Below are 54,989 nucleotides of genomic sequence, written 5' to 3' on the forward strand. Positions count from 1 at the left end.
CAGGCGCGGGTCCATCCTGGTCGGCTCGTCGAGGCGCCAGTCGCGCAGGAGCCAGTTCAGCTGCTCGAGGGCGGCCCGGTCGTAGCGCCCGTCACGCTTGAACGTGATCGAGGCACTCTCCTTGGTATGCTCGTGGAAGATCGAGATCGTGCGGGTGTCGCCGTTGGCGACCGCGTCCTGGGTGCCGCTGGTCGAGCCGAGGATCGCCGTCAGGCAGGCGATCAGCGCCAGCGCGCCGCGACGACAGGGGCGGGGTCGGCGGGACTGGGCTTCCAGGGCCGGGTCGACCGCCCCGCTTCCGGCACGCTTGAGCGCTCGCACGATCCCTCATCCTCGCTCGGGCCGCGTGGCCGCCATGGTGAACGCAAGGTTGCCGAAAACCGTCAACAAACGGTTACCGGGTCCTCGCGACAGGATGGGCCGCAGGGCTAAGCCTCAACCGTGGCGAAAATCGGCCCGGTTTCACGATCCCGTGTGCGTGGAGATGGGCCGCGAAGAACCGCCAGGTATGGATGGTACGCGTATCGTCCCGGGAAATGCAGACGGTGACGCGTCCAGTCGATCGTCATGCATGCCACGGGTATCGAGAGGAGAGGTGAGTTTCCAGGGTGGGACGAGTCGCGGTTATTCGGCATCGTACGATATTTTTTGGCATCGCAAAATAAAATTCAGCGGTTTTTTCGCGCTTGCGAGATCGCGCATCGCGTGATCTGGTCCGGCTCATCCCGGGGCGGGCCGATGTTCCGGGCCGGCGAGGCCTATCGAGGGACGGGGACATGGGCGACGTGAGCCAGCAGGCCGAGCGGCTGTCGGGATACGCGGTCGAGGAACGCCGGAACTCGATTTCCGGCCTGTCCTCCGGGGCGTTCATGACGGTCCAGCTGCACCTCGCTCATTCGCGCAAGTTCATCGGTGCCGGCATCATCGCGGGCGGGCCCTATCGTTGCGCCGAGTCGTTCCGGGGCGGGGCGGTGCTGGCGGCCGATGCCTACACGCTGGGGGCGCTCGCCATCGGGATGAATCCGCTCATCCCCGCGATGGCACCGGACGTGGACGACCTCGTCGCGCTGACCCGGAGCACCGAGAGCGCCGGCGGCATCGATCCGCTCGATCGTCTCGCCGGCCAGCGGCTCTACATCTTCAGCGGCCGGTCCGACTGCGTCGTCTATCCCGACGTCGTCCGGCGCACCCGCGACTTCTACGAGGCGATCGGGGTCAGGCCGCAGGACATCCAGTACGACGGCGACGTCGATGCCGGCCACGCGATCATCACCGACAACCTCGAGGATTCGCCGCTTCCGGTGAACCGCCCGCCCTACATCAACAACGGCCGGTTCATGCAGTCGCACCGGATCCTCCGGCACATCTACGGCGATCTAAAGCCGCCGGCGGAGCATCCGACCGGGCGGCTGATCCGTTTCGACCAGAGCGAATTCTTCGATGGCGAGCGGCGCGCGAGCATGAGCGCGTTCGGCTACGCCTACGTGCCCTCCGCGGTCCTCGCGGGTGGGAAGGCCGCCGGGGTCCATATCGCGCTGCATGGCTGCAAGCAGGGCTACAACTACGTCAACTACATCCGCGGCCTGCCCGACCTCGCCAACCAGCCACCCTACGGCAATCGCTACGTCACCACCACGGGCTACAACCACATCGCCGAGAGCAACGATATCATCGTCCTCTACCCGCAAGCCGAGGGCAGCGACGGCGGCGTGATGCAGAACCCCGACGGCTGCTGGGACTGGTGGGGCTACAGCTCCCACGACCCGCACGCGCCCGACTACTATTCGAAGAACGCGATCCAGATCAGGGCCATCGACCGCATGCTCGATCGCCTCACCGGCCAGGACATTTGAGGATTTTCTCGCGATGACGTCTCAGGCCACGCCCCCGGGTTCTTCGTATCCTCCGCCCATCGCCGCCCTGCCGCTCACCGCCTTCGTGCGGACGGCCCTGAACGCGGCCGACCAGCTCCCGGCGAGGGCCGCCGCCGCCGCGCCGCCCGGCGCGGACGCGCCGCTGCGGCGCAGCGCGGCCGTCAGCGGGATCGCGGCGCTCTGCGCCACCAACGCGGTCGGGACGGCGGAACTCCTGTCGGTGCGTCCGACCCCGGACGTCATCGACGACCTGTTCGCGATGCAGGCGGCCTTCGCGCGTCAGCTCTGGAGCATCGACCTGGAATGGCGCACCGGGCTGATGCGCATCGCCGAGGGGACGCTGGCCCTGCGCAGCGCCAACACCGTGTCGAAGATCATGGAGCAGGATCTCAACCTCATCGGCCGGTGCGGCGACCTGATGACGGTCTACGCCACCAAGACCGCCGCGCTGATCGAGAATACGAGCGTCGGCTATTCGTTCTGGCTGAGCAAGAAGGTCAAGGAGATGCAGGCTTCGAAGGTCGCTTCGTAAGGGCTGCTCGTTTTACGCAAATCTTCCAGGGAAACGAATTCCGCGCAGGGCTGTCCGGGGAAGTCAGGGAGCACGTGCCGTTCTCCTTCGGTGCCCGGTCGCGGCCGGTCTTGGGGAGAGCCGAGCTCCGGCCTCGGCCCAGGTCTGGGGCTCGAACAAGCCCTGCCGCGGCAGGTCGAGGAAGCGCAGGATCGGCACCCGCGGACAGGGGCGGCACGGCGTCCTCGCTGCGGCCCAGGAAGCGGCGGATCACCCGCCCGCGCGGCGCGTGAGCGAAGCCGGTTTCCGCATCGCGAAGCGATCGATCGACAACCGTATGAGCCAGCGGAACGGGAATTCGATCTGCCAGCGTGTCTCGTGGAGGGCGGCGATCTCCGTGGCGGGACGGGTCGGATCGCTGGTCAGCAGCGTCAGGCGTGCCCCGCCCTCGTGGCGGCGCAGTCTCATCCGATGGCCCCCGAAGACAGGTCCTGCGCTTCCGGCATCAAGTCCCCGGCCTCGCCCCGCGAAGCCAGGGGCAGCACGTCAGCGTTGTGCCTCGGGGACGATGGTCCAGCCGTCCACGGTCTCGCCCGGGCCGGAGCAACCATCCCCCTGCATGATATCCCCCTCGAACCGGCGCGGGTCGGGCTGCGCCGAACCGTGCCGCTCGGCCCAGGCCCAGTTGCGGATCTCCGGCAGATCGTCGCCGGTCCGGCAGACATGGGCGCGGTGGGCGGCGAGCGCGTCCCGCAGGGCCTGCTCGGCATGGTCGCCCCGGGTCCCGAGGCGCCGCGGGACGGTGCGCAACGCGGCTTGTGCGAGGTGGTAGCGGTCGAGCCGATTCAGTACGCACATGTCGAACGGCGTCGTGGTGGTGCCCTCCTCGATAAAGCCGTGGACGTGGAAGCTGTCGTGGTTGCGGCGCCGGTAGGTCAGCCGGTGGATGAGCCACGGATAGCCGTGATAGGCGAAGATCACCGGCCGGTCGCGGGTGAACAGGCTGTCGAAGGTGGCCTCGTCCAGCCCGTGCGGATGCATCTCGGGAGAGGCCAGCGTCATCAGGTCGACGACGTTGACGACGCGCAGGCGCAGGTCCGGCACGTGCCGGCGCAGCCACTCGACCGCCGCCAGGGTCTCCTGGGTCGGCACGTCGCCGGCGCAGGCCATCACCACGTCGGGCTCGACCTCGCCCTCGTTCGAGGCCCACCCCCAGATGCCGGCACCCGCCGCGCAATGCGCGGCCGCCTCGTCGAGGGTGAGCCATTGCAGGGCGGGCTGCTTGCCGGCCACCACCACGTTGATGCGGTCGTGGGTGCGCAGGCAATGGTCCATGACGCACAGCAGCGTATTGGCGTCCGGCGGCAGGTAGATGCGGGCGGTGTCGCCGCGCTTGTTGGCCAGGAAGTCGATGAAGCCCGGATCCTGATGGCTGAACCCGTTATGGTCCTGGCGCCAGACATGGGACGACAGCAGGATGTTGAGCGAGGGCACCGGCCGCCGCCAGGGCAGGGCGCGGGAGCCCTTGAGCCACTTGGCGTGCTGGTTCACCATCGAATCGACCACGTGGACGAAGGCCTCGTAGGTCGCGAACAGGCCGTGGCGGCCGGTCAGCACGTAGCCCTCGAGCCAGCCCTCGCAGAGATGCTCGCTCAGGACTTCCATCACGCGGCCGTCCGGCCCGAGATGGTCGTCGCCCGGCAGGACCGGGCCCTGCCAGGCGCGGTCCGTCACCGAAAACACCGCGTCGAGGCGGTTCGATGCGGTCTCGTCGGGCCCCATGATGCGGAAGTTGCGGGCCTCCCGGTTCAACACCAGGGTCTCGCGCAGGTAGTGGCCGAGTGCCCGCGTCGCCTCGCCCGTCACGCGGCCCGGCGCCGGCACCGCGACCGCCAGCGGCGCCAGGTCCGGCAGGCGCAGGGGCCGGGAGCCATGCGCATTGGCGTGCGGGTTGGCCGAGAGGCGCCGGGGCCCCTGCGGCGGCAGGGCCGCGAGGGCGGGGACCGGCGCGCCGTCCTCGGTGAACAGCTCCTCCGGGCGGTAAGAGCGCATCCAGCCCTCCAGGATCGCGAGATGCGCCGGGTTCTCGCGCACCGACGCGACCGGGACCTGGTGCGCCCGCCAGGTGCCCTCGACCGGCCGGCCGTCGACGATCCGCGGTCCGGTCCAGCCCTTCGGGCTGCGCAGCACGATCATCGGCCAGCGGGGGCGCCCGGTCGCGCCGCGCCGCGCCCGCTCGCGGATCGCCGCGATGGCGTCGAAGGCCGAATCGAGGGCTGCGGCCATGGCCTGGTGCATCGGGCCGGGCTCATGGCCCTCGACGAAGACCGGGGCGTAGCCGTAGCCGACGAGCAGGCTCTCCAGTTCGTCCCGATCCAGGCGGGCGAGCAGCGTCGGGTTGGCGATCTTGTAGCCGTTGAGGTGCAGGATCGGCAGCACCGTGCCGTCGCGCAGGGGATCGAGGAACTTGTTCGAGTGCCACGAGGCGGCGAGCGGTCCGGTCTCCGCCTCGCCGTCGCCGACCACGCAGGCGACGGTCAGGCCCGGATTGTCGAGGGCGGCGCCGAAGGCGTGGGCGAGCGCGTAGCCGAGTTCCCCGCCCTCGTGGATCGAGCCCGGCAGTTCCGGCGAGGCGTGGCTGGGGATGCCGCCCGGGAACGAGAATTGCCGGAACAGGCGCGCCATCCCGTCGGCGTCGCGCGCCACCTCCGGGTAGATCTCGCCATAGGTCCCTTCGAGCCACGCATTCGCGACGAGGCCGGGGGCGCCGTGGCCCGGCCCCCAGACGGCGATCATGTCGAGGTCGCGCTCCCGAATCGCCCGGTTGAGGTGCGCGTAGACGAAGGTCAGCCCCGGCGTGGTGCCCCAATGCCCGAGGAGGCGCGGCTTGACGTCCTGGGGGGCCAGCGGCCGGCGCAGCAGCGGGTTGTCCATCAGGTAGATCTGCCCGACCGACAGGTAGTTGGCGGCGCGCCAATACGCATCGATCTCGCGCAGGCCCTGCGGCCCGAGCGGTCCGGGCACGAAGGCGGGTCCGGATTCCTGGACAGGTCCGGGCTCGCGGCCGCCCTCGCCAGGCGGCATCGCGCCCGCTGCCGTGCCGGTCTCCCGCATGTCCGTCTCCCGCTGCTGCAAATCCTGAGATTTCAGGCGAGCCTGCCGGCGGAAGGCGACGCCCGCGTTGAGATGCATCAAGGCCCCGGGCGGGGCCGCGTGGGAGGCTGATCCCGGTCGAGCCGTCCTGTCTCGGCACGGGAGACGGTCATGAAGCTCTCCTCCATCCTGGTCTCGGTCGATCTCGGGGCCGCCTGCGCGGACCGGATCCAGCTCGCCGCCGGCCTCGCCGCCCGGTGCGAGGCGCGTCTCGTCGGCGTCGCCGCCTGCCCGGTTCCCCTCGTCGTGCCGGCCCGCGACGGGATGGCGGCCGAACGCCTCGCCGACGCCGAGGAGAAGCGGGCGCACGAGCGGCTGGCCGCCGCCAAGGCACTGTTCGAGCGCGAGGCCGGCGCTGCTGCCAAGCGCGGCTGGCGCTGGAACCTGGCCCCGCCGCTTGCCACCCTCGCCGAGCAGGCCCGCATCGCCGACCTGGTGATCGTCGGCCGGCAAGGCCCCGCCGACGGCGATCCGAGCCCGATGGGCGTCTCGCCGGGACCGCTGCTGATGGAGGTCGGCCGCCCGGTCCTGCTGGTGCCGCCCGGCCTCGAACGGCTCGTACCCCGGCGGGTGGTCGTCGCCTGGAAGGACACCCGAGAGGCCCGCCGCGCCGTCCACGACGCCTTGCCGCTCCTCGTCGGCGCCGAGCGGACTGCCGTCGTGGCCGTCGGGCCGGATGCCCATCACGGCGGCGCCGAGGCGACGGCCCAGTACCTGTCCGGGCACGGCGTCGCGGCGACCACCCACCTGCTGCCGAGCCCGGCCTTGAGCGCCGCGGACGAGGTGCTGCGCTTCTGCGAGCGCGAGGGCGCGGACCTGCTGGTGACCGGCGCCTACGGCCATTCGCGCCTGCGCGAATGGGCATTCGGCGGCGTCACCCGCGACATCCTGCGCACCACGCCCCTCTGCTGCCTGATGAGCCACTGATGCGCGCCCGCCTTCCCCTCGCGGCCGCGGCCGTCGCGCTCGCGCTCCTCTCCGGAACCGCCCGGGCCTGGGACCGGCAGGTCGCGCAGGGCGGGACGCTCGCCCGCGCCCATTGTGCCCGATGCCACGCCGTCGGGCGCTCCGGCGACAGTCCCCTGGCCGCCGCGCCGCCCTTCCGCGACCTCCACACCCGCTACCCGGTCGAGGACCTGGCCGAGTCCCTGGCCGAGGGCATCCGCACCGGCCATCCGAGCATGCCCGAATTCCGGTTCGATCCGGACCAGGCGCAATCCCTCATCGCCTACCTCAAGTCCCTCGAACGCTGAGCGGACGATGCGCTGGCCTGCCACCGCATCGTCCGCTCAGCCCGTCGTTCCGTCGCAGATTTTCTCCGCAAGACCGGCGACCACGTCTGCGACGTCCGTCTAGGAGGATCCTTCCCGATGTTCCTGCGCTGCCTCCTCGTCCCGACCGCGCCCGGCCTCGATCCGACCCGCCGGCTCGATGCCGCCCTGCGCCTCGGCCGGCGCCTCCATGCCCATATCGGCGTCGCCTTCATCGCCCCTGGACCGGAGCTCGTGCTTGCCGAACTGGCCGGGACGGCGCCCGTCAGCAGCGCCACCATCGCGGCGATCAAGGAGGGCATGCGCGCCGCCGCCGCCGAGGGAAGGGCGGCGCTCCAGGCCTGGTGCGCGCGGGAAAGCGTGCCGTTCATGCCCGCGGTGGAACGGTTGGATGCCACCTTCGCCACCTGGACCGAGTTGTCCGGCGACGTCGAGCGCGTCCTGACGCTGGCCGGCCGGGTCAATGATCTCGTCCTCGTCGACCGGCCCGATCCGGCCCGGCCCTTCACCGGCCGCGCCCTCGACACCGCCCTGTTCTCGGTCGGCCGTCCCGCCCTGATGATCGGCGAGACCGTTCCCCACGACCTCCTCGACCACGTGGTGATCGCCTGGAACGGCAGCCTGGAAGTCACGCGCCTCATCGGCCAGTCGATCGCGCTGCTGCACGCGGCGGGACGGGTGACCGTGCTCCAGGCGCGGACGGAGCGCGCCGAGGAGGCAAAGGCCGCGGACCTGTGCGCCTACCTGCGCTGGCACGGCATCGTGGCCGAGGCCCGCACCGTGACTGTCGGGGAGGGAATGTCGGTCGGCGCCGCCATCCTGGACGCGGCCGAGCGATGGGGCGCCTCGCTGCTCGCGCTCGGCGCCTATACCCACAGCCGGGTGCGCGAGTTCCTGCTCGGCGGCGTCACCCGGCACGTGATCGAGACCGCCCGCATGCCGGTGCTGATGGCCCATTGAGGACGGCGGAGATCGCAAGGATCGCTCGCCGGGACCGGTGGTCCCGGCTCATCCGGCGCAGAGGTGCTCCTGGATCTCGCTCACCGTCAGCTTGGTCAGATCCTGGTCGATCTCCGCCATGGCGACGCGCCGGAGCCGCTCGGGCAGGGCGAGGCGCAAGGCGGCGAGGAAGCGCGGCGGCGCGACGACGACCAGGGTCGGGATCGGGTCGGCGACGCGGTCCAGGGCCGCCGCGACCTCCCCGGCGAAACGCTGCTCGGCCTGGTCGTGCCAGTCCGTCTGCGCGATGGCACTGCGGCGTTCCTCGACCCGGACGCGGGGCGGCCGGTCGGTGCCCTGCTCGTGGGTCGGCGGGTTGGGCGGCGCTTCCATCACCTGCCGGATCTGGAGATCCGGGTTGAGGGGATGGCCCGCATTGCGCAGCACCAGGGCCTTGCGGCCGTCGGCGAAGAGGACGCAGCCGTGATGCGGGATCATCAGGGGAGGCTTCGCGGTCATGAGGTCGCTCCCACCTCGAAGGGTCGTCCCGTCCTTGGGATCAATGGCTCAGCAGGCAACAGACCGGGCTGCCGGCGAGCAGGTCCCGGGTGACGCCGCCGAAGGCCCATTCGCGCAGGCGTGAATGGCCGTAGGCGCCGGCGACGACGAGGTCGGCGGCATGCTCGGCGGCGGCGTCTGTGAGCGCCTCGGCGGTCGTGGCGCCGATCGCATCCGGCGTCACGGCCTGCGTCGCGACGCCGTGGGCCCCCAGGAGGCCGACGAGATCCCCCGGATCGGCCGGCCCGATTCCGTCGTCGATCGATGCGACCACGACCCGGGAGGCCCGGGTCAGGAACGGCATCGCGTCCCGCACCGCCCGGCGCGCCTCGCGGGTGTTCTTCCAGCCGATCAGGACGCGATCGGCGTCGAGCCGGTCGATGCCCGGCGGCACGACCAGGACCGGTCCCCCGAGCTGCATCGCGAGATCGCCCGGGTCGATCGCGAACGAGGCCGCATCCTCTCTCCGGCCGACCACCACGAGATCGGCTGCGGCGGCCTGCGCGACCAGGAAGGGCAGCGGCGGGCCGAGATCGGAGCGCCACGATGCGCGCCGGCGGTCGCCTATCCCTTCCGTCTCGGCCTCGAAGATCGCGTGCGCCCGCGCCAGGTCGTTCAGGACCATCTCGCTCGCGGCCGGCAGGGTGTAGGTGCCCCCGAGCGTCGGGCCGACCGGCGGAACCCCGAAGGACGGCTCGTCCGCCGCCACGCCGATCAGGCCGGCGCCGAACCGATCGGCGAGACGACTCCCCAGGCGCAGGCGCTCGCGCGAAGCAGGCCTGAGATCGACCGTCACCAGGATGCTGGCGAATGTCATGAGGGCGGCTCCCGTGTCGGCGCGCGGGACGGGCGGGGCCCGCCCCGCGTCGCGGTTCAGGCGACGGTGAGACGGTCGACGACGGCGCGGACGCCGGGAGCGGACCAGGCCGCGTTCTCGGCCAGCTTGAGCTCGTGCCAGGCATGCACCTTGCCCTCGAGCGTCACCTGCGCGTCCTTGACGGTCACCCGGATCGCGTCCGCCTCGACCTCGGCGCTGCGCTTGAGCGCCGCCTCGATCTTCCTGCGCACGTCGGCCGCATCGGCGCGCGGGGTCACGTCGATCATGTTGACGATACCGGCGACGCCCGTCAGCCGCTTCAGGGCGGCGCGCGCCTCCTCCTTCTGGTATTGCCACTCGACCTCTCCGGTCAGCGTCACCCAGCCGTCCTGCACCTTCACCTGCACGGCGTTCTTCGGCACGGTCACGGCCCAGTCGAGCATCTGCACCGCCCGATGGGCCAGATCCTCGTCGCGCGGCGGCCTGTCGCCGGCGAAGCGGACCTTGATCTCCTCGACGACGCCGCGCACGCCGCGGACCTTCCGGGTGGCCTTCTCGGCGGCGACGCGCTCGGTGTAGCTCGCGACGTGCCCGGTGAGCGTGACGATGCCGTCCTCGACCGCGACGCCGATCCCGGCGGCGTCGATGCTCGGATCGAAATCGAGTTCGTCGATGACGTTCTGGCGGATCGTCCTGTCACTCATGAGTGCCTCCTTGATCTCGCGCCGGATCCGACCGAGGCCCGGTCCGGATCACGACTGAGCTCTGCATCATTCGCCGAGTTGTTCGCCGATCCGGCGGATGAATCGATGCAAAACCGAAATGCCGAGCAAAATTGCACCAGGCAACTCTGCTTAGACCCGGCAGGCGGTCGGACATTGATCCAGCGCAAGGGGGGCGGGGCCCGGGCCGCCTTTCGCCATCGGGCAGGCCCGGGTGCCGCCATGGCCGCCACGGCAGGCGGCCACGGTCCCGATCATCGCACCGGCCTCGAAGAGCCGGTCGAACCGGGGAACGTCCGCGAAGGCGCGCGGGATCGGCGCCGTCCCGGCGATCAGGACGAAGGGGATGCCGCGCCGCCGCAGTGCGCAGGCGAGCGGGAAGCCCGAGCCCCGGTTCAGGTCCGTGCTGACCACGGCACAATCGGGCGGCGCCGCGTCCAGGCTCGCGAGAGCGTCGGCGCAGGTGCCGTAGGGGCCGCTGACCGTGCAGCCGGCATCGGCCAGTACGTCCTCGAGCCACAGGCCCGGCAGGGCCTGCGGCTCGGCCACCAGCACGACCGGCGCGAATGGCGTCGTCTTCATCTCCCGACCCTGCATCTCTTGACCCTGCATCTCTTGACCCTGCATCTCTTGACCCTGCATCTCCTGGCTCCTCCCCGCCCGGCTCGTTTCGAGCGTTTGCACCCGGGCCCTCGCATCGGGGCTCAGGATGGAAGGATGAGGGGGGCCCGCGTTGCGCTGGATCAAGGGCGGCGCGGTTCAAGGCTTCGTCGATGGCGGAAAGGCGGGCTCGCGGCCCGGCGTCGTCTCCGTGCCGCGTCCGAGCCGCGCGCCCTTGCGCCGGAGCGCCGCGGACCGGGGTCGCTTGCCGTGCAGCGGCCAGTAGCGCTCCATCGCCAGGTAGGTGAACGAGGCGGACCAGCCAATCAGCAGAAGGCCGTTCAGCGCCTCGACCCCGGTCAGGAGCCGGGCATGGCCGAGGGGAACGTGGTCGCCGTAGCCGAGCGAGGTATAGGCGACGACGGACACGAACAGGCAATCCTCGAAGCTCTCGACCGGCACGCCCGAGAACGCGCCGAGCCCGAGCCGCAGGACCAGCAGCCAGTAGGCCCCTGCATAGACCCAGACCGCCACCGTGTGCCCGACGAAGGCCGCGAGCACGACGACGATGATCCGGGTGCGGGGCGGCACCGGCAGTTCCGCGAGATGCTCCGAGGTCAGCCGCAGGGTCTCGTAGAGCACCAGGATGGTGACGGCCACGAGGGCGACGCTGGTGGACAGCACGACGAGCATGGTTCGGCCCTGCTGCGGAACGGCGCGCCTCGTCGTCGATGGAGCGGATGCGTCGGCCCGGTGCCGCGCGCCCGGTGTCAGAGAGCGAGCTGGAGCAGTGCCGTCACGACGAGCGATGCGGCGACGGCGGCGGCCAGCGCCGACGCGCTTCCGATCGTCCGGTACCGGGAAATGTCCGCGATGCGCGTCTCGGCACCGCTCGCGGCCATCGGCCTGGCGCCGCCCCCCGGCAAGGTCTTCGTGCGCAGGCCGGCCCCGATCGTGCCGTGCAAGGCCATCGTCATCGTCGTCTCCCCGTGCTGGACACGCCCACGATGACGAGATCCCCGACGGGGGCGTTGATCCAGCGCAAGGCGGACGGCGCGCCGGCCCCGATCCGACATTCGGCCGGGCGGAACGGTAGACGCGGCGATCACGCTGCATCGCGACCGCGACACTCGGCCTTGCCGCGGGAACCGGGTTTTTCATGAAACGATGACTGGACCCGTGGCCGCTGCCGACAGGGTCCCGGGAAGACGCATTCTCCTGCTGAGAAGAATGGTCGGAGTGGCAGGATTTGAACCTGCGACCCCCACGTCCCGAACGTGGTGCGCTACCAGACTGCGCTACACTCCGACGCGCCCGAAGGCACGGGTATCATAGTCTCAAACATCCTGCGGATGCTTGGTTGTCTCGGGAAGACACAGGCTCGGTGAAGAGCGCTGGTCGGAGTGGCAGGATTTGAACCTGCGACCCCCACGTCCCGAACGTGGTGCGCTACCAGACTGCGCTACACTCCGAACGGCCGGCCGTGGCCGACGACCGGGCTTATAGCCAGGGCATCCCGGGTCCGCAAGGCCGTTCATGCGGGATGGCCGAGTTTCTTGAGCCGGCACGGCAGCCGGCCCGATCCGCGCCGCGACGGAGCCCGTCCGGTCCGGGACGCGGGCGGGCCTTGCGCGATCCGCTCGCGCCCCTCATTGTCCCGTGGTCAGGACGATCGACACCGGCGGGGTGGCGTATGGCGAGCCGGGTGGTGGCGTGAGCGACGACGATCAGGCCGGGAGACCGGAGCCGGGAGCCAGCCATTCCGCGGAAGCGCCGTCGCTGGCGCATCTCAAATCCGCGACGATCCGCGAGCCCGGGCTCGACGATCGCGGCAGCGTGTTCTTCGCGGCGATCGAGATGACACGGATGCCGATGATCCTGACCGATCCCCGGCAGCCCGACAACCCGATCGTGTTCGCCAACCGGGCGTTCCAGGATCTCGTCGGCTATCCGCAAGCCGAGCTGGTCGGCCGCAATTGCCGCTTCCTGCAAGGCCCCGAGACCAGCCGCGAGACCGTGGCCGAGCTGCGCCAGGCGGTCGAGGAGCGTCGGGCGATCGCGACCGAGATCCTGAACTATAAGCGCGACGGCTCGCCGTTCTGGAACGGCATCTTCATCGGCCCGGTCTTCGACGAGGCCGGGGAGATCGTGTATTTCTTCGCCTCGCAGCTCGACGTGACCCGTCGGCGCGTCTCGGAGCAGGCCTTCCGCCAGGCCCAGAAGATGGAGGCGATCGGCCAGCTCACCGCCGGCCTCGCCCACGACTTCAACAACCTGCTGCAGGTGGTGACCGGCAACCTCGAACTGGCGCGCAACTCCGTCACCCACGAGCGGGCGCAGCGCCAGCTCGCCAACGCGGCCGGCGCGGCGGAGCGGGGGGCGAAGCTGACGAAGCAGCTCCTGTCCTTCGCCCGCAAGGCGCGGCTGGAGCCGCGCTCGCTCAACCTCAACGCCCTGGTCCTCGCCTTCGCGGAGGTGGCGGAGAGCACGCTCGGCAGCACCGTCTCGGTGCGCCTCGACCTGACGCCGCGGCTGCCGGCGGTCACCCTCGACCGCACCAACCTCGAGATGGCGCTGCTCAACGTGCTCATCAACGCCCGCGACGCGATGCCGAAGGGCGGCACGGTGACGATCTCGACCGGCACGGTCCATCTCAACGGGAACGGCAAGGCCCGCAACCTGCCGCCGGGCGACTACGTGGCGCTCAAGGTGCGCGACGAGGGGGAGGGGATGGCGCCCCACGTCGCCGAGCGGGCGACCGAGCCGTTCTTCTCCACCAAGGGCCCGGGCAAGGGCACCGGCCTCGGCCTCGCCATGGCGCACGGCTTCGTGCAGCAATCCCGCGGCCGGCTGGAGATCGAGAGCCGGCCACAGAGTGACGGCACCGGCGGCGGCACCGTCGTCACGATGCTGTTTCCCTCCGGGAGCGGCGCCGCCGTCGAGGAGGAGCCCGCCGAGCGCAAGGCGGTCTTGCGGCGCGGCGACGAAACGGTGCTGGTGGTCGAGGACAGCGACGACGTGCGGGCGCTCGCCCGCGAATATCTTGAGAGCCTGGGCTACCGGGTGCTCGCCGCCCGCGACGGCGAGGAAGCCTTGGGGATCCTGGAAGGGGAGGAGCGGATCGACCTCCTGTTCTCCGACATCGTGATGCCGGGCGGCGTCAACGGGCTGATCCTGGCCGAGCGGGCCGGGCGGATGCGGCCCGACCTGCCGGTGCTGCTGACCACCGGCTACAACGAGGACCTGGTGGCGGAGGGCCCCGCCACCCCGACCATGGACGTGCTCGGCAAGCCCTACCGCAAGGCCGAGCTCGCCGACCGGATCCGCGCCGCCCTCGACCGCGGCGCGAAGGCCATGCCGGCCCCGGGCGAGCCGCATCACGGCTGAGGATTTCGCAGGGGCGGACCGTGTCGTCACCGCGCCGACATGGATGATGGGTCAGAACGGCCGCGCCCGTTCTCTCGCGAGGATCCCATGCCCCGCATTTCGCTTCTCGCCGTCACGCTCCTGGTGTCGGGCGCGTCCGCCGCCCTGGCGCAGGCCCCGCAAGCCTTCCCGGCCACGCTCGCCGGCCACGCCGTGCTGCCGGCCGACAGCCTCGCGCCGCTGCCGGCGGATGCGCCGAAGGACCTCGCCACGCCGGGCAAGTTCACCACCGGCCGCCGGGTCGAGGCGGTCGGCACGGTCGAGGCACAGTCGATGGGTCGGACCACCAGCATGAAGCTGCCCCTGCGCGGCCAGCCGCTCCAGGGCCATTCCGGCATCAAGCACATGGCGGACGGCACCTACTGGGTGCTGACCGATAACGGCTTCGGCACCAAGGCGAACTCGCCCGACGCGATGCTGTACCTGAACCATTACCGTATCGATTTCGACAAGGGCGGCGTCGAGCGCCTGGAGACGATCTACCTGCGCGATCCGGACAAGAAGGTCCCGTTCCGCATCGCCAACGAGGGAACGGACAGCCGCTACCTCACCGGCAGCGACTTCGACCCCGAGAGCTTCCAGTTCGTCGGCGACCATATCTGGATCGGCGACGAGTTCGGCCCGTTCCTGATCAAGGCCGACCGCAAGGGCCGGATCGAGGCGGTGTTCGACACCCTGGCCGGGGGCAAGCCGGTCCGCTCCCCCGACAACCCGGCGGTGACCACTCCGGCGGCGCCGGGCGGGCCGGTGGTCTTCAACGCCCGCCGCTCCAAGGGCTTCGAGGGCATGGCGGCCTCGCCCGACGGCAGCCGGCTCTACGCGCTCCTCGAAGGCCCGCTCTGGGACGCCGATGCCAAGGCGTTCGAGACGCATGACGGCCGCGCCGTGCTGCGGATCCTCGAATTCGACACCAGGGCCGAGACCTGGACCGGCCGATCCTGGCTCTACCCGCTGGAGCAGGCCGGCAACGCCATCGGCGACTTCAACCTGATCGACGGTACGACCGGATTGATCATCGAGCGCGACGACGGCGAGGGCACTGCCGATAGGGCCTGCCCGGCGGGCCAGAAGGGCCCGGATTGCTTCTCGGTCCCGGCCAAGTTCAAGCGCGTCTACAAGATCGCGATGACCGACACCGACCAGGGCGGCCCGGTGCGCAAGATCGGCTTCATCGACCTGATGCGCATCGCCGATCCGGACAGGAAGGCGCAAAAGCCGCTCACCGACGGCGCGCTCGCCTTCCCGTTCTGGACCATCGAGAACGTCGACAAGGTCGACGACACCCACATCATCGTCGGCAACGACAACAACCTGCCGTTCTCGGCGAGCCGCGATCCGCACAAGGTGGACGACAACGAGTTCGTGCTCTTGGAGGTCGGGGAGTTCCTGAAGGCGAAATAGAGCATTTTCCGACGAAGTGGATGCCGGTTCGTCGCAGACAATGCGGTAAAATCAGAAGCTTCGCGATTGCGGCGCGATCGTGAAGCTTTTTTCGTGATACGAAATCCGGGAAGGATCGTCCGGATCTCGTATCAAAGAAGCGCCCGGGCCGCTTGCGCGACCTTGCGGATCGAGGTGTCGACCTCGCCGGCCGAGCCGGTGATCCGCTCCATGTTCCGGCGCACCGAGGCGACGCTCCGGGCGGCATCCTGCATGTTGGCCGACATGTCGCGCGTCACCGCGGCCTGCTGGGTGATGGCGCTCGATACCCCGACCGAGATCTCGCTGACATGGCCGATCGCCGCGACGATGCCCTCGAGCGCCGCGACCGCCTCCGAGGTCGCGCCCTGCACGGCGTCGATCTGCGTGCCGATCTCCTGCGTCGCCCTCGCCGACTGGCCGGCCAGCGCCTTGACCTCCGCGGCCACCACCGCGAAGCCGCGGCCGGCCGCGCCCGCTCGGGCCGCCTCGATGGTGGCGTTGAGCGCCAGCAGGTTGGTCTGGTCGGCGATCGAGGAGATCAGCGACACCGCCTCGCCGATCCGGTCGGCGGCCTTCGTCAGGCCCGCCACGATGCCGCCGGCATCCTGGGCCTTGCGCACCGCCGCGTCGGAGGCGGAGCGGGCATCCTCGGCGTGACGGCCGAGCTCGGCGATGGAGGCGGCGAACTCCTCGGTCCCGGCGGCCACCGCCTCGACGTTGCCGGAGGTCCGGGCCGTCTGATCGGCGGTGGCCCGGGCCTGGTCCGAGACCTCCGAGACTGCGACCGTGATCGCCGCGATGTCGGCTTCGATCGCCCTTTGGCCGGCGCTCCGGCGCTGGCGATCGACCACCTGCCGGGTGATGTCGGTGGCGAACTTCACCACCGCGCAAGGCCGGCCGTCGAGATCGAGCACCGGGTTGTAGGCGCCGAAGATCCACACCTCCCGGCCGTCCTTGGCGATGCGATGGAACTCGCCGGCCTGGTGGCGGCCGGCGGCGAGCGCCTCCCAGAACGCCGCGTAGGCGGCGCCCGACCGCTCGGCCCCGGCGATGAACAGGCTGTGGTGACGGCCCACCACCTCGTCGCGGGTGTAGCCCATCACGTCGAGGAAGACGGCATTGGCCTCGGTGATCGTCCCGTCGAGGGTGAAGTGGATCACCGCCTGTGAGCGGTCGAGGGCCGCGATCTGGCCGGCCAGGGAGGCGTCGCGCTCCTTGCGAGCGGTGATGTCGGAGGCGAGCTTCACGATCCGCACCACGCGGCCGCGCCGGTCGAGCACCGGGTCGTAGGAGGCCTGGATCCAGATCGAGCGGCCGTCCTTGGCGATGCGGCGGAACTCCCGGGTCTCGAACCGGCCCTCGCGCAGGCCCTGCCAGAACGCGGCGTAGGCCGGGCCCTCCCGCTCGGCCGGCGGCACCAGCAGGCCGTGATGCCGGCCCCGCAACTCGGCCAGGGTGTAGCCGGTCAGGCCGAGAAAGCAGGCATTCGCGTCGAGGATCGTCCCGGAGGGGTCGAACTCGATCCGGCCCTGCGACCGGTCGACGGCCGCGAGCAGCGCCGCATGGCGCGAGTGAAGGAAGGACACGGCGGGAGCCTCTGCGTCTCGTGAGACGGACACTGCGCCGAGGTCGTTACTGAACGATGAAGAAAAAATTCTTCCGGATCATGATTTGCGCAAGAAAATAAGCCTATAACTTGTGGCTTACAAAACGTCGTTAAGGCGAATTTGCGTGTTATACTATAGGATGTTATCCGCCTGATCCGGTAGATTCGCATGGACCGCTGGGGCCGCCTTCGTTGATGGATGGCGCAGCGGGCGGTTCGGTGCAGCGGAGCCGTCCGTCGAGGCGGCGGCTATGCCCGGTGGCGAGTTGCCAGCATTTCCCAGGACGTGGGCCCGCATGGTCGCAGCCGCGACCGATGCAATTCCATTTGGCGCAATATTATCGCGAATAAAATTCCCGCCGGCAGGTTGGAGCGGCGAGGCCGCCATCCGGGCGGCGGCCCGATGCGGGGCAACTGGCTTAAGGCCGGGCGTCGGTCCCAGCCGGATCGCGTCGCGGGAAGGGCTCCCGCCCGATTGCGTCAGCCCTTCGCCTCAGCCCTTGCGCTGGCCCTTCATGTAGCTGGTGATCGCCGCCTGGCAGTCCGGGGACAGCTTGGACTTGTTCTGGCGGAAGCAGGCCTGCACCTCCGGCCCGTCCGGCGAGAGATTGCCGCAATAGGTCAGGTAATCGCCGGTGCAGTGCTGCTTGAGCACCGCGCGGTCGGCCATGAGAGGCTGGGCCAGTGCGGCGCCGGTGGTCAGAACGAGGATCAGGGTGGAGCGCAGGAGCACGACGTCTCTCCGAAGGAGGGATGGGAGGGCGGGTCCGGAGCGGGGAGGCGAGATCCTGCCCGACCCGTCCCGCCACAATGGATGTCCCCGGCCGTGCGCGCTTTTAGCAGCCTGGGGGCCGCGGGCAAGCTTCCGCTGCGGAAACACCGAGATTTGTGGCTGAGCGAGAGCCGCTGCCGATGCCGGAGCACCGGGCCTCGACTGCCGCCCGACCGGATCGACCCGTCCGGAATCGGCACGCCTTTAAGACGAGGCGGCGCCGGGACTGGACGGGTCGATCGTCTTCTTGGGCGAAGACTATTTCCGGAAGATTTCTTCCGGACACGGGCCTTGCGCCGTCACGCGGCGCAGGGCCGTCCGCAGCGGATGATCTCGTCGCGAGGGGTGATCGTTCGCCGCTCAGAGGCGGCTGAGGCGCACGCGGGCGACGCCCGACATGCCGATCGCCCGGGCCGAGGCCTGGGACAGGTCGATCACCCGGCCGCCGACATAGGGGCCGCGGTCGTTGATGCGCACCACGACCGAGCGGCCGTTCGTCGTGTTGGTGACCCGGACCCGGGTGCCGAAGGGGAGGCGGCGGTGAGCCGCCGTGAGGGCGTGCGTGTTGAAACGCTCGCCATTCGCAGTGCGCCGGCCCTGAAATCCGGGGCCGTACCAGGAGGCACGGCCGGACTGGGCTTCGGCGGGCGTGCTGGCTTGTATCGTCACTCCGACGGCGCCCGCTGCTGCGAGGCCGATGATCGCCAGCTTTGCCTTCGAAACCATTTCGCATTCCCGTTCTTGTTGCTTGACGCGGTGCAACATAAAACGGAACGAGGCGACATTATGGAACAGTCAAAATAAAGATATTCTGGCGCATACTCGGGAATGGTGATTGGGTGGATTGTCGCGGTTTACATTGGTTAACTGTTTTCGCAAGGTGCACCCGGAGCGGTCGGGGTCGTGCCCGCGCCACGGTGCGGCCAAGGTTGGCCGGGCGGGGCCTCACAGGGTGCGCGCCGCCTCCCGCAGGGCGATGCGGATCAGGTCGGCGAGGGTGCGGGCGCCGAGCTTGCGCCGCAGCTGCGTGCACGCATTGGCGATGGTCTTGTAGCTCAGGCCCAGTTCCTCGGCGATCGCGCCGTGCGAGCGGCCGGCGCCGAGGCGCGCCAGGATCTGCCGCTCGCGCGGGGTGAGGGGGGGCGCCGTCGGCGTCTCGCGCCGCAGGCGGTCGACCTCGGCGGCGAGCGACGGCGCGACGTAGGTGCCGCCGTCCCGCACCCGCTCGAAGGCGAGGTGCAGCTCCGACGAGGCGGTGTCCTTGAGCACGTAGCCGGCCGCCCCGCTCTCGAGGGCACGAGCGGCGATCTCCGGATCGTCGTGCATGCTGAAGACCAGGATGCGAGTGCCCGGCGCCACTGCCCGGATCCGCCGGATCAGCGCGAGTCCGCTCAAGGAGGCGCCCTGGAAGGTGAGGTCCGCCACCACGAGGTCGGGGCGGTGGCGCCGGAAGCGCCGGTAGCCGGCGGCGATGCCGGTGGCCTCGTGCACCGTCGCGACGCCGGCATCCTCCAGCACCCGGCGGCAGCCCTGCAGCACGATCGGGTGGTCGTCGACGACGAGCACGTCCATGGCGTCCTCACTCCGGTTGGGCCCGCGGCGCCGCCGCGGGCCGTCTTGCCTCAGGGCCGTCTTGCCTCAGGGCCGTCTTGCCTCAGGGCCGTCTTGCCTCGAAGTCGTCTCGTCTTCAGTTGGTCGGCTGTCCGGCCGAGACCTTGGCGGTCCAGTCGTCGAAGGCGACGATCGTCTGGCGCTGCTCGCCCAGGGACTCGATCCCCAAGGAGACGACGTCGCCGGCCTTCAGGAAGCGGGCCGGCTTCATGCCCATGCCGACGCCGGGCGGCGTGCCGGTGGTGATGACGTCGCCGGGTTCGAGCAGCATGAAGTGCGACAGGTAGGAGACGATCTGCCGGCAGTCGAAGATCATCGTGCGGGTCGAGCCGGTCTGCATCCGCTCACCGTTCACATCGAGCCACATCCCGAGATTCTGCACGTCGGCGATCTCGTCCGGGGTGACGAGCCAGGGGCCGAGGGGGCCGAAGGTCGGGCAGCCCTTGCCCTTGGTCCAGGTGCCGCCGCGCTCGAGCTGGAACTCGCGCTCGGACACGTCGTGGCAGACGCAGTAGCCCGCGACGTAGTCGAGCGCCTCGTTGGCGTGGACATAGGAGGCGCGCTTGCCGATCACGATGGCGAGCTCGACCTCCCAGTCGGTCTTGGCCGAGCCCTTGGGCAGGATCACGTCGTCGGTCGGGCCGACGATGCAGGACGGCGCCTTGTTGAACAGGATCGGCTCGGCGGGAATCGGCGAGCCGGTCTCGGCGGCGTGGTCGGCATAGTTGAGGCCGATGGCGATGAAGTTGCGCACGTTGCCGACGCAAGGCCCGAGCCGCGTGCCGGCCGGCACCTCGGGCAGGCTCGCCGGATCGATCGCCCGCAGGTTGGCCAGGGTGTCGGCGGCGAGATGGGGACCGGCGACGTCGCGGATCACGCCCGACAGGTCGCGGATCGTGCCGTTCCGGTCGACGAGGCCCGGCTTCTCCGCCCCGCTCTCGCCCCAGCGCACAAGCTTCATTGGTCGTCTCCGAGAAAGGTCCTTGCGGGCCGGGACATTGGCGCCGGCGCCTTTCCGCCGCAAGCCGGCAGGCACGGCCCGAGGGCTTTGGGCCCGTTGCAGTTTCGTCACATCTGTGGCGAAACCGTGCCGAAGGGGCGTTTGGCAACACTCGAAGCCCGTCTTGCCTATACATCGCCGACGACAGCCTACACTGTTTTGGTTGCTATCTTGCCGGGAGATGGCAGTCATTCCTGGTTCGATAGCAGGTATCGACAAGTCGTGCTGACGGAGCGGCAGCGCCGGTCCGGGATTGCCTGCCGGATGCCTGCCGTATCATCATCCCGCTCAAGCTGTGGGCGTCCGAAGAAGCCGCACGGCACGGAATCTATGGGTGTCGAGGTAACGTCATGACGGGTTCGAGGAGGGCGGCGCTGCTCGCCGGCGCATCGCTGATGCTGCTGGCGGGGGCCAACGGGGCGGCGCAGGCGGCGGCGTTCGGGCTGCGCGAGCAGAGCGCCCAGGCGATGGGGCTCGCCTTCGCGGGTGCGGCCTCCGGCTCCGGCGGCCTGTCGTCGATGTTCTGGAACCCGGCCGTCGTCACGATGAAGCCGGGCTGGAACTCGGACTTCAACGCCACCCTGGTGGCACCCTCGGCCACCATCACGCCGACCACCGGCACCTTCCCGCCACTGATCGGGCTCGGCAGTTCGGGCGATATCGGCCAGGCCGCGGTGCTGCCCGCCACCTACTCGAACTATCAGCTCAACGACCGGCTGTTCATCGGCCTGTCCGGCGCCGCGCCGTTCGGCCTCATCACCAAGCCGAGCCCGGTCTGGGCCGGCCAGACCTACAGCCGGTCCTCGAAGATCTTTTCGCTGAACTTCAACCCGGTGATCGGCTACAAGGTCAACGACTGGCTGTCGGTCGCCGCCGGGCCGGTGCTCGAATACTTCAAGCTGACGCTCCGCCAGGCGACCGGCATCACCCCGAGCGCGAATACGGCGTTCATCAAGGGCGACGACTGGGGTTGGGGCTTCACGGCGGGTGTCGTGGCGCGGCTCTCCGAGGGCACCACGGTCGGTGTCGGCTACCGCTCCTCGATCAACCACCAGCTCGAGGGCTCGGCCTTCGGCATCGGCCGGATCCGCTCCTCGCTGAACACCCCCGAGAAGGTCTCGGTCGGCCTGACCCAGGCGATCACCCAGGACTTCCGCCTGAATTTCGGCTTCGAGTGGGACAACTGGACCCGGCTCGGCTCGCCGGCGATCGTCTCGCTGGCGCTCGGCCGGCCGGTGACGGCCCTGCCGCTGAACTACAAGAACGGCTTCTACTACTCGGTCGGCGCCGAGTACGACTTCACGCCGCAATGGACCGGCCGCCTCGGCTTCGCCTACGAGCAGTCGCCGATCGACCTCTCGAACCGCTCGACCCGCTTGCCCGACGGCGACCGCTACTTTGCCTCGGTCGGCGCCAGCTACCGCTACAGCGAGAAGATCCAGTTCGACGTCTCCTACCAGCACCTGTTCTCGGTCGGCGGCCGCAACCGGATCGCCATCGTGCCGGGAGAGCCGCTCTACACCCCGCCGCTCGCCTTCCTGGCCACCTCGGATGCCAGCGCCGACATCGTTTCGGTCGGCCTGAAGTACCGCTGGGACAACCCGCCGGCCCCGGCGCCGATCCCGGTGCCGCTGGTGAGGAAGTACTGACGGGAGGGCGCCCTTCGAGGGGCAGTGGACGGCCCCTCTCGATGGCGTTTCCACACTGCATGTCATTCCGGGGCCGCGCAACGGAGCCCGGAATGACGTATCGGACGGATTTCCGACTGCTGAGCGGTTCAAGCGCGTCGTCAGAATCCGATGAGAGACCATGACGACTCTCCCGCCGACCCCTATCCCCGACAATCGCAAGCTCGTCATCAACAAAACCGCCAAGCTGTTCGCGAACAATCTCGACCGAGCATCGACGGCGTGTTTCACGGTCGGCGCAGCAACGCCTGTGACCGGCTGGCTCTTCGGAGTGAGTAGACTGAACCAGGTGCCATGGTGGTTTCTGGCAGTCATCGTCTCCTGTTGGCTCGGAGGCTCCGCGCTCCTACATTATCTGGCACGACGCGCTCTCAGAGGGCTCATCCCATGAACGAGTATGCGGTCCTCGCCCTGATCGTCCCCTTCGTCGCGGTCGGCGTCGCCTACGTCGCGGTCCGGGTCCAGGAGCGGCAGATAGCCCGTCTGAGACGGGACCTCGAGGCCGAAGCCGAGCAGGCGCGGCGCGCAGCTCTCGGCTAGGGCCGAAAGCCAGTCGTCCTGATGATGGGATGTTGGTCGCGACGCGATTTAGACGACTCTGTGCCGACATCAACAATCGCGACAGCCATGACCCACGAACTCTACCGCGTGATACGCCTGCTCGAACGGGAGCGCATTCACTACCGTCTTGATCGCCACCGCGACGACAGCATCATGGTTACGGCAACCTTGGTCGGCGAGCGGATCGAGATCGATGTGTTCGAGGACGGGCACATCGAATATTCTCGCTTCCGCGGAAGCGAGGATGTGGAGGATGACGTCGCCTTGCTCGAAGCGCTGGTTCGCGAGGAGGTCAAGGAGTGATGGTCCTTCCGCTTTTTACTCTCGGTGGCCCTTCACGTGGCTGAGGTGATAGACTTCGGACCTTGAGCAACGCTTTAGAAGAGAGCCCCCGGGACCACTCCCCGGGGGCTCTGCGTCATCTCACGCCTTCTCAAGCACGTAGGTCCCGGGCGCCTGGCCCAGGGACGGCAGCACCCCGCCGCCCGGCTGGCGCGCCGGCACCCGCTCGGAATTCTGGTATTCCAGCCACTGCAGCCAGTACGGCCACCACGAGCCCTTGTGCTCGGTCGCGGCCGCGATCCAGTCCTGGAGCGTGCCGTGGGCCGGCCCGCCGGTCCAGTACCCGTATTTGGGCTTGGCCGGCGGGTTGACCACGCCGGCGATGTGGCCCGAACCCGCCAGCACGTAATCGACCGTGCCGCCGAAGGCGCGGCAGCCCTCGAAGACCGAGAGGGCGGGGGCGATGTGGTCCTCCCGCGTCGCGAGGTTGAAGACCGGGATCGTCACCTTGGCCAAGTCGAGGCGCACGTTGCCCAGCACCATCTCGCCGCGCGACAGCTTGTTGTCGAGGTAGCAGTTGCGCAGGTAGAACGAGTGGTTGGCGGCCGGCATCCGGGTCGCGTCGGAATTCCAGTACAAGAGGTCGAAGGGCAGCGGCGCCTTGCCCTTCAGATAGTTGTTGACGACGTAGGGCCAGATCAGGTCGTTCGGCCGTAGCATGTTGAAGGCGTTGGCCATCTTGGCGCCTTCGAGGTAGCCGCGATCCTTCATGCCGGATTCGATCGAGCGGATCTGCGCCTCGTCGACGAAAACCTTGAGGTCGCCGGCATGGGTGAAGTCGACCTGGGTGGTCAGGAAGGTGCTGCTGGCGATGCGGTCGTCGCCCACCGCCGCCATGTAGGCGAGGCTGACCGCCAGCAGCGTGCCGCCGACGCAGTAGCCCACCGCCGAGACCTGGCGCTCGCCGGTCGCCTTCTCGATCGCCTCCAGGGCCGAGAAGATGCCCTCGCGCATGTAGCTCTCGAAGTCCTTCGAGGCGTGGCGCGCATCCGGGTTGACCCACGAGATCACGAACACCGTCAGACCCTGGCTCACCGCCCAGCCGATGTAGCTCTTGTCCTTGTTCAGATCGAGGATGTAGAACTTGTTGATCCAGGGCGGCACGATCAGGAGCGGGCGCTTGAGCACCGTGTCGGTCTGCGGCGCGTACTGGATCAACTCGATCAGGTCGTTGCGAAAAACGACCTCGCCGGGGGTGCTCGCCATGTTGACGCCGACCTTGAACTGGCCCTGGTCGGTCTGGCGCACGCGCAGTTCGCCGCCGCCAGCCTCCACGTCCTCGGCCAGCATCTTCATGCCGCGCACCAGGTTGGCGCCGTTCTCCCGGAAGGTTTCGCGGATCAGTTCCGGGTTGGTCGCCACGAAGTTCGACGGCGACATCGCGCCGGAGATCTGCCGGACGTAGAACTGCGCCTTGGCGCGGGTGTGGGCGTCGAGCCCCTCGGCCTCGTCGACCAGGATCTCGGCCCAGCGGGTGGTGATCAGATAGCCCTGCTTCAGGAAGTCGAAGACCGGGTTCGTCGTCCATTCGGGGGCGGCGAAGCGCTTGTCCTTCGGATCGGGCAGGGCGACGGGGGTGACCGTCTCGCCCTGCATCTTCTGCAGGGTCGAGCCCCACAGGGCCAGGAACTGCCCCCCGATCAGGCTCTGGGCCTCCATCGCCTTCTGAGGATCGGTGAACCATTTCTCGGCCACGGTGCCGAGCGTGCGCACGACCTCGGTCACCGATTCGGCCAGAGCCGTGTTCGGCTTGCCCGCTTCGAGAGGCTTGGCGTAGGCGGCGAGCGCCCGGCTGAACTGCTCGGTCATCAGGCCCGCGTTGCGCGACAGGGCCTCCACATCCGCCCCCGGAATCTGCGCCCCCGGTATCTGCGCGCCCGGTCCCTGCGCACCCGACGCCGTACTCCTCTCAGATGTCACGCGCGTTCTCCTCCCTGATTGTCGGCGGTCCGCCGGAGCAAGCCGCCTTTCGGACAAAATATCGTCGCAAACCGCCGGTTCCGCCAGATGACCGGACCGGGTTTCCTCATCGCCACGGTGCCCTCGCGCAAGGTTCCCCAAACGTCATGCCCGCGTTCCCCGCTCTTTCGCCCGCCTTCGCCCGCGCCGCAATGCTCCTGACCTGCCTCGCCACCGGCGGCTGCGTCCTCGACGGGGCCGGCGTGCGCGAGGCCGCCAAGTCGGCCGGGTTCGGCCCCAAGGAGGTCGCGGCCCCCGACTTCGTGACCCAGTCCCGCCGTGGGGGCGGAGACTTCCTGCCGGTCGGCGAATCGGCCCCGCCTCGCGAAACCCGCGCCAAGTCGGCCGCCGGGGTGAAGCAGCTCGAGGCCGATCTCGATGCCAGCCGCCAGCGCAACGAGGCGCGGGGCCGCGACGCCGCCAAGGTCGGCGGCGCGGTCAAGCCGCCGGCTCCGCCGCAAGTCCCCTCCAACTAAGGTCCCGCCGGCCGAGTGACGCAAGTGCGGACCGGCGAACTTCCTCTTGCCCCAAAACCCCTCTAGACAGCCTATGTGACACGCGCGTCGCAGCGGCGGCGCCGATCCAGGACCCGGCCATGACCGATTTTCACCGCATCAAGCGACTGCCCCCCTACGTCTTCGAGCAGGTCAACCGGATCAAGGCCGCCGCCCGCGCCAACGGCGCCGACATCATCGACCTCGGCATGGGCAATCCGGACCTGGACGCGCCCCGCCACGTGATCGAGAAGCTGGTCGAGACCGCCGGCAAGCCGCGCACCGACCGCTACTCGGCCTCGAAGGGCATCGCCGGCCTGCGCCGCGCCCAGGCGAACTACTACCAGCGCCGCTTCGGCGTTTCGCTCAACCCCGACACGCAAGTCGTGGCCACACTCGGCTCCAAGGAGGGCTTCGCCAACATGGCGCAGGCCATCACGGCGCCGGGCGACGTGGTGCTGGTGCCCAACCCGAGCTACCCGATCCACGCCTTCGGCTTCCTGATGGCGGGCGGCGTGGTCCGCTCGGTCCCGGCCGAGCCGACCCCGGCCTTCTTCCCGGCGGCCGAGCGGGCGATGCAGCACTCGATCCCCAAGCCCGTGGCGATGGTGGTCTGCTATCCCTCGAACCCGACGGCCTACGTCGCTTCCCTCGACTTCTACCGCGACCTCGTCGCCTTCGCGAAGAAGCACGAGCTGATCCTGCTCTCCGACCTCGCCTATGCGGAGGTCTATTTCGACGATAAGAACCCGCCACCCTCGATCTTGCAGGTGCCGGGCGCGATCGACGTGGCGGTGGAGTTCACCTCCCTGTCGAAGACCTTCTCGATGGCCGGCTGGCGGATGGGCTTCGCGGTCGGCAACGAGCGGCTGCTCGCGGCGCTGACGCGGGTGAAGTCCTACCTCGATTACGGCGCCTTCACGCCGATCCAGGTCGCCGCCACCGCGGCCTTGAACGGCCCGGAGGACTGCATCCACGAGATGCGCGCCACCTATCGCCGCCGCCGCGATGCGATGGTCGATGCGTTCCAGAAGACGGGCTGGGACATCCCGGTGCCGTCGGCCTCGATGTTCGCCTGGGTGCCGATCCCGGAGCGCTTCAGGAGTCTCGGCAGCCTCGAATTCTCGAAGCTGCTCGTCGAGAAGGCCGACGTGGCGGTGGCGCCGGGCATCGGCTTCGGCGAGCACGGCGACGATTACGTGCGGATCGCGCTGGTCGAGAACGAGCAGCGCATCCGCCAGGCGGCCCGCAACATCCGCCGCTTCTTCGACAATGCCGACCGCACCCTGCACAACATCGTGCCGATGCAGAAGGTCGGCTGATACGCTGTCCGAAACGATCCGTTCGGACAGCGTATCCCCGCCGGCGCGGCGCCCGAGCGAAGCCGGTTTCCGCATCGCGAAGCGATCGATCGGAAACCGGATCAGTCCGACACTTGTGGCCGGGGGGCGACAGGGGAGGCGCAATCGCGCCTCCGGCCGCCCTCCGGGTTGATCCGGGCCTCGGGCGGCGTCAGGGTGCGGCCAAGGTTTGGTTCCACCTCAGGGTCTCCGATGCGTCGCTCGCTGAAGCTCGTCGTTCTCGCCGCCGCGGCCGCCCTGCCGGCCGCCTGCGCGCCGAACCCGATCATCGCCCGCGACCCCGTCCCGGCCCCGAGCCCCGACGTCGCCTATCGCTGCTCCTCGACCCCGGCATTGCTCAACGGCTACTGGGCCGATTGCGAGCGGGTGCGGCGCGAGCGCGAGGTCGTGGTCCGCACCAAGGGCTGACGGTCGCTCCACCCCGGACACCACGCCGCGCCCTGGAACCGGGCGCCGCTCTCAGTGCGTTAACCGGCATCCTGTCACCGGAGGATGCCCCGCGTGATCCGTCGTTTCATCCTGCCGCTCGCCGGCTTGGCCTGTGTCGCTCCAGCCTGCCTCTCGGGCCCGGCCCTTGCCCAGTCCCCCCTCGCGGTGCGGGTGCGCCCGCCTGCCGTCGCTCCGGACATCTACAGCCGCGCCGCCGCACCCGGCCCCACCGTGCTGCAGGTCTCGCCCGACGTGATCGTCGGCCCGCTGCCCGCGGGCCCGACCGGCCTGGTGGCGATCCGCGCCGTGCCGGTCGCCGCCGTGACCAATGGCGGCGCCTTCGGGCCGACCGGCTACGGCTACTACAATGACAGCCCGAGCGAGGGCCCGCTCAACCGCCCGCACCGCATGGCCGATTACATCCTCGGCAGCCGGGCCTACTGATCCTCACCCCCACGGAAGGAACGTCCCCATGCGTGCACGCCTCCTCGCGGCGGGCCTGTTTGCCGGCCTCGCCACCGTCGCCGCAGCGCTGCCGGCCGCGGCCCAGAGCGTCGGCTACGTCACAGGCCTCCCGGGCAGGGATCCGGCCGGCGACGACGAGATCGGCTGGGGGCCGGCCTATCGGCCCGAGACCAGCTTCTCGCAGCCCGGCACCCCGCCGACCCCGGGGGACTTCGCCGGCGCGGCGTATCGCGCTCGCACCGGGCATGGGCCGTACGACGCGATCCAGGCCCCGATGCGTCCGGTCCGCGCGTACCAGGACCCGGGCTACGGCTACGCGCCGGCGGGCTATTATGGCGAGCCCGGATATGCTCCGCGGGCGCGGAGCGTGCGGGTGAAGCACCGGCATCACGCCAAGACGAAGGTGCATCGGGCGTATCGGCAGGTGATGCGCTGAGGATCCCGATGACTGATCCTCGACGGAGCTGAAGTCCGTTCGTGTCGGGCGACCGACCGACAACCCTCCGTCGTCATCCCGGGTTCTCGCCGATCGGCGAGCCCCGGGATGACCCTCGGAGTTTGGAACGCGCGTGGACTGACGCTCGAGTTCGTCGATCCGATCTGCGAGTGACCGCCCGTCAGGCAAACCCTTCCAGCACGATCTTCCCCTTCGCCCGCCCGCTCTCCAGCAGTGCATGCGCCCGGCGCAGGTTCGCGGCACCGATCGGCCCGAAATGCTCGGCCAAGGTGGTGCGCAGCCGCCCGGCCTCGACGAGGCGGGCCACCTCGTCGAGCAGGTCGCCTTGCGCCGCGATGTCGACGGTGCCGAACATCGGCCGGGTGAACATGAATTCCCAGTGCAGCGACAGGCTCTTGCGCTTGAGGAGCGACACGTCGAGCGTCGCCGGGTCGTCGATCAGCGCGAGCCGACCCTGCGGTGCCATCAGCTCGGCAATCGCCGGGAGGTGCGTGTCGGTATGGGTGGTCGAGAAGACGAACCCCGGGGCGCCGAGGCCGAGAGCGGCGATCTGAGCGGCGAGCGAGGCCCCGTGATCGACGACGTGGTGGGCACCGAGTTCGCGGCTCCACGCTGTCGTCTCCGGCCGCGAGGCGGTGGTGATGACGGTGAGGTCGGTGAGCTGGCGCGCGAGTTGGGTCGCGATCGAGCCGACGCCGCCGGCCCCGCCGACGATCAGCACGGCATGGGCCGCCCCCGGCACGGGTTTGCGAATGTCGAGACGGTCGAACAGCGTCTCCCAGGCGGTGATCGCGGTCAGCGGGAGGGCCGCGGCCTCGGCGAAGGAGAGCGAGGCGGGCTTGCGGCCGACGATGCGCTCGTCGACGAGGTGGAACTCGGCATTGGTGCCGGGGCGCTCCAGGGCGCCGGCATAGAACACCTCATCGCCGGGGCGGAACCGCGTCGCCTCGGGACCGGCGGCCACGACGATGCCGGCGGCGTCCCAGCCCAGCACCTTCCAGCCGCCGGCCTCGGGCGCCGCGCGGCGGCGCACCTTGGTGTCGACGGGGTTCACCGAGACCGCCCGGACCTCGACGAGAAGGTCGCGGCCCGTGGGCTCGGGGCGGGGCAGGGTGATGTCCTGGAGGGCGGCTTCGTCCTCGATCGGCAGGGAGGTCTGGTAACCGACGGCGCGCATGGGCGGGCTCCTCTGCATCATTCGCCGAAGTGGTCACCGGTTCGGCGAAATGAATGATGCAACACAAGAATCCGAGCAGGCCCGCGCGAGCGGGACGGCTCGGAGATGACGGAAGCCGAGATGACCGCTACCGTCATGATGCGCAAGAACGCACATGAAGCGCCCATAGTGTCGAAAAGGATACCGTCATGGCCCGCACCCGGCACCGCAGCCTGGATTGCAGCCCGGGCTGCGCCGTCGAGGCGACGCTGCAACTCATCGACGGCAAGTGGAAGGGCGTGATCCTCTACCACCTCCTGGCCGAGGCGCCGGCGCCGGAGGACTCGCTCCGGTTCAACGCGTTGCGCCGGCGGATGCCGAACGTGACCCAGCGCATGCTGACCAACCAGCTGCGCGAGCTCGAGGCGGATGGGTTCGTGCACCGCACGGTCTATGCCGAAGTGCCGCCGCGGGTGGAGTATCGCCTGACGGCGCTCGGCCGCAGCCTCGAACCGGTGATCCGTGCACTCAAGGCCTGGGGCGACGTTCATGCCGCGGTGGCGCCCAAGATCGTGGCGCCTGAGGCGGATGCGGCCTGACGGATCAGCGCGACAGGCTGCGGAAGGCGCAGACCCGGCCGCGATCCTCGTAGCCGGCCGGGCATTGCGCCACGCAGGCACCGGCCGCGAATTTGAGGGGAGGGCGGCAATAGCTCTCTTCCTGCTGCGCCTGCACGGATGGTGGCGCCAGAAGCGCGACCACGATCGTCACGGCGGCGGTCAGGATGATCCCGAGGGCAACGAGGCGCAGCACGGATCCGCACTCCTGCTGTGTGTGCACTGCACTGTACCATATGGGACCGGTTTCATGCACTGACAGGTCCGCGCGCGAGCGACGGGTCCGGAGGGGCTGGGGATGGCGCGGTGCGGCATCCTGGCTCCGCTTTCCTGCCTGCTTGACCCGCTCCGGCAGACATGGCCCCACTGCAGACAGGCTCCGGTCAGGGATCGATCCGGTCCCGCTGCCGACATCGACCCAAAGCAGGACCCCGCCTCTCGCGCAGGGAAAGGACAGGATACCAGACGATGGCGGAACTCAGCCGTCCGGATCTCGATTACCGCCTGAAGCAGCAGAAGATCCTGTCCGAATTCGGCGTCGAGGCCCTGCGCGCCGACGATCTCGGCCGGCTGCTGCAACGCGCCACCGAACTCTGCGCGGACGGGATGTCGGCGCAGTTCTGCAAGGCGCTCGAATACAAGCCCGGCCGCGACACGCTCCTGGTCATCGCGGGCGTCGGCTGGGGGCCGAACGTCGTCGGCCACGCCACCGTCGGCGCCGATCTCGCCTCTCCGGCAGGCTACGCCCTCAAGACCGGGCAGCCGGTGATCTCGAACCACCTCGAGAACGAGCACCGCTTCCGCACCCCCCAGCTGATGGCCGATCACGGCGTGCGCCGGGCGCTCAACGTGCTGATCCGCAACCGCGAGGGCGATTTCGGGGTGCTGGAGGTCGACGACACCCGCGAGGGCCAGTTCGACGAGGCCGACATCGCCTTCATGCAGGGCTTCGCCAACCTGCTCGGCGGCGCCATCGAGCGCCAGCGCTCGGAAGCCCGCCTCCAGGCCGCCCTGGACCGGCAGGAACTGCTCACCCGGGAGATGAGCCACCGGGTCAAGAACAGCCTTGCCACCGTGGCCGGCCTGCTCTCGCTCCAGGCCCGGACCACCGAGGACCAGCAGGCGCGCGACGCCCTGGCGGATGCCCGCTCGCGGGTCGAGGCGGTGGCGCAGGTCCACGACCAGCTCTGGCGTCAGCCCGACCTCGCGGCGGTGGAACTGTCGGGCTTCCTCGGCTCCCTGTGCGGGAAGCTGCGGGAGAGCGCGCCCGGCCACGCCATCACCTGCGAGGCCCCCGCCATGCCGATCCCGGCCGACCTCGCGATCCCGCTGGGCCTGTTCGTCAACGAACTGGTCACCAACGCGATCAAGTACGCCTATCCGGGCGGCCACGGCCCGGTGCGGGTCGCGGCCGTGCCCGAGGGCGAGGGCCGGGTCCGCCTCGGCGTTTCGGATGACGGCGTCGGCCTGCCGGACGGGTTCGACACGGGGGCCGCGCGCCGCAGCCTCGGCATGCGGGTGATCCATGGTCTTGCCCGCCAGCTCGGCGGCGAACTCACCGTCACGGGCAAGGGCGGCGCCTGTTTCGCCCTGACGGTGAATCTCGCGGTGCCGTAGCCGGTCCCTGAGGATTTTTCAGAGCCGTCACGGCGAGCCGCTTCCCACGGCCGCGCGTCTTGCACTACGCTTGCGGCAGCGCTGCCGCTTCGCCACGCCAAAAGGCGGAGCGGCGCGACGGGGGCCGGAGAACCGGCCCCGCCTCGAACAAGCCCGGGCATCAGATCCGGGCAGATCCCGAAGGGCAGGAAACGATGGGCGAGATTTCTCGCGGCGGCCCGAGCCGTCGCAGCCTCCTGGCATCCGGCGCCGCCGCGGCCGGTCTCGGGATGATCGGCGCAGGATCCCTGAACATTCGACCGGCCTTCGCGGCCGTGGACTGGAAGAAGCACGCCGGCACCACCCTCGAGGTCAACCTGATCAAGGGCCCGCGCGGCGACCTGCTCCACCGCAGCGCCGCCGAGTTCACGGCGCTCACCGGGATCAAGGTCTCCTCCGAGGTGATCCCCGAGCAGCAGCAGCGCCAGAAGATCGTCATCGAGCTGACCTCGGGCCGGCCGAGCTTCGACGTGGTGCATCTGAGCTACCACGTGCAGAAGCGCCAGTTCGACAAGGCCGGCTGGCTCGCCGACCTCTCCGGGTTCATGAAGGACCCGAACCTGACCGAACCCTCCCTGAAGGAGGCCGATTTCAGCAATGCGGGTCTGCAATATGCCAAGACCCCGAACGGCGAGATGCGCTCGCTGCCGCTCTCGGTCGATTACTTCATTCTGTACTGGAACAAGGAACTGTTCCAGAAGAAGAACGTCGCTTATCCCGAAACCTTCGACGACATGATGCGGGCGGCCGAGACCCTGACCGACCCGAAGGCCGGCACCTACGGCTTCGTCGGCCGGGGCTTGCGCAACGCCAACATGGCCTTGTGGGGGGCATTCTTCCTCGCCTATGGCGGCCGCTTCCTCGACGACAAGGGCAACCTGCTGATCGACGGCCCGGAGGCCGTGGAGGCGACCAAGCTCTACCAGCGCCTGCTGACCAAGACCGCGCCCCCCGGCGTCGTCGGTTTCAACTGGATGGAGTCGATGGCGGCCTTCACGCAAGGGCGGGCCGCGATGTGGCTCGACGGCGTCGGCTGGGCGCCGCCGCTCGAAGACCCGAACGCCTCCCGCGTCGTCGGCAAGGTCGGCTACGCGGTGGTGCCGAAGGGACCGAAGGACCACGCCTCGGCGACCTACGGCGACGGCATCGGCGTTGCGGCGGCGAGTTCCAAGAAGGAGGCGGGCTACCTCTACTGCCAATGGGCGGTGTCGAAGCTGATGGGCGGGCGCCTGCTCCAGGCGGGCGGCGGCGTGCCGTTCCGCGATTCGATCCTCAGCGACGCGGAGGTCCAGCAGGGCGTGAAGATGCCGCGCGAGTGGCTCGATTCGGTGATCGGCTCGGCCAAGATCAGCAAGCTCGGCCTGCCGGTCGTGGTGCCGGTGGCGGAGTTCCGCGACATCGTCGGCTCCGCCGTCACCGCCACCCTGTCGGGGGCCGATCCGGCGGTCGAGCTGAAGAAGGCGGCCGAGCAGTACCGGCCGATCCTCGAGCGCAGCGAGAAGGCCTGATGGCGCGGGCCGGCCTCGCATCGCCAGCGGACGACCTGTCATCGGCCGACGAGGCCGTGCCCGCCCGCTGGCGCCCCCCGGGCTACTGGCCCTTCGTGGTGCCGGCCCTCGTCGTCGTCGTCGGGGTGATCGTCTTCCCCTGGGCCTTCACCCTGTGGATGAGCGTGCATGAATGGAAGGTCGGCGCGGCGCCGGCCTTCGTCGGCCTCTCCAACTACACGCGGCTGCCGACCGATCCGCGCTTCCTCGATGCGGTGTGGCAGACGCTGGTCTATACCGCGCTCTCGGTGGTGCTGCCGCTCATCCTCGGAACGCTGGCGGCCTGCGTGTTCCACGCCAAGTTCCCGTTGCGCGGCTTCCTGCGCGGCGTGTTCATCCTGCCGATGATGGCGACCCCCGTCGCCATCGCGCTGGTCTGGACCATGATGTTCCACCCCCAGCTCGGGGTGCTGAACTATCTCCTGTCGCTTGTCGGCATTCCCCCCCAGCTCTGGGTGTTCCATCCGGCGACCGTGATCCCGTCGCTGGTGCTGGTCGAGACCTGGCAATGGACGCCGCTCGTGATGCTGATCGTGCTCGGCGGCCTCGCGGCTTTGCCCACCGAGCCCTACGAGAGCGCGCAGATCGACGGCGCCTCGATCTGGCAGATGTTCCGCCACATCACCCTGCCGCTGGTCGCCCCGTTCCTGTTCGTCGCCGCGATGATCCGGATGATCGACGCGGTGAAGAGCTTCGACATCATCTTCGCCATTACCCAAGGCGGACCAGGCACCGCCTCGGAGACGATCAACATCTATCTCTACAGTGTCGCCTTCGCCTATTACGACGTGGGCTACGGCTCGGCGATCGCCGTGGTGTTCTTCCTCCTCATCATCGCGCTCGCCGCCGCCCTGCTGGTGGTCCGCAAGCGCACGCAAGGGGCGGTGGCATGAACTGGCGCTGGCTCCTCAAGCAGGCCGCCCTGCTCTTCGCCGTCCTGGTCATCGTCTCGCCGGTGATCCTGTTCTTCGTCTGGATGCTGTCGCTCTCGGTCAAGTACGAGATCGACAACGCCGCCTATCCACCGGTGCTGATCCCCGAGCGCTTCGCCTGGAAGAACTACACCGACGTCCTCGAATCGAACCGGTTCTCGACCTATTTCGTCAACAGCCTGCTGGTCACCGGTACGGCGACCTTGCTCGCGCTCCTCGTCGGGGTGCCGGCGGGCTACGGCATCGCCCGGATGAAGGCCGCCAAGGCCGCAGTCGTGATCCTGGTCGCCCGCATCACCCCGGGCCTGTCCTACCTGATCCCGCTCTTCCTGCTGTTCCAGTGGCTCGGGCTCCTCGGCACCCTCTGGCCGCAGATCATCATCCACCTCGTCGTCACGGTGCCGATCGTGATCTGGATCATGATCGGGTATTTCGAGACGACGCCGCTGGAACTGGAGGAGGCGGCGGTGATCGACGGCGCCAGCCGCTGGCAGGTCTTTCGCTACGTCGCGCTGCCGATCGCCAAGCCCGGCATCGCCGTGGCGATGATCCTGGCGGTGATCTTCTCCTGGAACAACTTCGTCTTCGGCATCGTGCTCGCCGGGCGCGAGACCCGCACCCTGCCGGTCGCGGTCTACAACATGATCTCGTTCGACCAGCTGAGCTGGGGGCCGCTCGCGGCGGCGGCGCTGATCGTGACGCTGCCGGTGCTGGTGCTGACGGTCTTCGCCCAGCGCCAGATCGTCGCCGGGCTGACGGCCGGGGCGGTGAAGGGCGGGTGAGGGGGATCATTCATCCTCCATCCGTCCCACCCGCGACCTCAGGATGAGGTCGCGGATGGGACGCGGACATGGTCATGATTGCACGCGCCCCCCTGCTATCCCGGTCGCGCATCCCGCCCCCACCCGTGTTGACACCCAAAAACGAATGAACGATCGTTTCAATCGAAGGACCGCCGAACGGTCCACGTAACGATCACGGGTGGAACACGCCGATGCTGCAGCGCGCGGACACCTATGCCGATTTGGTGAAGAATTTCCGCTGGCGGATCCCGGCCCGCTACAACATCGGCACAGACGTCTGCGACCGGCACGCCCCGGGCAACCCGCTCGCGCTGATCCATCTCGACCACGACGGCGCCGTGCAGCGTTACGGCTTCGACGACCTGCGCCGGCTGTCGAACCGCTTCGCCAACGTGCTCGCCGCGCACGGCCTCGCCCCCGGAGACCGGATCGGCGTGCTGCTGCCGCAATCGCCCGAGACGGCGATTGCCCACATCACCGGCTTCCGGGCCGGGCTGATCACCATCCCGCTCTTCGTGCTGTTCGGGCCGGACGCGCTCGCCTACCGCCTCGGCAACAGCGGCGCCAAGGCGGTGGTGACCGATCGGGCCGGGGCCGTGCTGCTGGCGGGCTTGCGCGACGCGCTCCCCGACCTGGAGCGGGTCTACTGCATCGACGGAGCGGAGGACGGTGCGGAGGACTTCCATGCGCTGTGCGCCCGGGCCTCCGACGCCTTCACCCCTGTCGACACCGCGGCCGACGACCCGGCGGTCATCATCTACACCTCGGGCACCACCGGCGACCCGAAGGGGGCGCTCCACGCCCATCGGGTGCTGCTGGGCCATTTGCCGGGGGTCGAGATGCCCCAGCGCTTCCTGCCGCAGCCGGGCGACCGGTTCTGGACCCCGGCGGACTGGGCCTGGATCGGCGGCCTCCTCGACGTGCTGCTGCCGGCCCTGCATCACGGCGTCCCGGTCGTCTCCCATCGGGCAAAAAAGTTCGATCCGGAGGCGGCGTTCCGGCTGATGGCCGGTCAGGAGGTCCGCAACGTCTTCCTGCCGCCCACCGCCATGAAGATGATGCGCCAGACCCGCGCGACGCCCTATCCGGGCCTGAACCTCCGCTCGGTCGGCAGCGGCGGCGAGAGCCTGGGGGCGGAGATGCTGGCCTGGGGCGAGACGGTGCTCGGCGTGCCGATCAACGAGTTCTACGGCCAGACCGAGTGCAACCTCGTCGTCTCCTCCTGCGCCGACCTGTTTCCGGCCCGGCCCGGCGCCATGGGCAAGCCGGTCCCGGGCCACGATGTCCGCATCATCGACGGGGAGGGGGGCGAGGTGCCGGACGGCACGACCGGCCACATCGCGGTGCGTCGGCCCGACCCGGTGATGTTCCTCGGCTACTGGCAGAACCCGGAGGCCACGGCGAAGAAATTCGTCGGCGACTGGCTGATCACCGGCGATCTCGGCCGGCGCGACCCGGACGGCTTCCTGTGGTTCGTCGGCCGCGACGACGACGTCATCACCTCGTCCGGCTACCGGATCGGGCCGGGCGAGATCGAGGATTGCCTGCTTCGCCACCCCGCCGTCGCGCTGTGCGGCGTCGTCGGCGTGCCGGACCCGGTCCGGACCGAGGCGGTGAAGGCCTTCATCGTGCTCAAGGACGGCGTCGCGGGCACGCCGGACTTAGGACGCGAGATCCAGGATTTCGTCCGCACCCGTCTCGCCGCCCACGAATACCCGCGCCACGTCGCCTTCGTGGAGGAACTGCCGATGACCGCGACGGGCAAGATCATCCGGCGAGCGCTCAGGGAGCGGGGAGGGGCGTGACGATCGTCCCGGCCTCATGATCGCTCCATATCGGAGGCTAACAAGAGAATTCTGCCCCCCATCCGCGACCTCATCCTGAGGCGTTAGCCGATTGAAAATCGGCTGACCTCGAAGGAGGGCTCCAGGAATCGCTGAGACCTCTGGAGCCCTCCTTCGAGGTCAGTCCATCTGCGATGGAATGACACCTCAGGATGAGGTCGCGGGTGGGTTCGAGGGCCTGAATCGAGCAATCAGGCTCTCAGACACACGCCGCCATCCTGGATTTCGCTGCGCGGCCCCGGGATGACGACGGAGATTCATGGAGCATCCGGCGACCAACGACCGGATGCGGCGACACCACCGGGAGGACACCATGCCGATACGCCATCTCCGCCGACCGTTTCGCATCCTGGCGCTCGCCGCCGCCTCCCTCCTCACCCTCGCCCAGGCCCAGGCCGCCTCGACCCGCGTCACCCTGGGCGTGCTGAACGACCGCGCCGGGCCCTATTCCGACCTCGCCGGCGAGGGCTCGGTGGTGGCGGCCGAGATGGCGGCGTCCGACTTCAAGGCGCAGAACCCGGACTTCGACATCCGGGTCCTGTCGGCCGACCACCAGAACAAGCCGGATGTCGGCGCCGGCATCGTGCGCCAGTGGATCGACCGCGACGACCTCGACGTGGTGCTCGACGTGCCGTTCTCCTCCGTGGCGCTCGCCGTGCACCAGATCGTGCGCGAGAAGAACCGGCTGATGATCAATTCGGGCGCCGGCGCCTCGGAGATCACCGGCGCGCTCTGCTCGCCCAACACCATCCACTGGACCTACGACACCTGGGCGCTCGCCAACGGCACCGGCGGCGCGATGGTGCGCTCGGGCGGCGATACCTGGTTCTTCATCACCGCCGACTACGCCTTCGGCAAGGCGCTGGAGCGCGACGTGTCGGAGGTGGTGGAGCGCAACGGCGGCAAGGTGCTGGGCTCGGTCCGCCATCCGGTCGCGGCCAACGACTTTTCCTCGTTCCTGATCCAGGCGCAGGGCTCGAAGGCCAAGGTGGTCGGGCTGGCCAATGCCGGCAGCGACACGATCAACACCATCAAGCAGGGCGCCGAGTTCGGCGTCGCGGAGGGCGGGCAGCGCCTCGCCGGCCTGCTTGTCTTCCTGAGCGACGTGCATTCCCTGGGCCTCAAGGTGGCCCAGGGCCTGGTGCTGACGGAGGCCTTCTACTGGGACCTCGACGACGGCACCCGTGCCTGGTCGCGCCGCTTCGCCGAGCGCCACAAGGGCCGCATGCCGACCATGGTCCAGGCCGGCGTGTATTCGGGCATGATGCACTACCTCAAGGCCGTGAAGGCGACCGGCAGCAAGGACCCCGCCACGGTGACCGCCGAGATGCGGAGGGCGCCCGCGGAGGACCCGCTGTTCGGCCGCTCCGAGGTGCGGGCCGACGGGCGGGTGACCCATCCGATGTACCTGTTCGAGGTGAAGAAGCCCTCGGAGTCGAAGGGCCCCTGGGACTATTACCGCCTGGTCTCGACCATCCCCGCCGACCAGGCCTTCCGGCCGCTCAAGAGCGGCCACTGCCCGCTGGTGACACCATGAAGCTGCATCATTGCGTCGGCGCCCGCTCGTTCCGGCCGCTCTGGGCCCTGGAGGCGCTGGATCTGCCCTACGAACTGGCGATGCTGCCGTTCCCGCCGCGGGTCCGTGCCAAGGAGTACTTCGCCCTCAACCCCCTCGGGACGATCCCGCTCTTCGAGGACGGCGAGACGCGGATGACCGAATCGGCGGCGATCTGCGAGTACCTCGCGGCGCGCCACGGCGCCGGGGGGCTCGGCGTGGGCTCCGACGAGGCGGAATACGGCCGCTACCTCAACGCGCTGCATTTCGGCGAGGCGACCCTGACCTTCCCGCAGACCCTGGTTCTGCGCTACGGCCGGTTCGAGCCGCCCGAGCGGCGCAATCCCGGCCTCGTCGAGGACTATTCCCGCTGGTTCCTGTCGCGGCTCAAGGGCTTCGGCGTGGGTCTGGGCGATCGCCGCTTCGTCTGCGCCGGCCGCTTCACCGCCGCCGACATCAGCATCGGCTACGCCCTGATGCTGGCCGAGTTCGCCGGGCTCGCCGACGAGCTGCCGGACTTCGCTCGCGCCTACTGGGCCGGGCTGAAGGAGGAGCCGTCCTATGCTCGGGCGCTGGCGGCCGAGCGGGCGGCGGCGGAGGCGCAGGGCGTGTCGCCGGTGCCCTCGCCGCTGGGCGGCTGACGTCCGCCGGCCCGTGCGGTTTTGATCCAGCACAAGGCCGGGCCGGCGGCGATCGAAATAGTCTTCCCGACGATCACGCCGCGATCCCGGGTTCTCAGATGTCCATCGCCAGCATCATGGTCTCTCTCGACCTCGGACGGAGCGCGGGCGACCGCGTCCGTCTCGCGGCCGATCTCGCCGGCCGGTTCGAGGCCGGCCTCATCGGCATCGCCGCCCGGACCATCGACACGCCGGCGCCGGTCGGCGACATCCTGGAGGCGCAGGACGCCTATGCCGAGGAGCGGGCCGCCCTGGTCGACGACCTGGCGGAGGCCCGGACAATCTTCGCGCGGAGTTCCGGCTCGGCGCTCCGCACCGAATGGCGGCAGATCGAGGCCGGGCCCGAGGCTTTCCTGGTCCGGCAGGCGCGGGGAGCGGACCTCGTGGTGGTCGGGCGCGACCCGCGCGGGGACGGCGCTGGCGCGCTCGGGGCCGCGCCCGGTCCCGTGCTGATGGAGGTCGGCCGCCCGGTCCTGGTCGTGCCGCCGGGGATCGATCGCCTCGCGGCCGCCCGCATCGTCGTCGCCTGGAAGGACGCCCCCGAGGCGCGCCGCGCGGTGACGGCCGCCCTGCCGTTCATCACCCGCGCCGATCAGGTCTTCGTCGTCGGCGTCGGTCGCGAGGCCTCCCACGAGGGCGCCGGGGAGGTGGCGGACCTCCTGGCCCGCCACGGCGCGCACGTCACCGCGCATGCGCTCGAAGCGCCCAACCGGACCGTTGCCGGCGAGATCCTGCACTTTTCCGAGCGTCACGACGCGGATCTCGTGGTGATGGGCGGCTACGGGCATGCGCGGCTGCGCGAATGGCTCCTGGGCGGCGTGACCCGGGACATCCTCCAGGATGCGCCGCTCTGCTGTCTGATGTGCCACTGACGCTCAGATCGCCGCGAGCCGTGCCAACCGCTCCACGTCCAGGAGGCGCACGCCGCCCGGAACGATCAGGACGAGGTGCTGGCGGTCGAGGCGGGTCAGCATCCGGCTGACCGTCTCGATGGTCAGCCCGAGATGGTCGGCCATGTCCTGGCGGCCCATCGGCAGCTCGACCGTGACGGAGCTTCGCCCCGACCGGGCGTAGCGGTCCCGCAGGCCGAGGAGGAAGGCGATCACCTTCTCCTCGGCGGTGCGGCGCCCGAGGAGGAGCATCTGGTCCTGTGCCAGCCGCAGCGCGGTGCCGGCCCGCTCGTGCACGCTCATGAGCAAGTGGGGCTTGGCTTCCAGCAGGGCCGCGAAGTCCTCTCGTCCGAAGCGGCAGGCCACGACCGGGCCGAGAGCCTCGGCGGAGACGGAGTGGCGCTCCTCGAGGGCGAGGCCGAGGAAGTCGCCCGGCAGCGAGAAGCCCGTGATGTGGCGCCGGCCGTCGGGCAGCAGGCGGGTGAGGCGCAAGGCGCCCTCGATCACGGTGTAGACCGCGTCGCCCGGCTCCGCCTGGCGAAACAAGGCCTGGCCCTTGTCGAGGGCGAGGTGCTGGCTCAGCGCCTCGAACTCCGCCAGTTCGGGCGGGGCGAGGACCGAGCAGACGCCGAGCGGGCGCGCCGCGCAATCGGCGCAAGGAAGCGCCGGTCGCCCGCGGTGACAGGGCTGCATGGACCACTCGATCGATCTCTCGCCCGAACCCGTATCGACCAGCATGTCGTGTCCCCGCCCCCGCGGGCCGCGTGACGTCCGGCCCCCATGTCCCGAAGGTCCGGGAGCGCTGGCGGCCGTGCATTGATCCAGCGCAATCGTCGTCTCGCCGGCCAGGTTCGCGCCGGCCGGGCCGCGCCGGAGGCTTTGAGGTGGATCAAGGCCGCCCCGCCGGCCGCCGGTAAACGGGACGGGCCGCTGCATCGGATCGGCCGATCGGGATGCGGTCTGCGGACGTGCCGTCCGGGCGCGAGGGGAGGCCGGGACGGACAAACCCGATGCAGCGTGCGGGCCGGGCTCCTCTCGCGAGGGTGCCCGGCCTTTTTTGCCGTCCGGGGGCGTCGACGACCGCCCCGAATCCGCGTGAGGTCGCCCCATGCCCAACCGAACCCTCCTCGACGTCCTCGCCGGCCGTCCCGTGCGCGGCGTGAGCGGGAGCTTCACCGTCGCGAGCGTGTGCCACCGCCTGCGGGACTACGGCATCGGCGCCCTCGTGGTGATGAAGGCCAGGCGGCTCGTCGGCATCATCACCGAGCGGGACATCGCCGTCCGCGTCGTCGCGGGCCACCGCGACCCGATGCTGACCCTCGTGCGGGAGGTGATGACGCCCGATCCACAGACGATCGACGCCGAGGCGCGCCTCGCGGAGGCGCACCGCCTCATGATCGCCGGCGGGTTCCGGCACCTGCCGGTGATGCGCGGCGACGACGTGGTCGGGGTGATCTCGTTGCGCGACATCCCGGCGGTCGGGTCCCCCTCGGCGCGCGAGGCCGCCGAGGTTCCGGCGTTGGGGTGAACTGCCGGCGCTTGAGACAGATCAACGACCCGGCGGAGTGGCCCGGCTTATCGTCCGGGTGGTCGGAATCCAGGGCGCTCCAAGGGCGGTCATGCCAGCACAATCGGCCATGCCGGACAAGTCGGTCGTTCCCGTCCCGAGAGGACCGCTCCTCGTCGTCGACGACGACGAGGCCGTCCGGCGCTCGCTCAAATTCGCCCTCGAGCTCGAAGGGTACGAGGTGCGCCTCTACGCGGACGCCGCGCACCTGCTCGGGGAGACCGGATTGCCCGGAGCGGGCTGCCTGGTCGTCGACTATCACATGCCGGGCATGGATGGCGTCGCGCTCGTCGTCCGGCTGCGGGAGCGCCGCGTCGGCCTGCCCGCCATCCTGGTCACCGGCCGGCTCACGGAGGAACTGCGGCAGCGGGCGGTGCGGGCCGGCTTCCGACAGGTGGTGGAGAAGCCCTTCGAGGACGGGTCGCTGCTCGCCGGCATCCACGCCGCCCTCGCGGCTTCGCCCTGAGGCACGAGGCCGTAGGGAAGCCTGTCGCCTCAGGGAAACCCCTTAAGCGCTGTACCGGAATTTCGCGCAACGCCCCCGTGCCGTAGCCATGGCCTCGTCACACGCGATTCGGACGAGGGACCCCCATGCAGCTCGCGCTCGCCAACGCCGGCCTCGGCCCCGTGCTCGATGCCGCATCCGTCCTCCGGAGCCGGCAGGACGGCGCGGAGGCGGGGGCGCGCCGCCGCTGCGAGGCCGAGGAGGAGATCTACGCCGAGGGCGACCGCGTCGTGCATTTCTACAAGGTCGTGTCCGGCGCGGTGCGGACCTACCGGCTCCTGAGCGACGGGCGCCGCCAGATCGACGGGTTCCATCTCCCGGGCGACATCTTCGGCCTCGAGGCCGGCGCCGAACGGCGGACCGGTGCCGACGCGGTCATCGACACCACGCTCGCCGCCTTTCGCCGCAGCGACCGCGATGCCCTGACCGGTGCGGCCGGGGCGCTCGCCCAGGAGGTGGTGGCGGCGATGCTGCGGGCGCTGGAGCGGGCGCAGGACCATATGATGCTGCTCGGCCGCAAGTCGGCGCGCGAGCGCGTCGCGAGCTTCCTTCTCGGGCTCGCGGAGCGGGCCGGGACGGACGGCGCGATCGCGCTGCCGATGTCGCGGACCGACATCGCCGACCATCTTGGCCTGACGATCGAGAGCGTGTCGCGCACCCTGACCCAGCTGGAGCGGGACGGCATCATCGCGCTGCCGGCTCATCGCCGCACCGTCCTGCTCCAGGACAAGGCGGCGCTCCGCCGCCTGAATGCGTGAGCCGCCCCTGACGATCAGCGGGGCCGCGGCAGGGCGAGTCGGACGACGCTCGAACAGGCGATCAGTACCAGCACGCTCATCAGGCAGAGCCAGCCCAGGGTGCGGCCCGGATCGCCCTTGGCCAGGCACAGGGCGGCAAAGACGGGCAGGAGAGCGGCGGTCCACAGCATGGGTCTGGCTTCCTCGGGAGGGACACCTTGTCCTGCACCCGGCCCGGCCGGCCATCCTTGCGCTGCCTCAATGCGCGCAAGCTGGGCGCCGGCCCGCCTCGCGCCCGTCAGCGCGTCGAGGCGGAGGCCGCCGACTGCGATTGCAGGTAGGCAATGACATCCGCACGGTCCAGGGGATCGGGCAGCCCGCCGAAATGCATGCGCGTTCCGGGCGCAACCCTTGTCGGATCGGCGAGCCACCGGTCCATCGCCTCCGGTGTCCAGATGCCGCCCAGGGCGCTGAGCGCCGCCGTGTAGCCGTAGCGCGGGCTTGTGCTCGCGACGGGCTTGTTCATCACGCCGAAGAGGTTGGGGCCGTCGCGGTCGCCCGCGCCAGGGCCGATGGTGTGGCAGGCGGCGCATTGCCCGAACAGGCGGCTGCCCCGGCGCGGATCGGCGGCGCGCAACGCCGCATCGAGACCGGGACGATCGCCGAGCGCGCGCCGCCGCGCCGCGCCGTCGTCATCCGTGCAAGCCGAGACCAAGAGCGCGCAGCACAGGAGCAGGCCGCGTCCGGCCCGCGTCCGGCGTGATGCGGTGCGATTTCGGACCATCATCCATCCCGCTCTTCGCCGGAGGTCACGGCCGGCGCCGCACGCCCATGCCACCTCACCCAGCCGGCCGCTCCGACCTTGCCCTCACGCCGAGGGCTGCCCTGCCCCGTCCCGCTCCGATAGGGCCTCGCTGCGTGCTCTCGCACGAACCAAGCACGTTGTCGCTCCTGGTCCGAGACGGCGGCCGCGCGAGGGCGGCCTACGCGCCTTGACGGGTCGGCCGCCGTCCTGGACGAGCGAAGGACGGCCTAACGCAGCGACACGCGGATAGACACGATGCCCGACGACACCCTTCTCCCGACCCGGCGGACGATCCTCGGCGGCACCGCGGCCTTGAGTACCGCGGCCTTGAGTACCGCGGCCCTGACAGCGCTCCTCCCCGCCGGGGGCGCCGCGGCGCAGGCGCCGGCCCCCGCCGCACGGCGTTCACGGCTGATCCTGCTCGGGACGGCCGGTGGGCCGACGCCGAAGCCGAACCGGGCCGCGCCGGCCCAGGCCATCGTGGTCGACGGCCACACCTACCTGGTCGATGCCGGCAACGGGACCGGCCGGCAGATGGTGCTGGCGAAGCTGAAGCTCGGATCGCTCGATTCGGTGTTCCTCACCCACCAGCATTCGGACCACAACGCCGATTACGGCAACGTGCTCCTGCTCGCCTGGGCGACCGACCTCGCCCACCGGGTGAACACCTACGGGCCGCCCCCGCTCGTCCGGATGACGCGCCAGTTCCTCGACCTCAACGACTACGACATCAAGACCCGCATGGCCGACGAGGGCCGGCCCCCCCTCGCCGACCTGATCGTGCCGCACGAGATCACCGGACCCGGAGAGGTGATGCGCGACGAGCGCGTCGGCGTCACGGCCGCCCTGGTCCAGCACCCGCCGGTCGAGCCGGCCTTCGCCTTCCGCTTCGATTGTCCCGACCGGTCGATCGTGATCTCGGGCGACACCCGCTATTCGCCGAACCTGATCGCGCTCGCCAAGGGCGCCGACATCCTCGTCCACGAGGTCATGTACCTGCCCGAGCTCGACAAGCTGATCGCCACCGAGCCCAACGCCAAGACGTTGCGCGAGCACCTGATCGCGAGCCACACCACCGCCGAGGAGGTCGGGCGCGTGGCGACCGAGGCCGGCGTGAAGACGCTGGTCCTCTCGCATTTCGTGCCGGGCGGCTACCCGTTCATCAAGGACGAGGTCTGGCTCGACGCGGTGCGGCCGCACTTCAAGGGCGAGATCGTCGTCGGACGCGACCTGATGGAACTCTGAGGGCGTGGTCGACGCGGAAGGCCGGCTTCACCCCCTCCATCGTCGTGAAGCCGCGCAGCGGAACCGGGACGACGACGCAGGGAGGCGATCGGAGCGGGCCCTCACGCCGGCTCAAGTCCCTCCAGCACGTCTCGAAGCACCCCCGGCATCATCTCCGGCAGGTCCTCCGAGATCAGGCCGGGCCCGTGCCGGCGTGCCGCCGCCGCGTGCAGCCAGACCGCGGCGCACGCCGCGTCGAAGGGCGTCATGCCCTGGGCGAGCAGGCCGCCGATGAAGCCGCACAGCACGTCGCCGCTGCCGGCAGTGCCGAGCCAGGGCGTGCCGTTCGGGTTGATGGCGGCGCGGCCGTCGGGGGCGGCGATCACCGTGTCGGGTCCCTTCAGCACCACGACGGCGCCGAGGGCCGATGCGGCGGCGCGGGCACGCACGAGCTTCGAGCCCTTCAGCGGTACCGCCGCCACGCCCTTGAACAGGCGGGCGAACTCGCCCTCGTGCGGGGTCGCGACGGCTTGGGCGTCGCCCGCCGCGATCATCTCCGCCAGGTCGTCGGCCTTGGCCGAGAAGCTCGTCAGGGCGTCGGCGTCGAGGACGAGGCCGCGGCCGGATTCCGCGGCGACCCGCACGAGGTCGCGGGTCGGGGCGCCGGTGCCGAGGCCCGGGCCGGCGACGATCGCGTTCAGGCGCTCGTCGGTCAACGTGTCGTCGAGGTCGTCGGCGCTGTCGCAAGGCTTCAGCATGATCGCCGTGAGCTGGGCGGCGTTCTCCGGAAGAGCCGGCGTCGGCGACAGCACGGTGACGAGGCCGGCGCCGATCCGCAGGGCGCCGCGGGCGGCGAGCCGCGCCGCGCCGGTCCGGTGGGCCGGGCCCGAGAGAACCACGGCGTGGCCGCGGGTATATTTGTGGCTGTCCTCCGCGAGGCGCGGGAAGGCGGCGCCCCAGAGGTCCGGCCCGTTGACGTGGGCCTGGGGGCCGATCTCCGCCACGATGGCGTCCGGGATACCGATATCGGCGACCGTCACCGGGCCGCACAGGCGCCGGCCGGGCAGGAGCAGGTGGCCGGGTTTGCGCCGCAAGAAGGTCACCGTCTCGGTTGCCGTCACCACGGCGCCGCCGGCGGTTCCGGTATCGCCGTCGAGGCCCGAGGGCACGTCGACCGCCAGCACCGGCACGCCCGCCCCGTTGAGCCTTTCGACAAGGGACGCCGCCGCGCCGTCGAGCGGCCGCGACAGGCCGGCGCCGAACAGCGCGTCGACAACCAGGGCGTAGCCCGTGGGCGCGGCCTCGGCGGCATCGGCGACCCGGCCCGTCCACTCGGCGGCCGCCGCGGCGGCGTCGCCCTTCAGCGCGTCGCGGTTCCCGAGCAGGGCGACCTCCACCTCGCGGCCCGCCTCGGCCAGCACCCTGGCGGCCACGAACCCGTCGCCGCCGTTGTTGCCCGGTCCGCACAGGACCAGGATGCGGCCCTCGCCGGTCAGTGCCCGGGCGCGCTCCGCCACAGCCGCGCCGGCTCGGTGCATCAGGGTCAGGCCCGGGGTGCCGGCGCGGATCGCCGCGTCGTCGGCGCGGCGCATCTCGGCGGTGGTGATGAGCTCGGTCCCGGCCATCGCGTCAGACTCCCAGAGGCGCCCGGGCGCGACAGCTTTGCTGCGGCGCCAGGCGCTAGAACGGCGGATTGCGCAACAAACGCGCAGCGATTGCTTATATATTAGGCATTACCGGTCCGGTCCGGGGAAATCCCCCGTGGTTTTCGGCGCGGCGCGATGCTAGGAATGCCGCCGGAACCGTTGCAGACCAGGCCCGCCCGGCATGAAGAAGATCGAAGCGATCATCAAGCCCTTCAAGCTCGACGAGGTGAAGGAGGCCCTGCAGGAGGTCGGCCTTCAGGGCATCACGGTGATCGAGGCCAAGGGCTTCGGCCGCCAGAAGGGCCACACCGAGCTCTATCGGGGCGCCGAGTACGTGGTCGACTTCCTGCCCAAGGTGAAGCTCGAGATCGTGCTCCCCGACACGCTGGTGGACGGCGCCGTCGAGGCGATCCGCAAATCCGCCCAGACCGGCCGGATCGGGGACGGCAAGATCTTCGTCTCCTCGATCGAGGAAGCGATCCGCATCCGCACCGGCGAGACCGGCCAGGATGCGATCTGACGAAGGCGCGACCTGACGCCCCGTCTCCATCACCTGCCGCCTCCATCTGCGACGACGAAAACCGCGGCCTGACATCCAGGACCGCGGCTTTGTGGCGGCCCAGCCGCCGCTCTAGGAAGGGGTCAAACGAGAATGTCTAAGACCGCGACGGACGTCCTCAAGGAAATCAAGGAAAACGACGTCAAGTACGTCGATTTCCGCTTCACCGATCCGCGGGGCAAGTGGCAGCACGTCACCTTCGACGTGTCGCTGGTCGACGAGGACATCTTCGCCGAGGGCACGATGTTCGACGGCTCGTCGATCGCCGGCTGGAAGGCGATCAACGAATCCGACATGCTGCTGATGCCGGACCCGGCGACCGCCTGCATGGATCCGTTCTTCTCGGCCTCGACCATGTCGATCGTCTGCGACGTGCTCGAGCCCTCGACCGGCGAGCCCTATAGCCGCGACCCGCGCGGCATCGCCAAGAAGGCCGAGGCCTTCGTGAAGGCCAGCGGCATCGGCGACACCATCTTCGTCGGCCCCGAGGCCGAGTTCTTCGTCTTCGACGACGTCCGCTTCTCCGCCGACCCGTACCATACCGGCTTCAAGCTGGACTCCGTCGAACTGCCGATCAACGGCCAGACCGAGTACGAGGGCGGCAACCTCGGCCACCGCGTCCAGGTCAAGGGCGGCTACTTCCCGGTCCCGCCGCAGGATTCGGCCCAGGACATGCGCGGCGAGATGCTGGCCGCCATGCAATCGATGGGCGTCAAGGTCGAGAAGCACCATCACGAGGTCGCCTCGGCCCAGCACGAGCTGGGCATGAAGTTCGACACGCTGACCCTGATGGCCGACCACCTGCAGATCTACAAGTACTGCATCCACAACGTCGCCCAGAGCTACGGCAAGACCGCGACCTTCATGCCGAAGCCGGTCTACGGCGACAACGGCTCGGGCATGCACGTCCACCAGTCGATCTGGAAGGAAGGCAAGCCGGTCTTCGCCGGCAACAAGTACGCCGACCTCTCCCAGGAATGTCTGTGGTACATCGGCGGCATCATCAAGCACGCCAAGGCGCTCAACGCCTTCACCAACCCGTCGACCAACTCCTACAAGCGCCTGGTCCCGGGCTACGAGGCGCCGGTGCTGCTGGCCTACTCGGCCCGCAACCGCTCGGCCTCGTGCCGGATTCCGTGGACGACCTCGCCGAAGGCCAAGCGCGTCGAGGTCCGCTTCCCCGACCCGATGGCGAACCCCTACCTCGCCTTCGCGGCCCTGCTGATGGCCGGCCTCGACGGCATCGTGAACAAGATCGATCCCGGTCCGGCCATGGACAAGGACCTCTACGACCTGCCCCCGGCGGAGCTCAAGGAGATCCCGACCGTGTGCGGCAGCTTGCGTGAGGCGCTCAACAGCCTCGACGCCGACCGCGAGTTCCTCAAGGCCGGCGGCGTCTTCAACGACGACTTCATCGACTCGTTCATCGAGCTGAAGATGACCGAGGTGATGCGCTACGAGATGACCCCGCACCCGATCGAGTTCGTGAACTACTACTCGCTCTGAGCCGGGTTCGGTTTTGACGTTGGGGAGGGGGCCGGAGCGATCCGGCCCCTTCTTCATGTCCGGCCATTGCCCACGACGGCGGCCTGTAGCCTGCTGGCCATAGGCTGTCCCATCCTCCACCTCATCCTGAGGTGTCGGCGATCGGAGATCGCGCACGATCGCAGGTCGACCGACCTCGAAGGCGGGCTTTAGAAGCCTCTGCGATCCCTGGAGCCCTCCTTCGAGGCTCACTCCGTTCGCACCTCAGGACGAGGTCGCAGGTGGGAAGGAGCGGAGCCGCACGTGAGCGGTGCTGTCTGATGTACGGCATTCCCGGCGAACCGGCTTCCACGGCGTAACGGGGAGGCCGGCTGCCGCCGCTCATGCCGGCGGCGTGAGCGGGACGCTCTGCGGGAACTTGAACACGTTGTCCGGATCGTATTGGCGCTTCACCGCGCAGAGCTTGTCGACGTTCTGGCCGTAATAGGCCTTGAGCCAGTTCGGCAGGTCGCGGCTCGGGAAGTTGACGTAGGATTGCGGCCGCACGAAGGGCTGCATCGCCGCGAAGTATTCGGTCAGCCAGGCCAGCTGCCGCGCGACGGTGTCGGGCGTGTCGAGCGGACTCCACGACGCCTCCATCTCCAGGATGAAGTCGGAATCGCGGTGGACGTAGGCCGTGTCGGTGGGCCCGACCTCCTTCACCTTGCCGCCGGCCGCGAACAGGATGCCCATGTTCTGCTGCAGCAGCGAGCCGCCGGGCCACTTCTCCATCCACGTCATCATCGTGTCGATGGCGTCGCCGCGGAGCCGGCCGGCGACGTAGCTCGACCGGATGTCGTAGAGGCCGCCGGGATCGTCGGTGACGAGGTAGTCCCGCGCGCTCCAGTAGTTCATGCCGTTGATCTCGGCGACGATCGGCCTCGACCGCGAGAGGGGGCGGTCCATCAGCGCCCTCAGCTGGTCCGGCGGGCCGAAGAACTGGCCGAGGGTCTGAACCCCCAGCCTGCCGCGCTCCACCTTGCCGCCGGTCGTCGGCACGAGCTTGCTGCGGGTCGAGATCAAGTGAGGATTGTCGAGCTGGATGTCCTGCAGGTCCAGCATCAGCTCGATCTGGTGCCTGGCCGGCCAAACGATGTTGAACACCGTCACGTCGTAGACCGGATGCGGCTCGTAGGTGAACGAGGTGTGCACGGCGAAGTTGCCGCCGCCGCCGCCCCGGGCGGCCCAGAACAGGAGCGCGTCGTCGCCGGTGGCGGCGATGGTCCGGTGCAGCTTGCCGTCCGCCGTCACCGCGTCGGTCGCCCGCAGGGCGTCGCAGGTCAGGCCGTTGCGCGTCGCCGAGAAGCCCCAGCCGCCGCCGAGCGTGAGCCCGCTGATGCCCACGGTCGGGCAGCGGCCGGAGGGGACGGCGAGGCCGGTGGCGCGGAAGGCGTCGGCCATGTCCTGGTTGCTGGCGCCCGCTCCGATCGTCACGAGGCCGGTCTTTATGTCGAAGTCGATCCTGGCCATCGGCTTCACGTCGATGAGCAGGCCGGGCGTGGTCGAGAAGCCGGCGTAGTTGTGCCCGCCGCAGCGTACCGCGAAGGGCTTGTTCTCCTGGCGCGCCCAGTCGATGCAGGCGCGGACGTCGTGATCGTCGACGCAGAGGGCGACCGCCGCCGGGGCGATGTCGGCCCAGCGGCTGTTGTTCGGCCAGGCGGCGACGAGGAAGCCCGGCTCGCCCGGGCGGATCAGCCGCCCGTGCAGGTCGCGCGCCAGGGCGTCGAGCCCGCGCGGCTGCGGTCCAGGCTGCGGTCCGTCCAGGGCCATCGCTCCGGGAATCCGGCTGCCGAGGGCGGCGCCTGCCAGGACGGCGCCCGACTGGAACAGCCGGCGCCGGCTCATGCGGGGAGAGGGCAGGGTGGAGACCATCCTGGTCGTCGAAATCTCTGTCATGGCGTCCGATCGATCCCGGCCGATTCGGCCTGCCCGATCAGCCGATGCGCGCGATACGTCGTCAACATGATGTGAGTGAGAAAATATTGTCCATATGCTGACGTTGACATTGGCGATCGATTTCGGTGCGCTGTCTCGACCGATTCGCTCGCCGCCTCGTCATGCCGCGACCTGAGGCCCATCTTCGGTGATTGGCTTTTCCGATGCAGCGAGATATCGATCCGGCACGGGCCGAAGCCCGGCTCGGCGCGGATACCGACGCTCCTCGGTGAAGCAATCGGGGACCGCCGAACCCCGGCGTTGCCCTGCAGCCGCACTCATCCCATATTTCATGCTCGCGGCTGCGGCTTGCCCGCCGGGGAGCCGTCGCGTCACGCCGCCTGGATCGACTGTTGGCCAAGAGAATTCATCCCAAGGGCACTCACCCGAAACCGGCGCACGCCGTCCTGCCGACCCGCGAGGCCGTGCTCGCCTTCATCGAGGAGTCGCCGCAGAAGGTCGGCAAGCGCGAGATCGCCCAGGCCTTCGGCATCAAGGGCTCCGACAAGATCGAGCTGAAGCGCCTCATCAAGGAGATGCAGGAGGACGGCGCGATCGAGAAGGACCGGGCCGGCCTGCGCAAGGCCGGACGCCTGCCGCCGGTCGTCGTCGCCGACATCGACAGCCGCCGCGACCGCGACGGCGAACTGGTCGCCCGCCCGGCGCAATGGGATCCGGAAGCGGGGCCCGCGCCCCTGATCACCGTGCTCATGCCGCGCGGTGGGCGCCGCACCAACGGCCCTGCCCCCGGCACGGGCGACAGGGCACTCCTGAAGATCGAGCCCGACGGCGACGCGCCGGGGCGCTACATCGGCCGGGTCATCAAGGTGATCGGCCGCAACAAGGCCGAGACGCTCGGCGTGTTCCGGGCGCTGCCGGCCGGGGGCGGGCGGATCGTGCCCGTCGACAAGAAGGCGCAGGGGCGCGAGATCGCGGTGCCGCCGGGCGGGGAGGGCGATGCCCTCGACGGCGACCTCGTCACCGTGACGCTGGGCCGCGAGGACCGGTTCGGGCTGACGCAGGGGCGCGTCAAGGAGCGCCTCGGCAGCCTCGGCTCGGAGAAGGCGGTCAGCCTGATCGCGATCCACGCCCACGGCATCCCGCACGTCTTCCCGCGCGAGGTGCTGGCGGAGGCCGAGGCCGCCCGCGAGGTCGGGCTGGAGGGCCGCGAGGACTGGCGTGAGCTGCCCCTCCTCACCATCGACCCGCCGGATGCCAAGGACCACGACGACGCCGTGATGGCTTTGCCCGATCCCGATCCGGCCAATCCGGGCGGCTTCGTGGTCACGGTGGCGATCGCCGATGTCGCGGCCTATGTCCGGCCCGGCAGCGCGCTGGACCGCGAGGCGTTGTTGCGCGGCAACTCGGTCTATTTCCCCGACCGGGTCGTGCCGATGCTGCCGGAGCGGATCTCGAACGACCTCTGTTCCTTGCGCCCGGGCCAGGACCGGCCGGCTCTGGCCGTCCGCATGATCGTGACGGCGGAGGGGAGGAAGCTCCGCCACAGCGTCCATCGGGTCATGATGCGGTCGCGCGCCAAGCTCGCCTATGCGCAGGCGCAAGCCGCCATCGACGGCCGGCCCGACGAGATCACCGGCCCGCTCCTCGATGGGGTGCTGCGTCCGCTCTGGGCCGCCTACGACGCGCTGGCGGCGGCGCGTGACGCCCGCGGGCCCCTGGCGCTCGATCTGCCCGAGCGCAAGGTCATCCTGAACGCCGAGGGCGGGGTCGACCGGGTGATCGTTCCGGAGCGCCTCGCCGCGCACCGGCTGATCGAGGAGTTCATGATCCAGGCCAACGTCGCGGCGGCCGAAGTCCTGGAATCCGCGCGCCAGGCCCTGATCTACCGCGTCCACGACGAGCCCTCGCTGGAGAAGATGCGGGCGCTTGGCGAGGTGATGGCCTCGATCGGCCTGAAGCTGCCGAAGGAGGCCAACCTCCGGCCCGCCCTGTTCAACCGCATCCTCGGTATGGTCGAGGGCAGCGAGCATCAGCTGTTCCTCAACGAGGTGGTGCTGCGCTCGCAGGCCCAGGCCGTCTACGCCGCGGAGAACGCGGGTCATTTCGGGCTGGCGTTGCGCCGCTACGCCCACTTCACCTCGCCGATCCGGCGCTACGCCGATCTCATCGTGCACCGGGCCCTGATCAAGGCGCTTCGTCTCGGCGCCGACGGATTGCCGGCGGTGACGGAGACCGGCGAACTCGCCGAGATCGGCCAGCAGATCTCGGCCGCCGAGCGCCGCGCCATGGCGGCGGAGCGCGAGACCATCGACCGGCTGATCGCCCATCACCTCGCCGACCGGGTCGGCGCGACTTTCTCGGGGCAGGTCTCGGGCGTGACCCGCTCGGGGCTGTTCATCAAGCTCGACGAGACCGGGGCCGACGGCTTCGTGCCGATCTCGACGCTCGGCGCCGACTACTTTCGCCATGAGGAGGGCCGCCACGCCCTCGTCGGCGAGCGCACCCGCCAGACCTTCCGCCTCGGCGACAAGGTCGAGGTGCAGTTGATGGAGGCCGCACCGGTGGCCGGCGCTCTGCGCTTCGAGATCGCCGGCAGCGGCGGCCGGGCCGGTGCCCCCGCGCCGGCCCGTGGCGGCCCCCGCAAGGGTCGGCCGGCACCGGCGAGCCGGGACAGCCTCAGCAAGCGCCGCGGGAGACGCGCATGATCGAGATCCACGCCGGGCCCGCCGCCGATCCCGTCGGCACCGGGCGCCCGCCCGCGGTGGCGCAATCGCCCGACCAGCCGTCCTGGGCACTGGCGATGTGGCGCGGCTTTCGCAACCGCTGCCCGCATTGCGGCGAGGGCCGGCTGTTCCACCGCTTCCTCAAGGTGCGGGAGAGCTGCGAGGCCTGCGGGACCGAGCTGCATCACCACCGCGCCGACGACCTGCCGCCCTACCTGGTGATCTTCGTCGTCGGCCACCTTGCGGGCATCGGCATCCTCGAGAGCGAGATGCGCCTCGACGTGCCGCTGTGGTTTCAGATGACGTTCTGGCCCGGCCTGGCGCTCATCGCCTCGCTGCTGCTTCTCCAGCCGACCAAGGGGGCGGTGGTGGGCCTGCAATACGCCCTTGGCATGCACGGCTTTTCCGCGATACGCCGCGCCGGGGCCCGGGTGACGAACGGTCCGGACCGGAACGAGACGGAGATGCGGGATGGCGGCAGGACCGACGGACGGGGCACCGGCTCCTGAACGCAGGAAGCCGCTGCGGATCCGCAACGCCGCAACGCTGATCATCCTCGACCGCTCCGGCGACCAGCCGAAGGTGCTGATGGGCAAGCGCCATGCCGGCCACAAGTTCATGCCCGGCCTGTTCGTGTTCCCGGGCGGACGGATCGAGCTCGGCGACCGCGCGATGCCGGTCGCCGGCACCCTCAACGACCGGGCCGAACAGGCGCTCGCCGAGAAGGTCCACCCGCCGCTGTTCCATCTCGGCCGCGTCCTGGCGCTGGCGGCGATCCGCGAGACCTACGAGGAGACCGGACTGATGATCGGCTCCCTCGATTACGGCCCGCCCGAGATGGCGCCGCCCGGCACCTGGAGCGCGTTTCGCGAAGCCGGGGTGATGCCCGACCTCGAACTGCTCCAGTTCGTCGCCCGGGCGATCACCCCGCCTTATCGGCCCAAGCGCTTCGATACCCGGTTCTTCGCCGTCGACCGCGAGGCGGTGGTGGCCGAGACCCCCGGTATCGTCGGCCCCGATTCCGAGCTGACCGAACTCGCCTGGGTCGACCTTACGGCGGCGCGCAAGCTGGAATTGCCGCGCATCACGGCCATCGTGCTCGACGAGCTTGAGGCGCGGCTCGCGGCGGGGTTCGGCCCGATGCTGCCGGTGCCGTTCTTTCGCGACGTCGACGGCGAGCACACGCGGGAAGAGCTGTAGGGGGGCACCTGCGGCGCCCTGGGGGTGGCCTTCGGCCGCCGCGTGATCCATATGGGCCGGCCCTGACGGCCGACCCATCATGACCCGCTTCGCCTCCGAGTTCGACGCTGCGCGCCTCGCCGCCATCGCCGCCGCCATCACCTGCGTAGCCGTGGTCGGCATCGGGCTCAGCCTGTCGATCCCGCTTCTCTCCCTCGAGATGGAGCGGATGGGCCTGTCCAACACCTGGATCGGCATCAACACGGCGATCGCCGGGGTGGCGAGCATCGTCGTCCTGCCCTTCGTGCCGAGGGTGGCGGCGCGGCTCGGCGTGATGCCGCTGCTGCTGGGCGCGATCGCGGTCGCGGCGCTCGCGCTCCTCGGCTTCCGGGCGGTCTACGACTTCGCTTGGTGGTTCCCGCTCCGCTTCGTGTTCTCGGCGGCGTTGGGCGTGATGTTCGTCCTCTCCGAGTTCTGGATCAACCAGGCGGCGCCGCCGGCCCGGCGCGGCCTGGTGATGGGCGTCTACGCCACGGTGCTGGCGCTCGGCTTCGCCATCGGGCCGACCCTGCTGCGCGTCCTCGGCACCCATGGCTGGGCGCCGTATCTCGCGGGGGCGGCCCTGTTCTGCGCCGGAACGCTGCCCCTGATGATGGCCCGCGGCCTCTCGCCGGAGATCCCGCACAAGGGCGGCCGGGGCTTCCTCGGCTACCTGCGGGTCGCGCCCTCGGCGACGCTCGCGGCCCTCGTCTACGGCGCGGTCGAGACCGGGGGCTTCGCCATCCTGCCGATCTACGGGCTGCGCCTCGGCCTCAGCGCGGAGCAGGCGGCGGGCCTCGTCAGCATCGCGGCACTCGGCAACGTGCTGTTCCAGATCCCGGTGGGTCTGCTCGCCGATAGGATCGA

56 protein-coding genes and 2 tRNA genes (2 of these 58 running past the window's edge) are annotated in these 54,989 nt (G+C 69.9%); 34 read left to right on the forward strand and 24 right to left on the reverse strand.

Annotated elements, in window-relative coordinates:
- Positions 1-321 carry the beginning of a peptidoglycan L,D-endopeptidase MepK gene (locus tag HBB12_RS26000; protein WP_442919320.1) on the reverse strand. Its footprint begins 1,209 nt before the window's first position, so the window shows 321 of its 1,530 coding nt (coding positions 1-321); the start codon lies at positions 319-321; the stop codon falls past the left edge of the window.
- Positions 322-776: 455 nt separating this feature from the next.
- Here HBB12_RS26000 and HBB12_RS26005 point away from each other — a divergent pair, with 455 nt between their 5' ends.
- Together HBB12_RS26005 and HBB12_RS26010 are read left to right on the forward strand one after the other, a co-directional pair.
- Positions 777-1,853: an extracellular catalytic domain type 2 short-chain-length polyhydroxyalkanoate depolymerase gene (locus HBB12_RS26005; RefSeq protein ID WP_236992016.1), complete on the forward strand. Its 1,077-nt coding sequence runs from the start codon at positions 777-779 to the stop codon at positions 1,851-1,853.
- A 13-nt stretch (positions 1,854-1,866) separates the two neighbouring features.
- The gene (locus HBB12_RS26010) at positions 1,867-2,406 is read left to right on the forward strand and encodes a hypothetical protein (RefSeq protein WP_236992017.1); all 540 of its coding nucleotides are present in this window, start codon (positions 1,867-1,869) and stop codon (positions 2,404-2,406) included.
- Between the two features lie 249 nt (positions 2,407-2,655).
- Here HBB12_RS26010 and HBB12_RS26015 read toward each other — a convergent pair whose 3' ends face one another.
- Positions 2,656-2,853 (reverse strand): transposase, encoded by a 198-nt coding sequence (locus tag HBB12_RS26015; RefSeq protein WP_236992018.1) that lies wholly within the window; start codon positions 2,851-2,853, stop codon positions 2,656-2,658.
- 78 nt (positions 2,854-2,931) lie between these two features.
- Complete coding sequence (locus tag HBB12_RS26020) at positions 2,932-5,469, reverse strand: phosphoketolase family protein (protein WP_236992901.1); 2,538 nt, start codon at positions 5,467-5,469, stop codon at positions 2,932-2,934.
- A gap of 180 nt (positions 5,470-5,649) precedes the next feature.
- Here HBB12_RS26020 and HBB12_RS26025 point away from each other — a divergent pair, with 180 nt between their 5' ends.
- The 3 genes from HBB12_RS26025 to HBB12_RS26035 all read left to right on the forward strand — a co-directional run bounded on the left by HBB12_RS26025 (position 5,650) and on the right by HBB12_RS26035 (position 7,769).
- On the forward strand, positions 5,650-6,465 hold the full coding sequence (locus HBB12_RS26025; RefSeq protein ID WP_236992019.1) for a universal stress protein: 816 nt from the start codon (positions 5,650-5,652) through the stop codon (positions 6,463-6,465).
- Positions 6,465-6,791 (forward strand): c-type cytochrome, encoded by a 327-nt coding sequence (locus HBB12_RS26030; protein WP_236992020.1) that lies wholly within the window; start codon positions 6,465-6,467, stop codon positions 6,789-6,791. Before HBB12_RS26025 ends, HBB12_RS26030 begins: the two co-directional genes overlap by 1 nt.
- A gap of 117 nt (positions 6,792-6,908) precedes the next feature.
- A complete protein-coding gene (locus tag HBB12_RS26035; RefSeq protein WP_236992021.1) occupies positions 6,909-7,769 on the forward strand; it encodes a universal stress protein in 861 nt (286 codons plus the stop codon).
- Positions 7,770-7,817: 48 nt separating this feature from the next.
- On the opposite strand, the gene HBB12_RS26040 is transcribed toward HBB12_RS26035, so the two are convergent.
- The 8 genes from HBB12_RS26040 to HBB12_RS26075 all read right to left on the reverse strand — a co-directional run bounded on the left by HBB12_RS26040 (position 7,818) and on the right by HBB12_RS26075 (position 11,917).
- Entirely contained in the window at positions 7,818-8,267 is a 450-nt protein-coding gene (locus tag HBB12_RS26040; protein WP_236992022.1) for a host attachment protein, read from the reverse strand.
- Between the two features lie 40 nt (positions 8,268-8,307).
- On the reverse strand, positions 8,308-9,123 hold the full coding sequence (locus tag HBB12_RS26045) for a universal stress protein (RefSeq protein ID WP_236992023.1): 816 nt from the start codon (positions 9,121-9,123) through the stop codon (positions 8,308-8,310).
- Between the two features lie 56 nt (positions 9,124-9,179).
- Complete coding sequence (locus tag HBB12_RS26050; RefSeq protein ID WP_236992024.1) at positions 9,180-9,827, reverse strand: BON domain-containing protein; 648 nt, start codon at positions 9,825-9,827, stop codon at positions 9,180-9,182.
- 150 nt (positions 9,828-9,977) lie between these two features.
- Positions 9,978-10,427 carry a response regulator gene (locus HBB12_RS26055; protein ID WP_236992025.1) on the reverse strand — a complete coding sequence of 150 codons (450 nt, stop codon included), beginning with the start codon at positions 10,425-10,427 and terminating at the stop codon, positions 9,978-9,980.
- Positions 10,428-10,604: 177 nt separating this feature from the next.
- Positions 10,605-11,138 carry an ion channel gene (locus HBB12_RS26060; RefSeq protein ID WP_236992026.1) on the reverse strand — a complete coding sequence of 178 codons (534 nt, stop codon included), beginning with the start codon at positions 11,136-11,138 and terminating at the stop codon, positions 10,605-10,607.
- A 77-nt stretch (positions 11,139-11,215) separates the two neighbouring features.
- Positions 11,216-11,422 carry a hypothetical protein gene (locus HBB12_RS26065; protein ID WP_236992027.1) on the reverse strand — a complete coding sequence of 69 codons (207 nt, stop codon included), beginning with the start codon at positions 11,420-11,422 and terminating at the stop codon, positions 11,216-11,218.
- A 254-nt stretch (positions 11,423-11,676) separates the two neighbouring features.
- Positions 11,677-11,753: transfer RNA gene (locus HBB12_RS26070), tRNA-Pro, on the reverse strand.
- An 87-nt stretch (positions 11,754-11,840) separates the two neighbouring features.
- Positions 11,841-11,917, reverse strand: a tRNA-Pro gene (locus tag HBB12_RS26075).
- 241 nt (positions 11,918-12,158) lie between these two features.
- Between HBB12_RS26075 and HBB12_RS26080 the strand changes: the two genes are divergently transcribed.
- Both HBB12_RS26080 and HBB12_RS26085 read left to right on the forward strand, forming a co-directional pair.
- Positions 12,159-13,832, forward strand: coding sequence for a histidine kinase famiy protein (locus HBB12_RS26080; protein WP_236992028.1), 1,674 nt, complete (start codon positions 12,159-12,161; stop codon positions 13,830-13,832).
- An 87-nt stretch (positions 13,833-13,919) separates the two neighbouring features.
- Entirely contained in the window at positions 13,920-15,272 is a 1,353-nt protein-coding gene (locus HBB12_RS26085; RefSeq protein WP_236992029.1) for an esterase-like activity of phytase family protein, read from the forward strand.
- Positions 15,273-15,403: 131 nt separating this feature from the next.
- Here the strand turns inward: HBB12_RS26085 and HBB12_RS26090 are convergent, their stop codons facing one another.
- From HBB12_RS26090 to HBB12_RS26110, 5 genes are all read right to left on the reverse strand, one after another.
- The gene (locus HBB12_RS26090) at positions 15,404-16,879 is read right to left on the reverse strand and encodes a methyl-accepting chemotaxis protein (RefSeq protein ID WP_236992030.1); all 1,476 of its coding nucleotides are present in this window, start codon (positions 16,877-16,879) and stop codon (positions 15,404-15,406) included.
- 513 nt (positions 16,880-17,392) lie between these two features.
- Positions 17,393-17,632 carry a hypothetical protein gene (locus HBB12_RS26095; protein WP_236992031.1) on the reverse strand — a complete coding sequence of 80 codons (240 nt, stop codon included), beginning with the start codon at positions 17,630-17,632 and terminating at the stop codon, positions 17,393-17,395.
- Between the two features lie 399 nt (positions 17,633-18,031).
- Entirely contained in the window at positions 18,032-18,397 is a 366-nt protein-coding gene (locus HBB12_RS26100; RefSeq protein WP_165088967.1) for a septal ring lytic transglycosylase RlpA family protein, read from the reverse strand.
- 219 nt (positions 18,398-18,616) lie between these two features.
- The gene (locus tag HBB12_RS26105) at positions 18,617-19,243 is read right to left on the reverse strand and encodes a response regulator (protein WP_236992032.1); all 627 of its coding nucleotides are present in this window, start codon (positions 19,241-19,243) and stop codon (positions 18,617-18,619) included.
- A 115-nt stretch (positions 19,244-19,358) separates the two neighbouring features.
- On the reverse strand, positions 19,359-20,243 hold the full coding sequence (locus tag HBB12_RS26110) for a fumarylacetoacetate hydrolase family protein (RefSeq protein WP_236992033.1): 885 nt from the start codon (positions 20,241-20,243) through the stop codon (positions 19,359-19,361).
- Positions 20,244-20,632: 389 nt separating this feature from the next.
- On the opposite strand from HBB12_RS26110, the gene HBB12_RS26115 reads away from it, so the two are divergent.
- The 3 genes from HBB12_RS26115 (at position 20,633) to HBB12_RS26125 (ending at position 22,834) form a co-directional block, all read left to right on the forward strand.
- The gene (locus HBB12_RS26115; RefSeq protein ID WP_236992034.1) at positions 20,633-21,931 is read left to right on the forward strand and encodes an OmpP1/FadL family transporter; all 1,299 of its coding nucleotides are present in this window, start codon (positions 20,633-20,635) and stop codon (positions 21,929-21,931) included.
- Positions 21,932-22,357: 426 nt separating this feature from the next.
- Positions 22,358-22,510: a hypothetical protein gene (locus HBB12_RS26120; RefSeq protein ID WP_167376121.1), complete on the forward strand. Its 153-nt coding sequence runs from the start codon at positions 22,358-22,360 to the stop codon at positions 22,508-22,510.
- Positions 22,511-22,597: 87 nt separating this feature from the next.
- Positions 22,598-22,834 (forward strand): hypothetical protein, encoded by a 237-nt coding sequence (locus HBB12_RS26125; protein WP_236992035.1) that lies wholly within the window; start codon positions 22,598-22,600, stop codon positions 22,832-22,834.
- A gap of 120 nt (positions 22,835-22,954) precedes the next feature.
- Here HBB12_RS26125 and phaC read toward each other — a convergent pair whose 3' ends face one another.
- Complete coding sequence (gene phaC, locus HBB12_RS26130; RefSeq protein WP_236992902.1) at positions 22,955-24,682, reverse strand: class I poly(R)-hydroxyalkanoic acid synthase; 1,728 nt, start codon at positions 24,680-24,682, stop codon at positions 22,955-22,957.
- A gap of 257 nt (positions 24,683-24,939) precedes the next feature.
- On the opposite strand from phaC, the gene HBB12_RS26135 reads away from it, so the two are divergent.
- From HBB12_RS26135 to HBB12_RS26155, 5 genes are all read left to right on the forward strand, one after another.
- Complete coding sequence (locus HBB12_RS26135) at positions 24,940-25,308, forward strand: hypothetical protein (RefSeq protein ID WP_236992036.1); 369 nt, start codon at positions 24,940-24,942, stop codon at positions 25,306-25,308.
- Between the two features lie 119 nt (positions 25,309-25,427).
- A complete protein-coding gene (locus HBB12_RS26140; RefSeq protein WP_236992037.1) occupies positions 25,428-26,648 on the forward strand; it encodes an LL-diaminopimelate aminotransferase in 1,221 nt (406 codons plus the stop codon).
- A 231-nt stretch (positions 26,649-26,879) separates the two neighbouring features.
- Positions 26,880-27,095 carry a hypothetical protein gene (locus tag HBB12_RS26145; RefSeq protein ID WP_236992038.1) on the forward strand — a complete coding sequence of 72 codons (216 nt, stop codon included), beginning with the start codon at positions 26,880-26,882 and terminating at the stop codon, positions 27,093-27,095.
- Positions 27,096-27,188: 93 nt separating this feature from the next.
- Complete coding sequence (locus HBB12_RS26150) at positions 27,189-27,560, forward strand: hypothetical protein (protein ID WP_442919321.1); 372 nt, start codon at positions 27,189-27,191, stop codon at positions 27,558-27,560.
- Positions 27,561-27,588: 28 nt separating this feature from the next.
- Positions 27,589-28,017 (forward strand): hypothetical protein, encoded by a 429-nt coding sequence (locus tag HBB12_RS26155; protein ID WP_236992040.1) that lies wholly within the window; start codon positions 27,589-27,591, stop codon positions 28,015-28,017.
- 181 nt (positions 28,018-28,198) lie between these two features.
- Here the strand turns inward: HBB12_RS26155 and HBB12_RS26160 are convergent, their stop codons facing one another.
- Complete coding sequence (locus HBB12_RS26160; protein WP_236992041.1) at positions 28,199-29,215, reverse strand: zinc-binding alcohol dehydrogenase family protein; 1,017 nt, start codon at positions 29,213-29,215, stop codon at positions 28,199-28,201.
- 188 nt (positions 29,216-29,403) lie between these two features.
- On the opposite strand from HBB12_RS26160, the gene HBB12_RS26165 reads away from it, so the two are divergent.
- Positions 29,404-29,793 (forward strand): winged helix-turn-helix transcriptional regulator, encoded by a 390-nt coding sequence (locus tag HBB12_RS26165; RefSeq protein ID WP_236992042.1) that lies wholly within the window; start codon positions 29,404-29,406, stop codon positions 29,791-29,793.
- Positions 29,794-29,797: 4 nt separating this feature from the next.
- Here the strand turns inward: HBB12_RS26165 and HBB12_RS26170 are convergent, their stop codons facing one another.
- Complete coding sequence (locus HBB12_RS26170; protein WP_236992043.1) at positions 29,798-30,007, reverse strand: hypothetical protein; 210 nt, start codon at positions 30,005-30,007, stop codon at positions 29,798-29,800.
- Positions 30,008-30,279: 272 nt separating this feature from the next.
- Here HBB12_RS26170 and HBB12_RS26175 point away from each other — a divergent pair, with 272 nt between their 5' ends.
- The 8 genes from HBB12_RS26175 (at position 30,280) to HBB12_RS26210 (ending at position 39,700) form a co-directional block, all read left to right on the forward strand.
- On the forward strand, positions 30,280-31,428 hold the full coding sequence (locus tag HBB12_RS26175) for a sensor histidine kinase (protein ID WP_236992044.1): 1,149 nt from the start codon (positions 30,280-30,282) through the stop codon (positions 31,426-31,428).
- Positions 31,429-31,622: 194 nt separating this feature from the next.
- On the forward strand, positions 31,623-32,975 hold the full coding sequence (locus HBB12_RS26180; protein WP_442919322.1) for an ABC transporter substrate-binding protein: 1,353 nt from the start codon (positions 31,623-31,625) through the stop codon (positions 32,973-32,975).
- Positions 32,975-33,907, forward strand: a complete 933-nt coding sequence (locus HBB12_RS26185; RefSeq protein ID WP_236992045.1) for a carbohydrate ABC transporter permease — start codon at positions 32,975-32,977, stop codon at positions 33,905-33,907. The genes HBB12_RS26180 and HBB12_RS26185 overlap by 1 nt, the downstream gene beginning before the upstream one ends.
- Entirely contained in the window at positions 33,904-34,728 is an 825-nt protein-coding gene (locus HBB12_RS26190; RefSeq protein ID WP_048462165.1) for a carbohydrate ABC transporter permease, read from the forward strand. The genes HBB12_RS26185 and HBB12_RS26190 overlap by 4 nt, the downstream gene beginning before the upstream one ends.
- 212 nt (positions 34,729-34,940) lie before the next feature.
- Positions 34,941-36,554 carry an acyl-CoA synthetase gene (locus HBB12_RS26195; protein WP_236992046.1) on the forward strand — a complete coding sequence of 538 codons (1,614 nt, stop codon included), beginning with the start codon at positions 34,941-34,943 and terminating at the stop codon, positions 36,552-36,554.
- A gap of 352 nt (positions 36,555-36,906) precedes the next feature.
- The gene (locus tag HBB12_RS26200; RefSeq protein WP_236992047.1) at positions 36,907-38,130 is read left to right on the forward strand and encodes an ABC transporter substrate-binding protein; all 1,224 of its coding nucleotides are present in this window, start codon (positions 36,907-36,909) and stop codon (positions 38,128-38,130) included.
- Positions 38,127-38,789, forward strand: a complete 663-nt coding sequence (locus tag HBB12_RS26205) for a glutathione S-transferase family protein (protein WP_236992048.1) — start codon at positions 38,127-38,129, stop codon at positions 38,787-38,789. The genes HBB12_RS26200 and HBB12_RS26205 overlap by 4 nt, the downstream gene beginning before the upstream one ends.
- Before the next feature lie 98 nt (positions 38,790-38,887).
- Positions 38,888-39,700 carry a universal stress protein gene (locus HBB12_RS26210; protein ID WP_236992049.1) on the forward strand — a complete coding sequence of 271 codons (813 nt, stop codon included), beginning with the start codon at positions 38,888-38,890 and terminating at the stop codon, positions 39,698-39,700.
- Between the two features lie 3 nt (positions 39,701-39,703).
- Here HBB12_RS26210 and HBB12_RS26215 read toward each other — a convergent pair whose 3' ends face one another.
- On the reverse strand, positions 39,704-40,411 hold the full coding sequence (locus HBB12_RS26215) for a Crp/Fnr family transcriptional regulator (protein ID WP_236992050.1): 708 nt from the start codon (positions 40,409-40,411) through the stop codon (positions 39,704-39,706).
- Between the two features lie 415 nt (positions 40,412-40,826).
- Here HBB12_RS26215 and HBB12_RS26220 point away from each other — a divergent pair, with 415 nt between their 5' ends.
- The 3 genes from HBB12_RS26220 (at position 40,827) to HBB12_RS26230 (ending at position 42,548) form a co-directional block, all read left to right on the forward strand.
- A complete protein-coding gene (locus tag HBB12_RS26220) occupies positions 40,827-41,246 on the forward strand; it encodes a CBS domain-containing protein (protein ID WP_236992051.1) in 420 nt (139 codons plus the stop codon).
- A gap of 91 nt (positions 41,247-41,337) precedes the next feature.
- Positions 41,338-41,751 (forward strand): response regulator, encoded by a 414-nt coding sequence (locus HBB12_RS26225; RefSeq protein WP_236992052.1) that lies wholly within the window; start codon positions 41,338-41,340, stop codon positions 41,749-41,751.
- Positions 41,752-41,876: 125 nt separating this feature from the next.
- Positions 41,877-42,548 carry a helix-turn-helix domain-containing protein gene (locus HBB12_RS26230; RefSeq protein WP_236992053.1) on the forward strand — a complete coding sequence of 224 codons (672 nt, stop codon included), beginning with the start codon at positions 41,877-41,879 and terminating at the stop codon, positions 42,546-42,548.
- 14 nt (positions 42,549-42,562) lie between these two features.
- On the opposite strand, the gene HBB12_RS26235 is transcribed toward HBB12_RS26230, so the two are convergent.
- Together HBB12_RS26235 and HBB12_RS26240 are read right to left on the reverse strand one after the other, a co-directional pair.
- The gene (locus tag HBB12_RS26235; protein ID WP_236992054.1) at positions 42,563-42,718 is read right to left on the reverse strand and encodes a hypothetical protein; all 156 of its coding nucleotides are present in this window, start codon (positions 42,716-42,718) and stop codon (positions 42,563-42,565) included.
- A 107-nt stretch (positions 42,719-42,825) separates the two neighbouring features.
- Positions 42,826-43,314 (reverse strand): c-type cytochrome, encoded by a 489-nt coding sequence (locus HBB12_RS26240; RefSeq protein WP_236992055.1) that lies wholly within the window; start codon positions 43,312-43,314, stop codon positions 42,826-42,828.
- A gap of 273 nt (positions 43,315-43,587) precedes the next feature.
- Between HBB12_RS26240 and HBB12_RS26245 the strand changes: the two genes are divergently transcribed.
- A complete protein-coding gene (locus HBB12_RS26245) occupies positions 43,588-44,577 on the forward strand; it encodes an MBL fold metallo-hydrolase (RefSeq protein WP_236992056.1) in 990 nt (329 codons plus the stop codon).
- Between the two features lie 101 nt (positions 44,578-44,678).
- Here the strand turns inward: HBB12_RS26245 and HBB12_RS26250 are convergent, their stop codons facing one another.
- Entirely contained in the window at positions 44,679-46,181 is a 1,503-nt protein-coding gene (locus HBB12_RS26250; protein ID WP_236992057.1) for an NAD(P)H-hydrate dehydratase, read from the reverse strand.
- A 202-nt stretch (positions 46,182-46,383) separates the two neighbouring features.
- Here HBB12_RS26250 and HBB12_RS26255 point away from each other — a divergent pair, with 202 nt between their 5' ends.
- Positions 46,384-46,722, forward strand: coding sequence for a P-II family nitrogen regulator (locus tag HBB12_RS26255; protein ID WP_060845473.1), 339 nt, complete (start codon positions 46,384-46,386; stop codon positions 46,720-46,722).
- Positions 46,723-46,854: 132 nt separating this feature from the next.
- A complete protein-coding gene (glnA, locus tag HBB12_RS26260) occupies positions 46,855-48,267 on the forward strand; it encodes a type I glutamate--ammonia ligase (RefSeq protein ID WP_236992058.1) in 1,413 nt (470 codons plus the stop codon).
- Between the two features lie 360 nt (positions 48,268-48,627).
- Here glnA and HBB12_RS26265 read toward each other — a convergent pair whose 3' ends face one another.
- Positions 48,628-50,181, reverse strand: coding sequence for an FAD-binding oxidoreductase (locus HBB12_RS26265; protein WP_236992059.1), 1,554 nt, complete (start codon positions 50,179-50,181; stop codon positions 48,628-48,630).
- A gap of 392 nt (positions 50,182-50,573) precedes the next feature.
- Here HBB12_RS26265 and rnr point away from each other — a divergent pair, with 392 nt between their 5' ends.
- From rnr to HBB12_RS26285, 4 genes are all read left to right on the forward strand, one after another.
- A complete protein-coding gene (gene rnr / locus HBB12_RS26270) occupies positions 50,574-52,886 on the forward strand; it encodes a ribonuclease R (protein WP_236992060.1) in 2,313 nt (770 codons plus the stop codon).
- 95 nt (positions 52,887-52,981) lie between these two features.
- Positions 52,982-53,413 (forward strand): DUF983 domain-containing protein, encoded by a 432-nt coding sequence (locus tag HBB12_RS26275; RefSeq protein ID WP_236992904.1) that lies wholly within the window; start codon positions 52,982-52,984, stop codon positions 53,411-53,413.
- Positions 53,376-54,104 (forward strand): NUDIX hydrolase, encoded by a 729-nt coding sequence (locus HBB12_RS26280; protein ID WP_236992061.1) that lies wholly within the window; start codon positions 53,376-53,378, stop codon positions 54,102-54,104. The genes HBB12_RS26275 and HBB12_RS26280 overlap by 38 nt, the downstream gene beginning before the upstream one ends.
- 79 nt (positions 54,105-54,183) lie before the next feature.
- A protein-coding gene (locus HBB12_RS26285; RefSeq protein WP_236992062.1) for an MFS transporter crosses the window boundary here: on the forward strand, positions 54,184-54,989 show its 5' portion. Its footprint extends 358 nt past the window's final position; the window shows 806 of its 1,164 coding nt (coding positions 1-806); it begins with the start codon at positions 54,184-54,186; the stop codon falls past the right edge of the window.

It is taken from the genome of Methylobacterium sp. SyP6R, from assembly GCF_019216885.1.
Lineage (GTDB): Bacteria > Pseudomonadota > Alphaproteobacteria > Rhizobiales > Beijerinckiaceae > Methylobacterium.

Coding starts and splice junctions, on each gene's coding strand:
- HBB12_RS26005 (WP_236992016.1), top strand. CDS start 777: ATGGGCGACGTGAGCCAGCAGGCCGAGCGGCTGTCGGGATACGCGGTC.
- HBB12_RS26010 (WP_236992017.1), top strand. CDS start 1,867: ATGACGTCTCAGGCCACGCCCCCGGGTTCTTCGTATCCTCCGCCCATC.
- HBB12_RS26015 (WP_236992018.1), bottom strand. CDS start 2,853: ATGAGACTGCGCCGCCACGAGGGCGGGGCACGCCTGACGCTGCTGACC.
- HBB12_RS26020 (WP_236992901.1), bottom strand. CDS start 5,469: ATGCCGCCTGGCGAGGGCGGCCGCGAGCCCGGACCTGTCCAGGAATCC.
- HBB12_RS26025 (WP_236992019.1), top strand. CDS start 5,650: ATGAAGCTCTCCTCCATCCTGGTCTCGGTCGATCTCGGGGCCGCCTGC.
- HBB12_RS26030 (WP_236992020.1), top strand. CDS start 6,465: ATGCGCGCCCGCCTTCCCCTCGCGGCCGCGGCCGTCGCGCTCGCGCTC.
- HBB12_RS26035 (WP_236992021.1), top strand. CDS start 6,909: ATGTTCCTGCGCTGCCTCCTCGTCCCGACCGCGCCCGGCCTCGATCCG.
- HBB12_RS26040 (WP_236992022.1), bottom strand. CDS start 8,267: ATGACCGCGAAGCCTCCCCTGATGATCCCGCATCACGGCTGCGTCCTC.
- HBB12_RS26045 (WP_236992023.1), bottom strand. CDS start 9,123: ATGACATTCGCCAGCATCCTGGTGACGGTCGATCTCAGGCCTGCTTCG.
- HBB12_RS26050 (WP_236992024.1), bottom strand. CDS start 9,827: ATGAGTGACAGGACGATCCGCCAGAACGTCATCGACGAACTCGATTTC.
- HBB12_RS26055 (WP_236992025.1), bottom strand. CDS start 10,427: ATGAAGACGACGCCATTCGCGCCGGTCGTGCTGGTGGCCGAGCCGCAG.
- HBB12_RS26060 (WP_236992026.1), bottom strand. CDS start 11,138: ATGCTCGTCGTGCTGTCCACCAGCGTCGCCCTCGTGGCCGTCACCATC.
- HBB12_RS26065 (WP_236992027.1), bottom strand. CDS start 11,422: ATGACGATGGCCTTGCACGGCACGATCGGGGCCGGCCTGCGCACGAAG.
- HBB12_RS26085 (WP_236992029.1), top strand. CDS start 13,920: ATGCCCCGCATTTCGCTTCTCGCCGTCACGCTCCTGGTGTCGGGCGCG.
- HBB12_RS26100 (WP_165088967.1), bottom strand. CDS start 18,397: ATGGTTTCGAAGGCAAAGCTGGCGATCATCGGCCTCGCAGCAGCGGGC.
- HBB12_RS26105 (WP_236992032.1), bottom strand. CDS start 19,243: ATGGACGTGCTCGTCGTCGACGACCACCCGATCGTGCTGCAGGGCTGC.
- HBB12_RS26110 (WP_236992033.1), bottom strand. CDS start 20,243: ATGAAGCTTGTGCGCTGGGGCGAGAGCGGGGCGGAGAAGCCGGGCCTC.
- HBB12_RS26115 (WP_236992034.1), top strand. CDS start 20,633: ATGACGGGTTCGAGGAGGGCGGCGCTGCTCGCCGGCGCATCGCTGATG.
- HBB12_RS26120 (WP_167376121.1), top strand. CDS start 22,358: ATGAACGAGTATGCGGTCCTCGCCCTGATCGTCCCCTTCGTCGCGGTC.
- HBB12_RS26125 (WP_236992035.1), top strand. CDS start 22,598: ATGACCCACGAACTCTACCGCGTGATACGCCTGCTCGAACGGGAGCGC.
- phaC (WP_236992902.1), bottom strand. CDS start 24,682: ATGACCGAGCAGTTCAGCCGGGCGCTCGCCGCCTACGCCAAGCCTCTC.
- HBB12_RS26135 (WP_236992036.1), top strand. CDS start 24,940: ATGCCCGCGTTCCCCGCTCTTTCGCCCGCCTTCGCCCGCGCCGCAATG.
- HBB12_RS26140 (WP_236992037.1), top strand. CDS start 25,428: ATGACCGATTTTCACCGCATCAAGCGACTGCCCCCCTACGTCTTCGAG.
- HBB12_RS26145 (WP_236992038.1), top strand. CDS start 26,880: ATGCGTCGCTCGCTGAAGCTCGTCGTTCTCGCCGCCGCGGCCGCCCTG.
- HBB12_RS26155 (WP_236992040.1), top strand. CDS start 27,589: ATGCGTGCACGCCTCCTCGCGGCGGGCCTGTTTGCCGGCCTCGCCACC.
- HBB12_RS26160 (WP_236992041.1), bottom strand. CDS start 29,215: ATGCGCGCCGTCGGTTACCAGACCTCCCTGCCGATCGAGGACGAAGCC.
- HBB12_RS26165 (WP_236992042.1), top strand. CDS start 29,404: ATGGCCCGCACCCGGCACCGCAGCCTGGATTGCAGCCCGGGCTGCGCC.
- HBB12_RS26175 (WP_236992044.1), top strand. CDS start 30,280: ATGGCGGAACTCAGCCGTCCGGATCTCGATTACCGCCTGAAGCAGCAG.
- HBB12_RS26180 (WP_442919322.1), top strand. CDS start 31,623: ATGGGCGAGATTTCTCGCGGCGGCCCGAGCCGTCGCAGCCTCCTGGCA.
- HBB12_RS26185 (WP_236992045.1), top strand. CDS start 32,975: ATGGCGCGGGCCGGCCTCGCATCGCCAGCGGACGACCTGTCATCGGCC.
- HBB12_RS26190 (WP_048462165.1), top strand. CDS start 33,904: ATGAACTGGCGCTGGCTCCTCAAGCAGGCCGCCCTGCTCTTCGCCGTC.
- HBB12_RS26195 (WP_236992046.1), top strand. CDS start 34,941: ATGCTGCAGCGCGCGGACACCTATGCCGATTTGGTGAAGAATTTCCGC.
- HBB12_RS26200 (WP_236992047.1), top strand. CDS start 36,907: ATGCCGATACGCCATCTCCGCCGACCGTTTCGCATCCTGGCGCTCGCC.
- HBB12_RS26205 (WP_236992048.1), top strand. CDS start 38,127: ATGAAGCTGCATCATTGCGTCGGCGCCCGCTCGTTCCGGCCGCTCTGG.
- HBB12_RS26210 (WP_236992049.1), top strand. CDS start 38,888: ATGTCCATCGCCAGCATCATGGTCTCTCTCGACCTCGGACGGAGCGCG.
- HBB12_RS26215 (WP_236992050.1), bottom strand. CDS start 40,411: ATGCAGCCCTGTCACCGCGGGCGACCGGCGCTTCCTTGCGCCGATTGC.
- HBB12_RS26220 (WP_236992051.1), top strand. CDS start 40,827: ATGCCCAACCGAACCCTCCTCGACGTCCTCGCCGGCCGTCCCGTGCGC.
- HBB12_RS26225 (WP_236992052.1), top strand. CDS start 41,338: ATGCCAGCACAATCGGCCATGCCGGACAAGTCGGTCGTTCCCGTCCCG.
- HBB12_RS26230 (WP_236992053.1), top strand. CDS start 41,877: ATGCAGCTCGCGCTCGCCAACGCCGGCCTCGGCCCCGTGCTCGATGCC.
- HBB12_RS26235 (WP_236992054.1), bottom strand. CDS start 42,718: ATGCTGTGGACCGCCGCTCTCCTGCCCGTCTTTGCCGCCCTGTGCCTG.
- HBB12_RS26240 (WP_236992055.1), bottom strand. CDS start 43,314: ATGATGGTCCGAAATCGCACCGCATCACGCCGGACGCGGGCCGGACGC.
- HBB12_RS26245 (WP_236992056.1), top strand. CDS start 43,588: ATGCCCGACGACACCCTTCTCCCGACCCGGCGGACGATCCTCGGCGGC.
- HBB12_RS26250 (WP_236992057.1), bottom strand. CDS start 46,181: ATGGCCGGGACCGAGCTCATCACCACCGCCGAGATGCGCCGCGCCGAC.
- HBB12_RS26255 (WP_060845473.1), top strand. CDS start 46,384: ATGAAGAAGATCGAAGCGATCATCAAGCCCTTCAAGCTCGACGAGGTG.
- glnA (WP_236992058.1), top strand. CDS start 46,855: ATGTCTAAGACCGCGACGGACGTCCTCAAGGAAATCAAGGAAAACGAC.
- HBB12_RS26265 (WP_236992059.1), bottom strand. CDS start 50,181: ATGACAGAGATTTCGACGACCAGGATGGTCTCCACCCTGCCCTCTCCC.
- HBB12_RS26275 (WP_236992904.1), top strand. CDS start 52,982: ATGTGGCGCGGCTTTCGCAACCGCTGCCCGCATTGCGGCGAGGGCCGG.
- HBB12_RS26280 (WP_236992061.1), top strand. CDS start 53,376: ATGGCGGCAGGACCGACGGACGGGGCACCGGCTCCTGAACGCAGGAAG.